The 57671-nt window shown below is 55.5% G+C and carries 47 protein-coding genes, 1 tRNA gene and 1 pseudogene (2 of these 49 cut by a window edge); 35 read left to right on the top strand and 14 right to left on the bottom strand.

Annotated features, from left to right (window positions below):
* The 12 genes from CKV94_RS06495 to CKV94_RS06440 all read left to right on the top strand — a co-directional run.
* On the top strand, window positions 1-602 hold the 3' portion of the coding sequence (locus CKV94_RS06495) for a TetR/AcrR family transcriptional regulator (protein ID WP_003823915.1). The gene continues 43 nt to the left of window position 1, outside the view; the window shows 602 of its 645 coding nt (coding positions 44-645); the start codon falls outside the window, past its left edge; its stop codon occupies window positions 600-602.
* A gap of 310 nt (window positions 603-912) precedes the next feature.
* Window positions 913-2097, top strand: coding sequence for a 1-deoxy-D-xylulose-5-phosphate reductoisomerase (gene ispC, locus CKV94_RS06490; RefSeq protein ID WP_064103320.1), 1185 nt, complete (start codon window positions 913-915; stop codon window positions 2095-2097).
* Between the two features lie 254 nt (window positions 2098-2351).
* Window positions 2352-3695, top strand: a complete 1344-nt coding sequence (gene rseP / locus CKV94_RS06485) for an RIP metalloprotease RseP (RefSeq protein WP_035580956.1) — start codon at window positions 2352-2354, stop codon at window positions 3693-3695.
* Between the two features lie 3 nt (window positions 3696-3698).
* Entirely contained in the window at window positions 3699-6095 is a 2397-nt protein-coding gene (gene bamA, locus CKV94_RS06480; protein WP_003823908.1) for an outer membrane protein assembly factor BamA, read from the top strand.
* Window positions 6096-6104: 9 nt separating this feature from the next.
* Window positions 6105-6608 carry an OmpH family outer membrane protein gene (locus CKV94_RS06475; RefSeq protein WP_003823907.1) on the top strand — a complete coding sequence of 168 codons (504 nt, stop codon included), beginning with the start codon at window positions 6105-6107 and terminating at the stop codon, window positions 6606-6608.
* Window positions 6609-6680: 72 nt separating this feature from the next.
* A complete protein-coding gene (lpxD, locus tag CKV94_RS06470) occupies window positions 6681-7712 on the top strand; it encodes a UDP-3-O-(3-hydroxymyristoyl)glucosamine N-acyltransferase (protein ID WP_035580691.1) in 1032 nt (343 codons plus the stop codon).
* Window positions 7713-7715: 3 nt separating this feature from the next.
* Window positions 7716-8180, top strand: a complete 465-nt coding sequence (gene fabZ / locus CKV94_RS06465; protein ID WP_003823905.1) for a 3-hydroxyacyl-ACP dehydratase FabZ — start codon at window positions 7716-7718, stop codon at window positions 8178-8180.
* Window positions 8181-8298: 118 nt separating this feature from the next.
* Window positions 8299-9075: an acyl-ACP--UDP-N-acetylglucosamine O-acyltransferase gene (gene lpxA / locus CKV94_RS06460; protein WP_003823903.1), complete on the top strand. Its 777-nt coding sequence runs from the start codon at window positions 8299-8301 to the stop codon at window positions 9073-9075.
* Between the two features lie 98 nt (window positions 9076-9173).
* Window positions 9174-9635, top strand: coding sequence for a hypothetical protein (locus CKV94_RS06455; RefSeq protein WP_003823902.1), 462 nt, complete (start codon window positions 9174-9176; stop codon window positions 9633-9635).
* A gap of 313 nt (window positions 9636-9948) precedes the next feature.
* A complete protein-coding gene (locus tag CKV94_RS06450) occupies window positions 9949-10392 on the top strand; it encodes a hypothetical protein (RefSeq protein WP_003823900.1) in 444 nt (147 codons plus the stop codon).
* A gap of 137 nt (window positions 10393-10529) precedes the next feature.
* Complete coding sequence (locus CKV94_RS06445; protein ID WP_003823899.1) at window positions 10530-11492, top strand: tRNA dihydrouridine synthase; 963 nt, start codon at window positions 10530-10532, stop codon at window positions 11490-11492.
* Between the two features lie 69 nt (window positions 11493-11561).
* The gene (locus CKV94_RS06440; RefSeq protein WP_003823898.1) at window positions 11562-12290 is read left to right on the top strand and encodes a TIGR02117 family protein; all 729 of its coding nucleotides are present in this window, start codon (window positions 11562-11564) and stop codon (window positions 12288-12290) included.
* Between the two features lie 349 nt (window positions 12291-12639).
* Here CKV94_RS06440 and CKV94_RS06435 read toward each other — a convergent pair whose 3' ends face one another.
* From CKV94_RS06435 to CKV94_RS06400, 7 genes are all read right to left on the bottom strand, one after another.
* On the bottom strand, window positions 12640-13191 hold the full coding sequence (locus CKV94_RS06435) for a DNA-3-methyladenine glycosylase I (protein WP_003823897.1): 552 nt from the start codon (window positions 13189-13191) through the stop codon (window positions 12640-12642).
* 4 nt (window positions 13192-13195) lie between these two features.
* Window positions 13196-14338, bottom strand: coding sequence for a DUF1294 domain-containing protein (locus tag CKV94_RS06430; protein WP_003823896.1), 1143 nt, complete (start codon window positions 14336-14338; stop codon window positions 13196-13198).
* An 892-nt stretch (window positions 14339-15230) separates the two neighbouring features.
* Window positions 15231-15902 (bottom strand): hypothetical protein, encoded by a 672-nt coding sequence (locus tag CKV94_RS06420; RefSeq protein WP_003823893.1) that lies wholly within the window; start codon window positions 15900-15902, stop codon window positions 15231-15233.
* A gap of 63 nt (window positions 15903-15965) precedes the next feature.
* Window positions 15966-17321, bottom strand: a complete 1356-nt coding sequence (locus CKV94_RS06415) for a YqeG family HAD IIIA-type phosphatase (RefSeq protein ID WP_003823891.1) — start codon at window positions 17319-17321, stop codon at window positions 15966-15968.
* Window positions 17322-17444: 123 nt separating this feature from the next.
* A complete protein-coding gene (mfd, locus tag CKV94_RS06410; protein ID WP_003823890.1) occupies window positions 17445-21260 on the bottom strand; it encodes a transcription-repair coupling factor in 3816 nt (1271 codons plus the stop codon).
* A 307-nt stretch (window positions 21261-21567) separates the two neighbouring features.
* A complete protein-coding gene (locus CKV94_RS06405) occupies window positions 21568-22053 on the bottom strand; it encodes a YbaK/EbsC family protein (RefSeq protein ID WP_003823889.1) in 486 nt (161 codons plus the stop codon).
* Between the two features lie 166 nt (window positions 22054-22219).
* Entirely contained in the window at window positions 22220-22507 is a 288-nt protein-coding gene (locus CKV94_RS06400) for a hypothetical protein (protein ID WP_035573973.1), read from the bottom strand.
* Window positions 22508-22840: 333 nt separating this feature from the next.
* On the opposite strand from CKV94_RS06400, the gene ilvC reads away from it, so the two are divergent.
* The 12 genes from ilvC (at window position 22841) to CKV94_RS06340 (ending at window position 38164) form a co-directional block, all read left to right on the top strand.
* Window positions 22841-23854 carry a ketol-acid reductoisomerase gene (ilvC, locus tag CKV94_RS06395; RefSeq protein ID WP_003823887.1) on the top strand — a complete coding sequence of 338 codons (1014 nt, stop codon included), beginning with the start codon at window positions 22841-22843 and terminating at the stop codon, window positions 23852-23854.
* 405 nt (window positions 23855-24259) lie between these two features.
* Entirely contained in the window at window positions 24260-25093 is an 834-nt protein-coding gene (gene metF, locus CKV94_RS06390) for a methylenetetrahydrofolate reductase [NAD(P)H] (protein ID WP_003823886.1), read from the top strand.
* 122 nt (window positions 25094-25215) lie between these two features.
* Window positions 25216-25554, top strand: a complete 339-nt coding sequence (locus tag CKV94_RS06385; protein ID WP_003823885.1) for a CidA/LrgA family protein — start codon at window positions 25216-25218, stop codon at window positions 25552-25554.
* Entirely contained in the window at window positions 25551-26246 is a 696-nt protein-coding gene (locus tag CKV94_RS06380; protein ID WP_003823884.1) for an LrgB family protein, read from the top strand. The genes CKV94_RS06385 and CKV94_RS06380 overlap by 4 nt, the downstream gene beginning before the upstream one ends.
* Before the next feature lie 147 nt (window positions 26247-26393).
* On the top strand, window positions 26394-28157 hold the full coding sequence (locus tag CKV94_RS06375) for an acyl-CoA dehydrogenase (RefSeq protein WP_003823883.1): 1764 nt from the start codon (window positions 26394-26396) through the stop codon (window positions 28155-28157).
* An 87-nt stretch (window positions 28158-28244) separates the two neighbouring features.
* On the top strand, window positions 28245-28652 hold the full coding sequence (locus CKV94_RS06370; protein WP_003823881.1) for a VOC family protein: 408 nt from the start codon (window positions 28245-28247) through the stop codon (window positions 28650-28652).
* A gap of 42 nt (window positions 28653-28694) precedes the next feature.
* Window positions 28695-29501 carry a DNA ligase gene (locus tag CKV94_RS06365; RefSeq protein ID WP_003823880.1) on the top strand — a complete coding sequence of 269 codons (807 nt, stop codon included), beginning with the start codon at window positions 28695-28697 and terminating at the stop codon, window positions 29499-29501.
* Between the two features lie 178 nt (window positions 29502-29679).
* Complete coding sequence (locus CKV94_RS06360; protein ID WP_003823879.1) at window positions 29680-31275, top strand: ArnT family glycosyltransferase; 1596 nt, start codon at window positions 29680-29682, stop codon at window positions 31273-31275.
* Window positions 31276-31486: 211 nt separating this feature from the next.
* Entirely contained in the window at window positions 31487-32323 is an 837-nt protein-coding gene (locus CKV94_RS06355) for a hypothetical protein (RefSeq protein ID WP_003823877.1), read from the top strand.
* Window positions 32324-32399: 76 nt separating this feature from the next.
* The gene (locus CKV94_RS06350; protein WP_003823874.1) at window positions 32400-32756 is read left to right on the top strand and encodes a hypothetical protein; all 357 of its coding nucleotides are present in this window, start codon (window positions 32400-32402) and stop codon (window positions 32754-32756) included.
* Between the two features lie 76 nt (window positions 32757-32832).
* On the top strand, window positions 32833-33555 hold the full coding sequence (gene ubiG / locus CKV94_RS06345; protein ID WP_003823873.1) for a bifunctional 2-polyprenyl-6-hydroxyphenol methylase/3-demethylubiquinol 3-O-methyltransferase UbiG: 723 nt from the start codon (window positions 32833-32835) through the stop codon (window positions 33553-33555).
* 559 nt (window positions 33556-34114) lie between these two features.
* A complete protein-coding gene (locus CKV94_RS06340) occupies window positions 34115-38164 on the top strand; it encodes a pilus assembly protein (protein WP_157727252.1) in 4050 nt (1349 codons plus the stop codon).
* 291 nt (window positions 38165-38455) lie between these two features.
* Here the strand turns inward: CKV94_RS06340 and CKV94_RS06335 are convergent.
* A tRNA-Glu gene (locus CKV94_RS06335) sits at window positions 38456-38531 on the bottom strand.
* 276 nt (window positions 38532-38807) lie between these two features.
* Here CKV94_RS06335 and CKV94_RS06330 point away from each other — a divergent pair.
* From CKV94_RS06330 to CKV94_RS06320, 3 genes are all read left to right on the top strand, one after another.
* Window positions 38808-39707, top strand: a complete 900-nt coding sequence (locus CKV94_RS06330; RefSeq protein WP_003823866.1) for a recombination-associated protein RdgC — start codon at window positions 38808-38810, stop codon at window positions 39705-39707.
* 131 nt (window positions 39708-39838) lie between these two features.
* Entirely contained in the window at window positions 39839-40405 is a 567-nt protein-coding gene (dcd, locus tag CKV94_RS06325; protein ID WP_003823864.1) for a dCTP deaminase, read from the top strand.
* A 63-nt stretch (window positions 40406-40468) separates the two neighbouring features.
* Window positions 40469-40831 (top strand): hypothetical protein, encoded by a 363-nt coding sequence (locus tag CKV94_RS06320; RefSeq protein ID WP_003823863.1) that lies wholly within the window; start codon window positions 40469-40471, stop codon window positions 40829-40831.
* 343 nt (window positions 40832-41174) lie between these two features.
* Here the strand turns inward: CKV94_RS06320 and pncC are convergent, their stop codons facing one another.
* The 3 genes from pncC to CKV94_RS06305 are packed head-to-tail and all read right to left on the bottom strand — an operon-like array spanning window position 41175 to window position 43646.
* On the bottom strand, window positions 41175-41648 hold the full coding sequence (gene pncC / locus CKV94_RS06315; protein WP_003823862.1) for a nicotinamide-nucleotide amidase: 474 nt from the start codon (window positions 41646-41648) through the stop codon (window positions 41175-41177).
* A 37-nt stretch (window positions 41649-41685) separates the two neighbouring features.
* Window positions 41686-42171: a dihydroneopterin triphosphate diphosphatase gene (gene nudB / locus CKV94_RS06310; RefSeq protein WP_003823861.1), complete on the bottom strand. Its 486-nt coding sequence runs from the start codon at window positions 42169-42171 to the stop codon at window positions 41686-41688.
* Window positions 42168-43646: a mechanosensitive ion channel family protein gene (locus CKV94_RS06305; protein WP_003823859.1), complete on the bottom strand. Its 1479-nt coding sequence runs from the start codon at window positions 43644-43646 to the stop codon at window positions 42168-42170. The genes nudB and CKV94_RS06305 overlap by 4 nt, the downstream gene beginning before the upstream one ends.
* A gap of 443 nt (window positions 43647-44089) precedes the next feature.
* On the opposite strand from CKV94_RS06305, the gene CKV94_RS06300 reads away from it, so the two are divergent.
* The 4 genes from CKV94_RS06300 to CKV94_RS06285 all read left to right on the top strand — a co-directional run bounded on the left by CKV94_RS06300 (window position 44090) and on the right by CKV94_RS06285 (window position 49308).
* Window positions 44090-45655 carry a serine/threonine protein kinase gene (locus CKV94_RS06300; protein ID WP_003823857.1) on the top strand — a complete coding sequence of 522 codons (1566 nt, stop codon included), beginning with the start codon at window positions 44090-44092 and terminating at the stop codon, window positions 45653-45655.
* 82 nt (window positions 45656-45737) lie between these two features.
* Entirely contained in the window at window positions 45738-46919 is a 1182-nt protein-coding gene (locus CKV94_RS06295) for a PP2C family protein-serine/threonine phosphatase (protein WP_003823856.1), read from the top strand.
* A gap of 31 nt (window positions 46920-46950) precedes the next feature.
* Window positions 46951-48639, top strand: a complete 1689-nt coding sequence (locus CKV94_RS06290) for an FHA domain-containing protein (RefSeq protein ID WP_003823855.1) — start codon at window positions 46951-46953, stop codon at window positions 48637-48639.
* Between the two features lie 12 nt (window positions 48640-48651).
* Window positions 48652-49308 (top strand): FHA domain-containing protein, encoded by a 657-nt coding sequence (locus CKV94_RS06285; protein WP_003823854.1) that lies wholly within the window; start codon window positions 48652-48654, stop codon window positions 49306-49308.
* A 362-nt stretch (window positions 49309-49670) separates the two neighbouring features.
* On the opposite strand, the pseudogene CKV94_RS06280 reads toward CKV94_RS06285, so the two are convergent.
* The 3 genes and pseudogenes from CKV94_RS06280 to ppsR form a co-directional block, all read right to left on the bottom strand.
* Window positions 49671-50349: pseudogene (locus CKV94_RS06280) on the bottom strand (IS1595 family transposase).
* Window positions 50350-50524: 175 nt separating this feature from the next.
* Window positions 50525-51214: a pseudouridine synthase gene (locus CKV94_RS06275; protein WP_035580676.1), complete on the bottom strand. Its 690-nt coding sequence runs from the start codon at window positions 51212-51214 to the stop codon at window positions 50525-50527.
* Window positions 51215-51420: 206 nt separating this feature from the next.
* On the bottom strand, window positions 51421-52245 hold the full coding sequence (ppsR, locus tag CKV94_RS06270; RefSeq protein WP_003823847.1) for a posphoenolpyruvate synthetase regulatory kinase/phosphorylase PpsR: 825 nt from the start codon (window positions 52243-52245) through the stop codon (window positions 51421-51423).
* A gap of 165 nt (window positions 52246-52410) precedes the next feature.
* Between ppsR and ppsA the strand changes: the two genes are divergently transcribed.
* The 4 genes from ppsA to metG form a co-directional block, all read left to right on the top strand.
* A complete protein-coding gene (gene ppsA, locus CKV94_RS06265) occupies window positions 52411-54804 on the top strand; it encodes a phosphoenolpyruvate synthase (protein WP_003823845.1) in 2394 nt (797 codons plus the stop codon).
* A 257-nt stretch (window positions 54805-55061) separates the two neighbouring features.
* Window positions 55062-55505, top strand: coding sequence for a hypothetical protein (locus tag CKV94_RS06260; RefSeq protein ID WP_003823843.1), 444 nt, complete (start codon window positions 55062-55064; stop codon window positions 55503-55505).
* A gap of 47 nt (window positions 55506-55552) precedes the next feature.
* Window positions 55553-56635, top strand: a complete 1083-nt coding sequence (locus tag CKV94_RS06255) for a TerC/Alx family metal homeostasis membrane protein (RefSeq protein ID WP_003823842.1) — start codon at window positions 55553-55555, stop codon at window positions 56633-56635.
* 178 nt (window positions 56636-56813) lie between these two features.
* Window positions 56814-57671, top strand: the 5' portion of a protein-coding gene (gene metG, locus CKV94_RS06250; protein WP_035580943.1) for a methionine--tRNA ligase. It continues 1212 nt past the right edge of the window; the window shows 858 of its 2070 coding nt (coding positions 1-858); the start codon lies at window positions 56814-56816; its stop codon lies off the right edge, out of view.

The following is a 57671-nucleotide window of genomic DNA, read 5'->3' as shown; positions in this document are numbered from 1 at the left end:
TCGACATCAGCCTCCAACTGTTCAACGAGGAGGGTGAGCGCAACATCAGCACCAACCACATCTCACAACGCCTCGGCATCAGCCCGGGCAACCTGTATTATCATTTTCGTAATAAAGACGAAATCATCGTTCAGCTGTTCCAGCGCTACAGCAACAAACTGCTCGACTACATCCGCCAAACCGAGCTGCCCGACAGCATGGCCAAAATGGGGGAATACCTACAGGGCGTGTACGACATCCTGTGGGAATACCGCTTTTTATTCAGCGACGTAAACACCCTTCTCGTCCGCAGCAAGCAGCTTTTGGGCGAACACAACGAATTCACCCATGTGAAAATCTCCCCGCTTTTGGTGAAAATCTTCATCGAACTGCGCGACAAAGGTATCATCGAGGCCGACGACGAAGCCCTGCGCGAGCTCGGCTTAAACGTGTGGCTGCTCACCAAATACTGGTTCGACTTCGACAACTCCCAGCACATCGGCTGCTGGGACGAAAACGCCAAACGGCGCGGCATCTACCAAACCATGAGCCTGATACGCGGCTTTGTGAGCAAAGAGCACTACCCAAACTACTGCGAACTGATGGCGCAATATCGCTCCTAAAGCAGCAAACCAAACGGCAGCCGGAAACCGCCTTTCCGCTGCCGTTGAATATTGCAGACTGGCTTAGCGGCATTTCCCTGCGGCTGCCATGCCCGGCAAACCAAGGCCTTTGCAAAACCCGGCTTGTTTCCCCCAACATTTTCAGGTAGCCTGCCGCCCGCATTGGAGGCTACCTGAAAAATAAATCTACCTCCTATTCCCTTCTATATACCGTCGATTAAGTTTAAGTAGAGTCAGGCAACAAACCAACGCCATGCTGGTTTAAAATGAATCACTATAAGCAAAAAAAGCTACCTGAAACACGCCAACCATGACCCAGTCCCTCACCATCCTCGGCAGCACCGGCAGCATCGGCACCAGCACGCTCGATGTGGTTGTCCGCCACCCCGAACGCTTCCGCATCTTCGCCCTCAGCGGCCACAGCCAAACCGCCAAGCTGGCCGAACAATGCCTTGCCTTCCGCCCGCAATACGCCGTAACCGCCAACGAAGCGCAAGCCGCCGAACTGCGCGCGCAGCTGGCCGCCGCCGGCTGCCAAACCGAAGTGCTGCACGGCGAACAAGCCTTGTGCGACATTGCCGCCGCGCCGGAAACCGACGGCGTGATGGCCGCCATCGTCGGCGCCGCCGGCCTGCCGCCCACGCTGGCCGCCGCCCGCGCCGGCAAAACCATCTACCTGGCCAACAAAGAAACGCTGGTGGTTTCAGGTAGCCTCTTCATGCAAACCGCCGCCCAATCCGGCGCCCGCATCCTGCCGGTAGACAGCGAACACAACGCCATCTACCAAGTGTTGCCGCCGGAAAAAGGCTGCCTGAAACATAACGGCGTGCAATCCATCATCCTCACCGCTTCCGGCGGCCCCTTCCTGCACACCGACTTGGCCGATTTCCCCGCCATCACGCCCGAGCAGGCGGTGAAACACCCCAACTGGCAGATGGGGCGCAAAATTTCAGTGGACAGCGCCACCATGATGAACAAAGGCCTGGAGCTGATTGAAGCACACTGGCTGTTCAACTGCCCGTCGGACAAACTGGAAACCGTTATCCACCCGCAAAGCGTGGTGCACAGCATGGTGCGTTATGCCGACGGCTCGGTGCTGGCGCAAATGGGCACGCCCGATATGCGCACGCCCATCGCCTACTGCCTCGGCCTACCCGAACGCATCGCCTCCGGTGTGCCGCCGCTGGATTTCGCCGCCCTCTCCGCGCTCACCTTTGAAACGCCCGACTACCGCCGTTTCCCCTGCCTGGAACTGGCCTATCAGGCCATGCAGGCCGGCGGCGGCGTGCCCTGCGTGCTCAATGCCGCCAACGAAATCGCCGTGGCCGCCTTTTTGGCCGGCCGTATCCGCTTCACCGATATCGCACGCACGGTGCGGCATTGCCTGGAGCAGGATTTTTCAGGTAGCCACCACAGCCTGGAAGGCCTGCTGGATTTGGATGCCGCCGCCCGACGCGCTGCAGAAGCGTTTGTGCAGCAAGTGGCACATCGCTGAACATCTTTTTCATGCCAGGCAGCAAGCCGCATGAGTAATGCGGCAAATACGGCAAGGCAAGCCAATACGGCAGGCAGACATGAGGCGCCTTAGCCATTGGCGCAGGCTTTGTCGGGAACCTCTGTTTCCATTACAATTACGTTTTTCTTCCTGCAGCCGATTGGCGGCTGAGGCTACCTGAAAATGCGGCATTCCCTTTTTCAGGTAGCCTGCATCCGATTCGCCTGCTTCAAGGAGCTTCTTGTTTGTTTCTTTTGCACACACTCGGCGCGTTTATCGTTGCCATCCTGATTTTAGTCAGCCTGCACGAGCTTGGGCATTTGCTGGTGGCGCGCTGGTGCGGCATCAAAGTGCTGCGCTTTTCGGTGGGCTTCGGCAAACCGTTTTTCAACAAACGCTGGCGCAATATCGAATGGTGCTTGGCGCCGATTCCGCTGGGTGGCTATGTGAAAATGGTCGACACCCGCGAAGGCGACGTGGCCGAGGCCGACCTGCCATACGCCTTCGATAAGCAACACCCGTTCAAACGCATGCTGGTGGTAGCGGCCGGCCCGCTCACCAACCTGGCGCTGGCCGTGCTGCTCTACACCTTCTCCTTCGGCTATTTCGGCGTGCAGGAAGTGCGCCCGATGGTGGGCATGGTGATGCCCGACACACTGGCCGCCAAAGTAGGCTTTCAGCCGGGCGACACCATCACCGCCGTAAACGGCAAGCAGGTGCTCACTTGGGGCGACGCACAATCGGAGATCATCCTGAATTTGGAAGCCGGCAAGGTTCAGGTAGCCGTGCGCGAGGCCAACGGCAGCCAAACCACGCGCACCATCGACGCCGCCGGCACGCCGGAAGCGGAAGCCGTGGCCAAACGCAGCGGCTGGTTCGGTATCACCGCCCTGCGCTTGAACACCACGCTCGCCTCTATCCAGACCGGCTCCCCTGCCGAGCGCGCCGGTTTGCGCAAGGGCGACCGCGTGGTGGCCGTGAACGGGCAAATCGTGCACACTTGGCCGGATTTAACCACCACCATCCGCCAACACCCGCAAGACAAACTGACAATCGATATTTTGCGCGGCGGCAAACCGCTTCAGGTAGCCTTGCGCCCCGACAGCCGTGAAGACCGCAACGGCGAGCGCTACGGCTATGCCGGTTTTGAAGCCGAAGTCGACCAACAATGGATGACTCGCGCCACCTACCGCTACCAGCCCACCTGGCTGGGCGCAGCCGAAATGGGCATGCAGCGCGTGTCTTCCTACACCACGCTCACCGGCCGCCTGTTTGCCCGCCTACTCACCGGCCAGGCTTCCATAAGCCACATTTCCGGCCCGATCACCATCGCCAGCTACGCCGGCAAAACCGCCTCCGCCGGGATTCAGGATTATTTGGAATTCCTCGCCGTGGTGAGCATCAGCCTAGGGATTTTGAATTTGCTGCCGATTCCTGTTTTAGATGGCGGCCATTTAATGTATTATGCCGCCGAATGGATTCGCGGCAAGCCCGTTAGCACCAATGTGCAAATGTGGGGATTGCGCCTCGGCCTCTCCCTGATGCTGATGCTGATGCTGCTGGCTTTTTTCAACGATATCACCCGTTTATTGGGATAAAGCATGAAACTGAACAAACTTACCTTCTCTTTGTTTGCAGCCGGATTGTCTTCTTGGGCGCTGGCCGCCGCACCGTTTACCATCCAAGATATCCGCATCGAGGGCCTGCAGCGCACCGACCCTTCCACTGTATTGGGCCACCTGCCGGTTAAAGTGGGCAGCACCTTCACTGATGGCGAAGGCGAACAAATCATCAAAAACCTCTATGCCACCGGCCTATTCGACGACGTGCGCGTGGAAACCATGGGCAACCAAGTGTTGCTAACCGTGGTGGAACGCCCCATCATCAACACGCTCACCGTTACCGGCGGCAAAACCCTGCCCAGCGACGCGATCAAGAAAAATCTCGACAGCTTCGGCCTGGGCCAATCGCAGCCATTCAACCAATCGATCCTAAACCAAGCCGTGGCCGGCCTGCAGCAGGAATATGCCAACCAAGGCAAACTCTCTGCCACCATCACCCCCGAGATTTCCCGCCTCTCGCGTAACCGCGTGGACATCACGCTGAAAATCGACGAAGGCCCTACTACCCACATCAAAGAAATCGACTTTGAAGGCAACCAGCACTTCTCCAACCGTACTCTGCGCCGTCAAATGCAGATGGATCGCCACGGTATGTTGAGCTGGCTCTCCAAAGACGACCGTTTCTCCGACGAAAAATTCCGTCAAGACCTGCAATCCATCACCGATTTCTACCAAAACGAAGGCTTCTTTGAAGGTCGGGTACAGGATGCCGATGTACGCTACAACGCCGACCGTACCGAACAGACGCTGTGGATTAAAGTACACGAAGGCGAACGTTACCGTTGGGGCAAAGTGCGCATCGAAGGCGACACCCGCGAAGTGCCGCGCGAAGAGTTGGAAGCCCTGCTGAAAATGCGTGAAGGCCGCCGCTACAACCGCTCGCAGATGGTAGAAAGCCTGCAAGCTATCCAAGACCGTATGGGTCAGGCTGGCTATGCACTGGCTCAAGTGGGCGTGCAGCCGCAGCCCGACCAGGCCAATCACATCGTGGATTTCGTTTTAACGGTAAATCCCGGTCGTAAATACTATGTGAATCAAATCCACATTTCCGGCAACAACAAAACCCGTGATGCCGTTATCCGCCGCGAAATGCGCCAAACCGAAGCTGCACCCTACGATTCAGCCAAACTCAACCGCTCCAAAGACCGTATCCAGCTCTTGGGCTATTTCGACGACGTGAAAGTGGAAACCCGCCCGCTGCCCGATACGCCCGACCAAGTGGACGTGGATGTATCCGTGAAAGAACGCTCTACCGGCTCGGTGGAAGTGGCTGCCGGTTGGGTACAAGACACCGGCTTGGTACTCTCTGCCGGCGTGGCACAGGATAACCTGTTCGGCACAGGCAAATCCGCCAACTTCCGCATTGCACGCGGCAAAACCCAAAATACCGCGTCCCTATCGTTTACCGATCCCTACTTCACCCCCGACGGTGTGAGCTTGGGCTACGACATCTACTATCGCGGCTTCATGCCCTACAAATCCAGCTCCAGCTCTAGCTCCAACAACTACGAAACCACCCGTATCGGCTTGGGTGCGCGTATGGGTGTGCCGGTTACCGAATACGACCGCGTAAACTTCGGCCTCGCCGTGGAACACCTGAACGTGAAGCTGCATGGCGACGTAAATTATCAACCTTACCGCTACCGCCAGTTCCTCCAAGAACATGGTGAGAAAAACTGGATTCTCAAAGGCAATATCGGCTGGGGACGCAACAAAACCGATGACGCGCTGTGGCCGACCCGCGGCTACACCACCAGCGTCAATGCCGACCTCGGCTTGCCCGGCGGTGATTTGAAATACTACATCCTTACCCACGACCAACGCTGGTTCTTCCCCTTAAGCAAGAGCTTCACCCTGATGCTGGGCGGCGAAGTGGGCTATGCCGGCTCCTACGGGGGCACCTCCTCCGTTCCCTTCTTCAACAACTTCTATGGTGGCGGTTTGGGCTCCGTGCGTGGCTACGAAAGCGGCTCTTTAGGCCCGAAGGTGTACGAGATTTACGGCAACTCTCGCAATATCGTTAATTACGGCGGCACCTATAAAGCCTATGCCTCCGCCGAACTGCTCTTCCCCTTCCCCGGCGTGAAAGACCAGCGCTCCGTGCGCCTGAGCGTGTTTGCCGATGCCGGCAGCGTGTGGGATGGCAAAACCTACAATACAGGTGCCTACAGCTCTGCCAACCCCTACGGCACCAACGGCTACTACAGCCAAGACCACCGCTCTACCTTCAGCAACGAGTTGCGCTATTCCGTGGGTGCAGCACTGACTTGGCTGTCGCCGCTAGGCCCGATGAAATTCAGTTTTGCCCACCCGATGCGTCGGCGGGATAACGACCAAATCCAACGTTTCCAATTCCAATTGGGCACGACTTTCTAAGGAAAGTAGATGATGAAGCTTAATCTTCCCCGTATGGCAGCGGCAGCTGCTGCGATGCTAATCGCATCGCATGCTGCTGCCGACAGCGTACAAAAGCTGGGGTTTATCGATACCGAGCGCGTGTATCAGCAGTCTACCCAGGCGCAGCGTATCCAAACCACCCTGCAAAACGAATTCGGCGCGCGCCAGCAGGCTTTGCAACGGCTGCGTGATCAAGGCATTGCCCTGAAAACCCAGCTCGACCAAGGCCGCCTGAACCCTGCCGAACGCCGCCGCACCGAGCAGCAGCTGATTGCCCTGGATAGGGATTTGCGCCGTCAGGCCGCGCAGCTCACTGAAGAATACAACCTGCGCCGCAACGAAGAGTTCGCTGCCCTGCAGCAAAATGCCAACCGCGTGATTACCGAACTGGCACAGCGCGACGGCTATGACTTGATTATCCAAGACGTTATCTACGTAAACAGCAAATTCGACATCACCGACCAAGTTATTCGCGCTCTCAACAACCAATAAAGGCTACCTGAAAATTCCGGCCTCCCTGCCGCAAAACAGGCTACCTGAAAGCGAAACTTCACCGAAGTTAAAATGCAGAAACAGCTTTCCCACATTATCGCCGCCTTGGGCGGCACGCTTGCCGGGCAAGATATCGCCATCAGCCGTATTGCCCCGCTGCATGCCGCACAAAAAGGCGACATCAGTTTTGTTTCCCACCCCAAACACCTGCCCGAAGCCCTTGCCAGCCAAGCCGGCGCGCTGATTGTGCACCACAAATTGGCCGACAAACTGCCCGGCCGCAATCTGATTGTGTGCGACAATCCGCAACTCTATTTCGCCCAAACCGCCCGCCTGTTCCACCCCGCTCCCGCCGCCAACCCCGGCATTCACCCCAGCGCCGTGGTGGAAGCAAGTGCCATCGTGCCCGATAGCTGTGAAATCGGTGCCAACGTTTACATCGGCGACTGCGTTGTGCTGGGCGAAGGCTGCCGCATCCTGGCCAACTGCGTGGTGGAAGCCAACTGTGTGCTTGGCGAGCATACCGTGCTGCACTCTAACGTAACCGTTTATGCCGGCTGCCGCCTCGGCGAACGTGTGGAAATCCACTCTGGCACCGTGATCGGTGCCGACGGCTTCGGCAATGCCTGGGCGCAAGACCATTGGTACAAAATCCCGCAAGTGGGCGGAGTGGAAATCGGTAACGACGTGGAAATCGGCGCCAATACCACCATCGACCGCGGTGCAATCGAAGATACCGTGATTGCCGAGGGCGCTAAAATCGACAACCTCGTGCAAATTGCCCACAACGTACATATCGGCGCCCACACCGCCATCGCCGCCTGCGTAGGCATTGCCGGCAGCACCCATATCGGCGCCTACTGCCAAATCGGCGGTGCTGCCATGTTTGTCGGCCACATCCACGTTGCCGACCGCACCTTCATTGGCGGCGGCACCCTCGTGGCCGCCTCCATCAACCAGCCCGACTACTACGCCAGTTCCTACCCGCTGCAAACACACCGCGACTGGGTGAAAAATGCCGTGCACCTGCGTCGGCTCAACGAACTGCACCGCCGCGTAAAAACGCTGGAAAACACAATCAACTATCCCGAAAACAAGGAATAACCCATGCAAATCGAAAATATCGAACTCCCGCTGGACGTGCGCACCCTGCAACGCCTGCTGCCGCACCGCTATCCCTTCCTACTGCTGGATCGCGTGATCGGTTTTGAAAAAGAAAAAAGCCTCACTGCCATTAAAAACGTTTCCGTAAACGAACCGTTTTTCCAAGGCCACTTCCCCGAGTTCCCTGTGATGCCCGGCGTGTTGATTATCGAAGCCATGGCACAGGCTGCCGGCGTGCTCGCCATCCTCAGCCGGGGCGAGCGCAAAGAAAACGAAATCTACTTTTTCGTTGGCATCGATGAAGCCCGCTTCAAACGCCAAGTCGTGCCCGGCGACCAAGTGCAGATTCATCTGGACGTAATCACCCACAAACGCGACATCGGCAAATTCAAAGCCACCGCCACCGTAGACGGCCAAATCGCCGCTGAAGCCGTCATCATGTGTGCCAAACGCGCGGTAGATAAATAAGCCGGCAAGATAGGTAATACCTTTTCAGGTAGCCTCTGCCAAACTATCCGCCGCATTTAGTGCCGAACCATTTTCAGGTAGCCTCCCCCGGCAAAGCCCGCTGCCACAAGGAAACCCCATGTCCCTAATCCACCCCACCGCGATTATCGACCCCAAAGCCGAGCTCGACAGCAGCGTTAAAGTCGGCGCCTACACCATCATCGGCCCGAACGTGCAAATCGGCGCCGGCAGCGAAATCGGCCCGCACGCCGTTATCGAAGGGCACACCACCATCGGCGAAAACAACCGCATTTTCCAATTCGCCAGCCTGGGCGCCATACCGCAAGACAAAAAATACCGCGGCGAGCCCACCCGCCTGATTATCGGCAACGGCAACACCATCCGCGAATTCACTACCTTCAATCTCGGCACCGTAACCGGCATCGGCGAAACCCGAATCGGCGACGACAACTGGATCATGGCCTACTGCCACCTCGCCCACGACTGCGTGATCGGCAGCCATACTATCTTCGCCAACAACGCCTCACTCGCCGGCCACGTTACAATCGGCGACTATGTCATCCTCGGCGGCTACACCCTCGTGTTCCAATTCTGCCAAATCGGCGACTACGCCATGACCGCCTTCGCCGCCGGGGTACACAAAGACGTTCCCCCCTATTTCATGGCCGCCGGCTACCGTGCCGAGCCAGCCGGCATCAACAGCGAAGGTATGCGCCGCAACGGCTTCACGCCAGAACAGATTACCAACGTGAAAAACGCCTACAAAGCCCTCTACCGCCAAGGCCTGTCGTACGAAGAGGCCCGCAACCAGATTGCCCAAGCCGCCCAAACCGCGCTCGAGCTGGCCGTGTTGCGCGACTTCCTTGCCGACTCACAACGTAGTATCATTCGCTAATCTTTCCCCAAGACTACCTGAAACAGCCAAACCGTTTTCAGGTAGTCTTTGGTGAACCTTCCCAAGTAGCACAACTCATCAACCAATAAGGAGACACCATGCAGAAACTCACCACCCTGGCTCTGATCGCCGCCCTAGCCGCCCCTGCCGCCCTGGCCAACAACTTCGAAAGCGAACACGCTACCAACCGCGAAGTAGTCAGCACAGCCGACCCCGCTGCCCGCGAGCTGTTCTTGCGCCCGGTTACTCTGAAGCAAAGCCGCACCCACACCCTGCCCGTAACCCTGCGTGCCGGTAAGTTCTACACCTTCTTCGGCGACTGCGACGACAGCTGCAACAACATGGACATGAATCTGATGGCTGCCAACGGCGCCCGCGTAGCCGGCGACAATCTGCCAGATAACCAACCCCTATTCACTTTCCAAGCTCCCAGCAGCGGCAACTACCGCATCGTGTTGAGCATGAAAGACTGCGACGATGCCAACGGCTGTAAAGCCACTGTTCATGCTTTCGAAGGTACCCGTCGTGTATACGACACCTTCACCCGCCCCATGCGCTAATCTTGCATAGTTCAACCGCCCGAGCCACATAGCCCGGGCGGTTTGTTATTACAGAATGTTCAAAAGAACATTCAACATCAGCTCATCAGCAATCTTAATCTAGTCAAGTACCCACACGACTGAACCATTCAACTTTACTCTTAATTCAGCATAAAAATTAATAAATAAATATATTCATAAAATTTTGTACCAATATAATGCGCACAAACACCAGCATTTACCAAAGTAACTTTTCCCCATAGCTATTTTCAATCGCACCCTCTGCCACTTTCAGGTAGCCTGCCATTTTCCACTTCAGCAAGTTCCCGCCACCATGCCCACACGCCGCCTTATCCCGCTTCTGTCTATTCTGCTATTGTCTGTCGCTGCCCAAGCTGCACCCGACAACTGGCTGCCGCAAGCGCAGCGGATGAACCGCGAAATCGTGCGTAAGGAAGACCGCCGTGCCCGGCTGCACGAACATTTCCGTGGCAGCCTGTCCCAAGGCGAATCCAAACCTCAGCAAATCAACCTGCGTGCCGGCAAACATTACACCTTCTTTGCCGATTGCAGCCGCCAATGCAACAACATCGACCTCACCCTGCTGCGTGACGGCCGCACCCTTATCACCGACACCGATCCCCATGCCTCCCCCATGTTCGGCTGGTATGCCCGCCAAAGCGGCCAATACACCCTCACCATTACCATGCCCCACTGCATCGACCGCGTGTGCGATTACAGCATCCAAGTATTCGAAGGCAGTCAGAAAATACTCTAGCCGCCTAATCGAGGCGCACACAACTTGCCCAGATTGTACTGAAGCCCAGCAAACAGTGACGGCATGGAATACCTTCGCCACAAATTTTTCAGGTAGCCTCTATCTCAAAGGCTACCTGAAAACTTAAAATACCCCCCATGAACCTAATTTTAGCCCCCATGCAGGGTCTGCTCGACCCAGTCATGCGCCGCCTGCTCACCGACATCGGCGGCTACAGCGAATGCGTTACCGAATTCGTCCGCATCACCCACACCCTGCACTCCCGCGCCACCTGGCGGCGGCACATGCCCGAAATCGATCACAGCTGCCGCACCCACGCCGGCACCCCCTGCACCCTCCAGCTACTCGGCAGCGACCCCGACAACATGGCCGCCAACGCCCAAGCCGCCGTGGCCGCAGGCGCGCAAAAAATCGACCTCAACTTCGGCTGCCCCGCCCCCACCGTCAACAAACACCAAGGTGGCGCCATCCTCCTGCGCGAGCCCGAACGCATCCGCCAAATCGTCGCCACCGTGCGCCAAAGGCTACCTGAAAACATCCCCCTCACCGCCAAAATGCGCCTCGGCTATGAAGACGGCTCACTCGCCCTCGAATGCGCCAAAGCCATCGCCCAGGGCGGCGCCTCCGCGCTGGCCGTGCACGCCCGCACCAAAATCGAAGGCTACCGCCCGCCTGCCCATTGGGAGCAAATCGCCCCCATCCGCCAAGCACTCAACATCCCTGTCGTCGCCAACGGCGACGTATTCAGCCTGGCCGACTACCTCGCCATCCGCCAAACCAGCGGCTGCCAACACGTTATGCTCGGGCGCGGCGCCGTCATCACCCCCGATCTCGCCCGCCAAATCCAGCGCCACAACCAAGGCCTCCCGCCCCAGCCCGCCGGTTTCGCCGATTATCTCGTGTGGATACGCCGCTTCTTCCAGCTCTGCCGCCAACACGCAGGCGATACGCCCTACCCCGCAGCCCGCCTCAAACAATGGCTCGGTATGATGAAAACCGCCCACCCCCAAGCCGTACACCTCTTCACCCAACTGCGCCCCCTCACCTGCCTCCAACAAATCGAGCATCTGCTGGATAACTACCGGCCACAGCCCGAATAAGCAAAGGCTACCTGAAAGCCAAGCCCCGCGAAGCCCAAACTTTCAGGTAGCCTCAAACCGCACACCACCATGCCCAAACTCTCCCGCCTCATCCGCCGCAGCCTCCTCAGCTTGGTCGCCCTCCTCCTACTCTACGGCGCCGCCGTTTGGCTGCTGCCCCGCATCAAAAGCCCAGGCCAACCCGAAGGCGAACCCGAAATCACCATATGGCTGCTCTCCAACGGCGTGCACACCGACATCGTCGTCCCCACCTTCAGCAGCGAAACCGACTGGCGAGCCGCCTTCCCCGCCGAGCATACCCGCAGCCAAGAATACGCCCCCTGGCTCGCCATCGGGCTGGGTGACAAAAACTTCTACCTCACCACACCCACCTGGGTCGACCTCCGCCCCAGCACCGCCCTCAAAGCCGCCACCGGCCTATCCAGCAACGCCGTCCACGCCACCTACTACCACAGCCTCGAAGGCTGCACCCGCTGCGCCCCCATCCGCATCAGCCGCGCCCAATACCGCCGCCTCGTTTCCTACATCCGCCAAAGCCTGCAATGGCAAAACGGCCGCACCCTCCCCATCCCCACCGATATGGTCTACGGCGAAAACGATGCCTTCTACGAAGCCGTCGGCAGCTACAACCTCTTTTACACCTGCAACACCTGGACCAACAACGCCCTCAAAGCCATGCACACCGACGCCGCCCTCTGGACCATTACCGAACAAGGCCTCTTCCACCACCACCCGCCCCAACCGCCCGCCGCTGGAAATGAAGGGCTGCCGGAAACAACATCGCAACCCAGCGATTGAGGCTACCTGAAAATATAGTGAATTAACAAAAATCAGGACAAGGCGACGAGCCGCAGACAGTACAGATAGTACGGCAAGGCGAGGCAACGCTGTCCTGGTTTTTGTTAATTCACTATACACCTTCAACGAAGTTCAAACAGTCCGGATACAGCATCACCCAATCCCGCCGTTAAAGGCTACCTGAAAATTCGAAAGAACCGGCAAAACTAAACGGCAGAGCCACTTGCCGCCCTGACCCGCCAAATAACCTATCGCCCACACCAAATAAAAAGGCTACCTGAAAACTCAGCTTCGCAGAAACTCGCCAAGCTAAATTTTCAGGTAGCCTTTCTCTTATGCCTACACCGCCTCAGCCCCGCAGCCACGGCGGATTGGCGGCGGCGGCGCGCCCGGCGGCGGGGCAGTCTTCGCTGTGCGCGCCTTTCAGGTAGCCTGTGCTCACCAAAAATTCGCGCACGATTTCGGGGCCGGTGAATTTGAAGGTACGGCGGAACAGCTTCACCCAATCGGTCAGCGGCTGCGGATGGTGCCCGTCGAGCCAGTTTTTGAACGAACCGAATGCCTGTTGCAGCTGCAAGATTTGCTGTGCATTATGGATGGCGGCATTGATTTTCAAGCGGTTGCGGATCACTTTCGCGTCGGCCAGCAGGCGTTGGCGGTCGGCTTCGCCGAAAGCAGCCACTGCGGCGATGTCGAAGCAGGCGTAGGCGGCGCGCAGACCGGCGGCGCGTTGCAAAATCAGCGTCCAGCTCAAGCCGGCTTGGTTGATTTCGAGCAGCAGGCGGCCGAAGAGTTCGTTGTCGTCTTCGATGGGGAAGCCGTAGAGACGGTCGTGATAATGCTTGTTGGGGTCGGGACTATCGGCGGGCAGGCTGTTGGCAAGGGCGCAGTAGCTGTTCATGCGGCTAGTTTTTCAGGAAAGCAAACGCGGGCGAACCGATAAAGTACACCAGCACAACATAAGTGCCCACGGCGTTGAGCGCCACGCTAAACCAAAAGGCGCGCACAAAGCGGATATTGGCGGTGTGCTGCTGATAACGCATCTGCGCCAACAGGCCGCCTGGCCAGCCGCCGAGCATAGCCAACAGGTGCAGCACGCCATCGGGCACACGGGTGTGGCCGCTTTGGGCGCTGCGCTTGTCCGTACGGTAGAGAATAAGCAGCAGGCAGCTGGCCAGCAAATAGGCCGCAGCCAGAGGCAGGGAAATAAAGGACACGGCGGCAAGGAACAGCAGGATAAACGTGCCGCCGAGCAGGCTTTCGCTGAAACCGCCGCCCAAAATCGTGCCGGAAGAAGGGCTTTCGCGGTCGGCCCAGCCCAATTCGTAGCCCTGCGGAATCACACGGGTGGCCACCCATTCGCCGCGCCGCCGCCCCAGCACAAAGCTCACCTGCTGGTGGTTGGCCGGGCTTTTATCGCGGAACACGAAGGCCGATTGCGGGAAAAACACCCGCGCTTTGATCGACTTAACCTTGATATAGCCCGATTTTTCCTCTTCGTTCCAGCGCACCACCTTGCCTACATAAGTTTCGCCGTTCACCAATTTATCTTGCCGCTTGGCCTGCTTGCGCTCTTTATGCAGCGCCTCTTCTTCTTCCGGACTGCGCCGCTGCAGGCTGGACGTGGCGGCATTCTCCGCGCTGTCGAGCAGCCAATAGCCGCTGACGGGGTGACTTTGCAACACGCCGCGCAACACATCACCCGGCTCGGGAGAAAGGTCGGTGGCGGCAAAAAGATCGCCCACCAAAAACACGCTCAATGGCGGCTCGTCACCATTGTTCACCACATCGGCCACGCCGGTGCGCTCTGAGGCATCCCACACCCGCACCGCAGCATCCACAATCCGCCCCTCGCGCCACTTACGCCCCGGCTCGGCAACCTCCTCACCGCCATCAGCCGCCAGTTGCGCAGAAATTTCCGCCAACACGGCAGCCTGCGACTCAGCCACCACTACGGCAAGCGTTTCAATCGCAGCAGGCTCAATCTCAGATGCCCTATCGGGCAAAGCTTGCGACGCAATTTCGGGCAATTCGTTTTCGGTGTTCATGGCGGGCGGAGAATAGGATTTGGAAAAAGAGAAAGGCTACCTGAAAAGCGAGCGCCTGCCAAGCAGCAGGCGGGTGTTGGGGGAATTTGCAGGCAATCTGTTGCAGGTATCGGCAAGGGAGCGAAGATGCCTCATCAAAAGGCTACCTGAAAAGTGCATGGCGACACAGGAAGCATTGATTGTCCACATTGGCAACAGGCACCCACTCTACAGATATTCTATCCACGCTGTGCTTGCTACTCTGTATCAATTAGCGCTACAAACAACGACATAACTGGAATAACTATAAATATAAAATTGTATGTTGTTGGTGTAGTTAATGATTCTACTATCTCCTGCAATGTTTGAAACCCTAATCTATTAAGATAAATATCACCTACAACAATAAATATTGCATAAATTATCGATATAATGAGTATTCCACCATATAATGAACCCAACATAACTATAAAAGTAAATAGTTTCCGATTCATTCTTATATCCTTGCTTTAGTTGCCTTCCTCCTATCAGTCCCATTTCTAAAATATGGAAGTGATCTTTCCTCGGTTTTGGTTCTCAAAAACTCTCCACCTCCAGTACCACCAACAACTCCCGTAATATGTAGGTTGGACTGTAAACCCACCGTTTCGAGAGGTGTGATGGCTGCATTGGGTCTTGACCCAGCCCACGCTTACTATCCTTATTTTCTAAGAATTACATCACCAGCAGAGTCACTAGCCTACATAGACTAGATTTAAAGCCAATAATCAATTTTCAGGTAGCCTTCTATGCCACCAGTCATTCCACCACACTCTTCACTACCTTTATCTGCATGAAACGACTATATTATTTGAACCTTATACGTTTTTAAAAGGTTGTCTGAAGATTTCTCAGGTAGCTTTTAATCAACCGATCAACTATCATTCATATACTCATAAACTTTGTTGATTTGCTCGGGAATACTACCCGAAAATCGATTTTCAAAAAATGCACTCCCAATAGTAAATGTCCACGGCGAAACAGCCTTAACCTCATCCAATCTTTGATAGCTGTTAATACTTCCAGCCAAACATACTGGAATAGAAACATTTCTTACCAATTCCGCGTTGAGTCGGTTGGCATCGCCTACATAACGGTATCCCAGTAAATTAATACCATAAACCCCTTTTGCCGCATACTCCTGCGCCTCAGTAATAATATCTTCTATCTGGCCGGTCAAGACGGTCGGCCTTCCCTGAAGCCCGCCAACAAAAGGCATATACTTGATTTGATGTTTTTTGCAAAACTGATTAATAGAATCGAAAAAACGGGTTCCCATTAAAATATCGCAACCGCATTCAAACGCAATCTCTGCTCCTACCAATCCCGCATCTTCTGTATATTCAACCACTTCTAAAAAAGTCGTCTTTCCACACTCTTTCATATAAGCATAAAGATGCTTCATGTTCTCCAAAGGCAGAGGCACTTCTTTAAATCCCCAAAACTGGGCTTTACTATGCCTACATTGTTCGAATATTTTAGCTGCCTCCAGCACCGTTTGATCATTATGCGTCAGCATTACGACAAGATTGTTTTTGGTTTGCATAAGATTCCTAATCTTATATAATTTAATTTTTTAATAATGCTGAAAATATAATATCTTATTTTGTTATTTGATTAATTCCTTTGGAATCAAGCATGGGTAATACATGACCTTAGAACGATTCTTCCAAATCAATTTCTGTGCCAATACCTTGTCGGTTTTAAGGCAAATTATTTGCTGATAAATTTCAGAATGACGGTAGTATGACGAACCACGTTTTACAAAACAATGATTTTCTTCTATCAGTTGGTAGCGATGCTCAACAGGCACAGTACTTCTCAACTCTGCTTTCAATTCCCCATTTTCACACCAAACTAAAATCTGCATATCATGTGGAGTATTATTTTTAAAACGGTAATCAATATAATTATAAGACACTGATGTTACAGATGAAAATGGCACCCTATTTCGCTCAGCACTGGGGTCGAGCGCATCAGAATGCGTATGCAATTCTATAATTTCCAATGGGCTATGCAATACCAACAAATTAAGTGTGTTAGCCAAATTGCACAAACCACCGTCCACACCCATTTTCAGCTTACCCTTACTGATCACCCTTCCTTCTTTATACCCTTTCCGTACGCTGGTTTTTCCAACAAGGTGCCAAAATGAGAAAATTTCATTTGGCTTGATAACAATACCGTTAATCTTCTCACTCGCCAAGGCAAGATTAACAGCTTTATTTTGTTGTGAAATCGGATCTATACCCGGCCCATTCCGGATAATGTTCGAACTATGGCTATAAATCAGAACTGGAAGCTTTTCTATATTCCTGAACCGGGCAAATCGTGTTTTGGCACGGAGGTCACTTACATACCTCTTGGCAATTTCTTTATAACAGGAAATCTGATAAAACAAAGAATTGATATCACTGAAGTTGCGTCGCCTTACAATAGCCTCTTTAGGTTTGATTTCAATTCGGTTTTTATATCGGCTATATTGAAAGCAGGCCAAAATCAATTTTTCCAGTTGCCGTTTCTTCCCTATAGGTTCGTTGGGGTCTTTTTGCAGAAAACGCACTAAAATACTGGCAATACCGGCGCGGTTTGCACCCAAAATATCTGTAAAAATTTGATCTCCAACAACTAATGCCTGCTGCGGCGTTATCTCCAATAAATCTAATGCCTTCATATAATTGAGAGAGTTTGGCTTATGGGCATCTGCAATAAATAAAGTATTAAGGGTTTCCGCAAACGGGGCGATACGTTTGGCATTGTTGTTGGACAATAAAAGTGTTCTAAACCCGATCTGATGCAGCATTTCAAACAAATCAATAATTTCTTGAGTTACCTCAGACCCATGATGCACCAAGGTATTGTCTATATCAAAGATCAATGCCCGATAGCCTTGCTGAAACAGGTTTTCATAATCTGGAGAAAAAACACTATTGATATAAGTATATGGATAAAACACCTTAAACATAACCCCCCTTAAATGATTTAAATCCAGCCAGGTTTATTGCATCCAATCATCGTGGATAACTTTCTATTCAATATTAAATAAAATATACAATCGCAGTTACACCGATATTCTCAGACAGTCTTTCTATTTAGCGGCAACTCTTCCCCTTAGTGTTCTCAACACATTCTTCACCATATTTATCCTCGCTTCAACATCCTCCATCTGAGCCGTAAACTTCAACTTATCCACCCCGGCTAGCCGGTATTTTTTATCCGTCTGAATCAGCAGGATAATTTCTGTCGGATCGATTTGGTGGTGTTTGCCGAAGGTAATGGTTACCGATTCGCTGGTCGCGTCGATGGCGTCTATGCCCAATTCTTTTGCTGCGAGCCGCAGGTGATGGCTTTCGATGAGGGTTTTGACGGGTTGTTCGGGCAGACCGAAACGGTCGACGAGTTCTTCGTGTATGGCGTTGATTTGCTGCACGGTTTCGCAGACGGCGAGGCGTTTGTAGAGGACGAGCCGTTCGTGGATGTCGGGGCAGTAGCTTTCGGGCAGCAGGGCGGGGCTGTGTAGTTTGATTTCGGTGGTGATGCCCAGCGGTGCGTCGAGGTCGGGCTGGCGGCCTTTTTTGAGGTCGCGCACGGCTTGTTTGAGCATTTCGGTGTAGAGCGTGAAGCCGACCTGTATCATTTCGCCGGACTGTCCTTCGCCGAGGATTTCGCCTGCGCCGCGGATTTCCAAATCCTGCATGGCGAGGGTGAAACCTGCGCCGAGTTCGTCTGCCGCCGCGATGGCGTCGAGGCGTTTTTCTGCGTCTTTGGTGATGTATTCGGGTGTGAGCAGGTAGGCGTAGGCTTGGTGGTGGCTGCGGCCGACGCGCCCGCGAAGCTGGTGCAGTTGCGCCAGTCCGAATTTGTCGGCGCGGTTGATGATGATGGTGTTGGCGTTGGGGATGTCGATGCCGGTTTCGATGATGGTGGAACAGAGCAATACGTTGAATCTTTGCTGCAAAAAGTCGCGCATGACTTGCTCCAACTCGCGCTCGCGTAGTTGTCCGTGCGCCACGCCGATGCGGGCTTCGGGCAGCAGGGTTTCCAGCCGCTCGCGCATGTTTTCGATGGTATCCACTTCATTGTGCAGGAAAAATACCTGCCCGCCGCGTTTGAGTTCGCGCAATACGGCTTCGCGCACGCTGCCTTCGCTGAACGGTTTGACAAACGTTTTCACGGCGAGGCGGCGGCTGGGCGCTGTGGTAATCAGCGAGAAGTCGCGCAGGCCTTCGAGCGCCATGCTGAGGGTGCGCGGAATCGGTGTGGCGGTCATGGTGAGGATGTCGACATTGGCGCGCAGGCGTTTGAGCTGCTCTTTCTGGCGCACACCGAAGCGGTGTTCTTCATCGATAATCACTAAGCCTAAGTTTTTGAATTTGATGTCGTCCTGCACCAATTTGTGTGTGCCGATAACGATATCGACCGTGCCGTCCGCCATGCCTTCCAGCGCGACTTTGGTGGCTTTGCTGTTGTTGAAACGCGAAAGGCTGGCGACTTTCACAGGAAAATCGGCGAAACGGTCGGCGAAATTTTGCGCGTGCTGCTCGACCAGAAGCGTGGTCGGGGCGAGTACGGCGACCTGTTTGCCGCCCATCACCGCCACAAACGCGGCGCGCAGGGCGACTTCGGTTTTGCCGAAACCGACATCGCCGCACACAAGGCGGTCCATCGGCTTCGCCTGTGTCAAATCTTTAATCACGGCGGCGATGGCGGCGGCCTGGTCTTCGGTTTCTTCGTAGCCGAAGCCGTCGGCAAACGCCTGATAGTCCAACTCGTTGATTTCAAACTTGTGTCCCGATTGGGCGGCGCGTTGGGCGTAGAGGTTGAGCAACTCGGCGGCGGTGTCGCGCGCTTTTTCGGCGGCCTTGCATTTCGCCTTGTTCCACGCGCCGCTGCCGAGTTTGTGTAGGGCGACGTTTTCATGCGCTTGGCCGGAGTAGCGGCTGATTAAATGCAGTTGCGAAACAGGTACATAAAGCTGCGCTTCACCCGCGTATTCGAGCAACATCATTTCGTTGGTTTCGCCGCCCAAATCCATCGTTACCAAGCCCATATAGCGCCCGATGCCGTGTTCTTCGTGAACGACGGGATCGCCGATATTGATTTCAGCAAGGTCGCGCAACAGGCCGTCTGAAACGGCGGCGTGTTTCTTGCGGCGGTTGTGGACGCGCGAACGGGCGACGTATTGATACAACTCGGATTCGGTGATGACGGCGAGGTGCAGGCTGCTTTCGGCGGCGTTGGGGCTACCTGAAAACGAGCAAAGCGAGTTTCTGCGAAGCAAAAATTCATCCGCGCCGTTTTCAGGTAGCCTTTCGGCACGATTAAGCAGTACCAATTCGGCAGCTTGGCTTTCGCTTTCATAATGCACACGCAGAGGACGAGAATCACCTGATACGGCAAACTCGGCCAACACGCCATTCCTCGGTGTGTAGGCAAGGGTTTCGTCTAACCGGTAGGTAGACGAGCCCTGCCCGAACACCAGCACAATCCGTCCTTCCCTGTTACCGACGCGCACCCGATCGCCAAGCCTTATCTGGCTACCATTAGCATAGCGGATGGTGTTTTCAGGCTGCCTTTCGTCTGCATTGAGGCTACCTGAAAATCCGTCCGCAGCCTTTTCAGGCTGCCCGCCCAATTGGAAGCCTTCTGCCAACGGCGTAACCGTGATGCACAGCGGCGCGTTATCATCTAAAAACGCCTGCCAGCCGGCCACGGGTTTGGGTTTCAGGCCGTGCTGGGCGAAGAAGCCCAGCATGGTTTCGCGCCGGCCGGCACTTTCGGCACACAGCAGAATGCGGCCGCCAAAGGCTGTCTGAAAGTCTTGCAACGCAGCCAGCGGTTGTTCGGATTGGCGGTTTACCGCCACATCAGGCAGGGTATGGGGCGAAGTGGCGGAAAGATCAGGCCAGATTTGCGGGTAGGCTTTCAGGCTACCTGAAAAGCGGTCGGCAGTGAGATACAAATGCTGCGGGTGCAACGGCGGATAGCTTGGGTCGCCCTGCGCCAGCACGTGACGCGATTTGATTTCGCCTTCGAAGCGCACGGCTTCGGCGTGCACATCGCCCACGCATACGGCCAGGGCGTTTTCGGCGATGTAGTCGAACAGGCTGGCGCAGCCGTCTTCAAAAAACAGCGGCAGGTAGTATTCCACGCCTGCGCCGAACTGGCCGTTGCTCACGGCTTGATACACGGCGGCCTCGTTCGGGTTGCTTTGGATTTCCTCGCGGAAGCGGGTGCGGAAGATTTTTTGCGCATCGGCATCGGTGGGGAATTCGTGCGCGGGCAGCAGGCGGATTTCAGACACGGGGGCAAGGGTGCGCTGGGTATCGGGATCGAAAGTTTTGATGCTGTCGATTTCGTCGTCGAATAAATCGATGCGGTAGGGTGTGCTGCTGCCAATAGGGAACAAATCCACAATCCCGCCGCGCACGGCAAATTCGCCGCCGGCCACCACGTTGGACACGGCAGAATAGCCGGCTTCCACCAGATTTTCGCGCAGTTTGTCCAAATCCAGTGTCTGCCCCGTTTTCAGCCAAAACGTGCGCCCCATCAGGAAAGACGGCGGCGCAAGCCGCTGCATGGCGGTGGACACGGGCGCGAACAGCACGTCCGCTGCGCCGTTTTTCAGCTGCCACAGCACCGACAGCCGCTCGGACACCAAATCCTGATGCGGCGAGAAGCGTTCATAAGGCAGGGTTTCCCAATCGGGCAGGAACAGAGCGTTGTCTTGCGGGCGGAAGAATTGCCACGCGGTTTGCAGGCGCAGCGCAGTTTCGGCATCGGGCGTGAGCACGAGCTTGAGCGGCTTTTCCGGCAGGGCGGAGGCAAGAAAATAAGGCAGGCTGCCAGCGGAAAGCTGCGGCCAGCGGGACTTTTGCGCGGGTTTGGGCAGAGGGAGATTCATAGTGTACCGACAAAGGTGTGCGGCAGCCTGAAGCAAGTTCGGGCTGCCGAGTGTTTATGGTTATCCAAATAGAAACAATACGGCGTTGGTTCACTGCACGGCCTGGTTTCTATTTTGAGCAACTGTGGTTTGGATTGATGAAAAACGGATTTTAGCAGATTAAGGCTACCTGAAACTTTAGCTTTGCAGCAATTCACACCACTTATTTTCACTGCGTTGCAGCTTGCGTTTTAGCTTCGCAGAAACTTAGCCTTGGCTACGCCAAGACATCGTTTTCAGGTAGCCTTTTATACCGCGACCAAGGCGGCTAATCCACCGCCACTTCCACCGGCTGCGCGTTCAGGGCGGCGAGCGCGGGGGCGGGGGCAACGGTTACAAATAGGCCGCGGCCGCCGCCGTTGATGTACATCAGCGGCAAATCCCAGATGCTGCGTTCGGCATACACGGGCAGCGCGGTGAGGCAGCCGAATGGGCTGGTGCCGCCCACAAAATAGCCCGTCCATTTATGCGCTTGGTCGTGCGCGGCCAGCTCCACGTGTTTCATGCCGAGCTGGCGGGCAAGGTTGCGGGTAGAGATTTGGCGGTCGCCGTGCATCAACACAATCAGGCCTTTTTTGTGCTCGTTAATCAACACGATGGTTTTCACGATTTGGTGTTCGTCGATACCGAGGCACTCGGCGGAATGCGCCGTGCCGCCGTGCTCTTCATAGGGATACTGCATGGCGGTGTGCTCGATTTTATGCGCGCGCAGAAAACGGATGGCGGGGGTAACGGGATGGTGGGATTTGCTCATGAAAGGCTACCTGAAAATGTAAGCTTCAATGCAGTGAAAACCAGCGAAGCACGGTTGCGGTGCAGCTAACACGAAGCTGCAACAAAGTTAAGCGGGAAATGGGCGAATGATGCATGTATCAAACGGTTTCAGGTAGCCTGCCGTTTGCCGTGAGGCTACCTGAAAATTATTTGGCAAACGGCAGCCAACGCCGCGCCAACACATACATCACCACCCCGCCCACGGCGAACAGGGCAAACACGATGCCCTTTTTGCGCGCGTTCGGGCACAGCCAATACACGGCGAGGCTGAAGCTGAAAAACAGCAGCGACACCACCCACACCAGCTGTTTGTCTTTAAACCGGTTGAGGGTGTAGCTTTCGGTAATCATCACATACAGCTGCCAGAATCCGGCAAAGCAGATGCACAGCACGCCGGCGGGCAGGAAAATCAGGCCGAGGTCTTGATGGGTCATGGTGTGAGTTCTTTGAAAAATTGGCGCAGGCAGCATTATAAGGCTACCTGAAAACGGAGCGAAGCGGAGTTTTATAGCCTTAAATAAGACAACATGTCTAAAAATATTAGCTTTTTGCTTTTTCTCTAACCATTTTCAAAATTTTTGTCTAAAAAAGCTGTCAAATTGTCAAAATTCGGGTAGTATGCGGCATCTAAATATCCGCGACAGCGCCTATTACCCGCCTCCGCTATGCCCGCCAGCCGGCAGCGGCCACAAGCCCGCCAGCCCGCCGCACCGCATACCGGCCGCGCCGTCCGTCCCGTTTAACCGAATCCAAAAAAAGGAATCCACATGCAAGTTTACTACGATAAAGACGCCGACCTCTCCCTGATCAAAGGCAAAACCGTGGCCATCATCGGCTACGGCTCGCAAGGCCATGCCCACGCCACCAACCTGAAAGATTCCGGCGTAAACGTGATTGTCGGCCTGCGCCAAGGCGGCTCCTGGAACAAAGCCCAAGCTGCTGGTTTCGACGTACGCAGCGTGGCCGATGCCACCAAAGCCGCCGATTTGGTGATGATTCTGCTACCGGATGAAAACCAACCGGCCGTGTACCGCGCCGAAATCGAACCCAACCTGAAACAGGGCGCCGTATTGGCCTTTGCCCACGGCTTCAACGTGCACTACAACCAAATCGTGCCGCGCGCCGACTTGGACGTGGTGATGATTGCCCCCAAAGGCCCCGGCCACACCGTGCGCAGCGAATTCCTCAAAGGCGGCGGCGTGCCTTCGCTGATTGCCGTGTATCAAGACAAAAGCGGCAAAGCCCGCGACATCGCCCTCTCCTACGCCGCAGCCAACGGCGGCACCAAAGGCGGTGTGATTGAAACCAACTTCCGCGAAGAAACCGAAACCGACCTGTTCGGCGAACAAGCCGTATTGTGCGGCGGCGCGGTTGAGCTGGTGAAATGCGGCTTTGAAACCTTGGTGGAAGCCGGCTACGCGCCCGAAATGGCCTACTTCGAATGCCTACACGAGCTGAAACTGATCGTAGACTTGATGTACGAAGGCGGCATCGCCAACATGAACTACTCCATTTCCAACAACGCGGAATACGGCGAATACGTTACCGGCCCCGAAGTCATCACGCCAGCCACCAAAGAGGCGATGAAAAAAGCCCTGTATCGCATTCAAAGCGGCGAATACGCCAAAATGTTCATCCAGGAAGGCGCAACCAACTACGCCAGCATGACTGCCCGCCGCCGCCTGACCGCCGACCACCAAATTGAAAAAGTGGGCGCCCAGTTGCGCAGCATGATGCCTTGGATTGCCAAAAACAAATTGGTGGATCAAAGCAAAAACTAATTATCGGCAAGTGATTGCCTAAAAACAGGCTACCTGAAAACGAAGCTTCAACGCCTCTCAAACGCCGCATAGCGGGGTTTCGGCGAAGCTAAATTTTCAGGTAGCCTTCTTATATGCTTCCATGCTGCTCAACTCAACACAGTGCTTATACCGTGAACCATTTTGGCTGCATCGGCAGAAGGATGGCTAGCCAATCCATCGCTAGCGAATTGTTCTGCATGACCTAAATGCAATAGAGGCTACCTGAAACTCTGCCCTGTTTTAGATAATTGGTTTCAGCTAGCCTCCTCCTCAATATGAATCCTATTCATCTACTAGCGCTAATTTTTCAGCCAGCCGCCCTTGCCTAAACCCCCGCCGCCCGCTACCGTATCGCCTTTCTTTCGCATTTCGTTTCCCGCCATCATGCTACACAATACCCTCAGCTTCGAATTTTTCCCCACCCGCACGCCCGAAGGCCGCGAAAAACAGAAAATCACCCGCAAGCAGCTCTCCCAATACCAGCCCGAGTTTTTCTCCTGTACCTCCGGCGCCGGCGGCACTACCCGCGAAGGCACCATGCAAACCATCCGCGACATCCTTGCCGAAGGCATGGCCGCCGCCCCGCACATCCCCTGCGTGGGCTTGGATGCCGGCGAGCTCACCGATCTCTTGCAGGAATACAAAGATTTGGGCATCCGCCACGTGGTAGCCCTGCGCGGTGACATCCCCTCCGGCATGGGCTTGGGCACCACCGGCCTGCACCACGCCAACGAACTGGTGGAGCTCATCCGCCACCGATTCGGCGACTGGTTCCACATCGAAGTGGCTGCCTACCCCGAATACCACCCGCAATCGCGCAGCGCTGAAGACGACATCCAAAGCTTCGTGCGTAAAGTGAAAGCCGGCGCCGATTCCGCCATCACCCAGTTTTTCTTCAATGCCGACGCCTACTTCCGCTTCCTCGACGACGTGCGCGGGCGCGGCGTGGAAATCCCCATCGTGCCCGGCATCATGCCGATTGCCAACTTCTCCAAACTCGCCCGCTTCGCCGATATGTGCGGCGCCGAAATTCCGCGCTGGCTGCGGCTAAAGCTGCAATCCTATGCCGACGATACCGCCTCCATCAAAGCCTTGGGGCTGGACGTGGTAACCGAAATGTGCGGCCGCCTCCTGCGCCACGGCGCCCCCGGCCTGCATTTCTACACCCTCAACCAGGCCGGATTGTCTTCCACCATCTGCCAGCGTTTGGGCTACTAATCCGCCCTTTTCCAAATAGAGATGAAGGCTACCTGAAAAGGTTTCAGGTAGCCTTCATCTCTTCTGAGCGCCCGTCCGGTGCTATAATTCGCCCTTTCCAACATTAGCTTAGGCCAGTAACCATGTTACGCGCACTCATTATCGTTTTCGCCTGCCTAGCCGCAGGCGAAGTGCTTTTACACCTCACCCACCTCAAACTGCCCGCCAGCATCGTGGGGCTGCTGATTTTGTTCGGCCTACTCCAAGCCGGCTGGGTGAAGGAGGCCTGGTTCAAACCGATGACCGAATTCCTCATGCAGCACATGATGCTGCTGATGATTCCCGCCTGTGTGGCGCTGATGGATTATTTTTCCATCGTGGCGCACGATTTCTGGTCAATTGCCGCCGCTACCGTGGCCAGCAGCGTGCTGGTGCTGCTCGCCAGCGCGAAAACGCATGAAATCTTAAGGAGGCACAAATGAGGGAAGTCGCCACCAACCCCATTGTGCTGATTCTGATGATGCTCGCTATCTACCGCTTCAGCCTGTTTTTGCGCCTGCGCAGCGGCAGCCCGCTGGCCAACCCGCTAATGGTGAGCACGGCTTTGGTCATCGGCTACCTGAAACTCTTCGGCATCCGCTACGACGATTTCATGCAAACCGGCCGCATGGTCGGCTTTTGGCTGCAGCCGGCCATCGTGTGCCTAGCCATCCCCATGTATCAGCAATGGCCGCGCATCCGCAGCCAATGGCTGCCGATTGCCGCCTCGCAGCTGGTGGGCAGCGTAGTGGGCATTGTGAGCGGCGTGCTGTTTGCCCACTGGCTGGGCGCCAGCCACGACGTGAGCCAGTCGCTCGCCGCCAAATCGGTTACCATGCCGATTGCGCTGGAAATCACCCACGTGCTAGACGGCATCCCCGCCGTTTCCGTGGCCGCCGTGCTGCTGGCCGGCCTCACCGGCCAATTTATCGGCTTCTGGATTCTGCGCCACAGCCACATCCGCAACCCCATCTCGCACTCCATCGCGCAGGGCACGGCCTCGCACGCCATCGGCATTGCCGCCAGCCTGGAAATCAGCGGCCACTTCGCCGCCTACGCCACCCTCGGCCTGATCTTCAACGGCATCCTAACCTCCTTCCTCGCCCCGATTATCGTGCCGCTCTTGGCCGTTTAAACCTGCCGCTGGAATGGCAAAGGCTACCTGAAAGTTTCAGGTAGCCTTTTTTGCTACGTATCAAGCCAGCCCGTCGCCGCCATACCCAAGCCTCTGCGGATTTGTTATGCTAGCTCGTATCTTCCCCCTACTACACAGGAGCCTTCCATGTCCTACCGCGCCCCCATCAACGAACTCTTATTCGCCCTGCAAACCCACGGCAACCTGGCTGAAATCACCCAATGGTATGCCGAAAGCGGTTTGGACGAAGACACCGCCGCCGCCATCATCGAAGAAGCGGCCAAGTTCAGCGAAGAAGTCTTCCTGCCCACCAGCCGCACCGGCGATTTGCACGGCGCGCGATTGGAAAACGGCAAAGTCATCACCCATCCCGACCTCGCCGCCGCCTACCAAGCCTTCTGCGAAGCCGGCTGGCCCGGCCTGCGCGCCCCGGCCGAATATGGCGGCCAAGGCCTGCCTGCGGTGATTTCCGCCGCGTGCGAAGAAATGTACTACTGCGGCAACCTCGCCCTCTCGCTGCTGCCCATGCTCACCGTGGGCGCGGTGGAAACCATTGCCAAACACGGCTCCGAAGAGCAAAAGCAAACCTTCCTGCCTAAAATGAGCCAAGGCCTCTGGAGCGGCACCATGAACCTCTCCGAGCCGCAGGCCGGCACCGACCTCTCCCAAGTAGCCACCAAAGCCGTGCCGCAGGAAGACGGCAGCTACCGCATCAGCGGCCAGAAAACCTTCATCACCTGGGGCGAACACGAGCTGACCGAAAACATCATCCACCTCGTGCTTGCCCGCCTGCCCGGCACCACCTCCGGCATTAAAAGCCTTTCCCTGTTTATCGTGCCCAAATACAAAATCAAGCCCGACGGCAGCATCGGCGAGAGAAACGGCGTGTCCGCCACCGCCATCGAACACAAAATGGGCATCCACGCCAGCCCCACCTGCGTGATGCAGTTCGACGAAGCCGAAGGCTACCTCATCGGCAAAGCCGGGCGCGGCCTGCTTTATATGTTCACCATGATGAGCCACGCCCGCCTAGGCGTGGGCATCGAAGGCCACGCCGTGGCCGAAGCCGCCTACCAGCAGGCGCTGGCCTACGCCCACGAGCGCATCCAAGGCAGCGCGCCCGACGGCACCCCGCTCACCATCATCCACCACCCCGACGTTGCCCGCATGCTGCTGGTGCAAAAAGCCACCATCGCCGCCCAGCGCGCCCTGTATCTCCAAGCCGCCGCCGCGCTCGACGCCTCGCACCAACATCCCGAGCCCGCCGCCAAAAAAGCCGCCAAAGGCCGGCTCGACTACCTCATCCCCATTGTTAAGGCCTGGTGCAGCGACAACGGCACCGTGCTCGCCAACCTCGCCATGCAGGTGTTCGGCGGCGCAGGCTATATCGAAGAAACCGGCATCGCCCAGCTCGTACGCGACGTGCGCATCACCGCTATCTACGAAGGCACCAACGGCGTGCAGGCTGCCGATCTCGCCCGCAAAACCGTGTCCGACAAAGGCAGCCTCGTGCGCACCCTGCTCGCCGAAGCCCAGCAAACCGCCAACGAGCTCGCCGCCGTTGAGCCCGCCACCGCCGAGCCGCTCCAACGCGCCCTCGAATTAGCCGAACGCAGCACCGTCCTCCTCGTGCAGCAGCACGAAGCCAACCCCGCTGCCACCGCCCTAAACGCCGCCGCCTATCTGGAGCAAATCTCCCTCACCCTCGGCGCGTCCGCCTTGGCGCAAAACTTCCTGGCTGCGCGCAACGCAGAAGCACGCTTTGGCAGCGCATTCTGCCAAGCCCAGCAGCACACCGCCCGCGCCTACCTAGCCTACGTGCTGCCCCAAGCCCACGCCTGCACCGAACGCATCCGCCAAGGCGCCGAGCCCCTGCTCGCCGTGCCGTTTGAAGCCTTCGCTTCGTCTTAAAGCGCGGCATGACAAAGGCTACCTGAAAATGCAGAACCGCTTTTCAGGTAGCCTTTCAACACCTCTTCCGACTATCAAGGACAGCTGATGGAACAACATATCAACTACATTACGCTCGGTGTGGCCGACCTGGCTGAATCGCGCCGTTTTTATCGGGAAGTATTCGGCTGGCAGGAAACGGCAGACAGCAACGAAAATATTGCCTTTTTCCAGGCCGGAAACGCGCTGCTGCTCGCCCTGTTCGGCAAAGCCGCCCTGGCGCACGACGCGCAAATACCAGAACAAAGCAGCGGCTTCCCACGCTTTACCTTGGCACACAACGTGGGCAGCGAAGCCGAAGTGGACGCGCTGTTTGCCGGGTTCGCAGCAACAAATATCAACATCATCAAAGCCCCGCAGAAAGTGTTCTGGGGCGGCTACAGCGGCTACCTCGCCGACCCAGACGGCTTTTTGTGGGAAATCGCGTTTAATCCGTTTTTGCAGGAATTGCGCTGAAACCGCGCTTTCAGGTAGCCTCCACCCCCCAACAAAACCGCCATGAAATCACTCTTCCTCGTCCTCGCCGCCCTTCTGTTCGCTCCTCCCCTGTACGCCGCGCCCAACCTTATCTTGGCCAAAGAGTACAACGGTCAAAATATTGCCGGCTGGGCGATGAGCGAAAAGCTCGACGGCGTGCGCGCCTATTGGGACGGGCACAAACTCACCAGCCACCAAGGCCACCCCTTCTCCCCGCCCGCCGGTTTCACCCGTGATTTTCCGCCCTATCCGCTCGATGGCGAGCTCTACAGCCGGCGTGGCGCATTCGAGCAGATTTCCGCCGCCGTCCGCAGCGCCAACGGCGATTGGAGCGGTATCAAGCTGCACGTTTTCGATGCGCCCCAAGCCCCGGGCAACCTGTATCAGCGCCTCGCCCTCGTGCAGCGCCACCTCGCCGCCCACCCGCAAGCCAAAATCGCCGTTATCCCGCAAACCCGCGTGCGCGATGCCGCCCATGCCCAACAATTCCTGCGCCAAATCGAAGCCCAAGGCGGCGAAGGCGTGATGCTGCGCAACCCCAATATCCCCTACCAAGGCGGCCGCAGCGACAACCTGCTCAAGCTCAAAAGCGCGCACGACGCGGAATGCACCGTTACCGCCCATCACGAAGGCAAGGGCCGCAACGCTGGCCTGCTCGGCGCCGTGTCCTGCCGCAACGAAACCGGCGAATTCCGCATCGGCTCCGGTTTCAAAGACGCCGACCGCCGCAACCCGCCGCCAATCGGCAGCCGCATCACCTACAAATACCGCGGCTTCACCGCCAAAGGCACCCCCCGCTTCGCCACCTACCTGCGCCGCGCCAACTGAACCCGGCAGGCTACCTGAAAGCTGATAACCGCAGCCAAACGGCGACACAGCACCACCCTGCCCTGCCATATGCTCACTTCGTGGCCGCTCCATTTTCAGGTAGCCTCCCGCCTATCCACCCCCGCCCCGCACTTTGCTATACAATAGCGCCCAATTTGAATTTCCTGCCAAACATCCCATGCTAACCTACGTTCCGCCCGAGCAACGCCCCGCACCGCCCACTTACGAGCGGCCCTGGCTCTTGCTGCTGCTGGCTTTTGTCTGGCTGTGGCCGGGCGTGTTTGCGCACGATTTGTGGCAAGACGAAATCTCGGTGTATGCGGTTATCCGGCAGGCGGCGGAGGGCGGGCAATGGTGGCTGCCGCAGGATGGCGGGACGCTGTTTTGGGATGTGCCGCCGCTGTATATGTGGCTTTCCCTGCTGTTTTTGAAACTGTTCGGCCATCTGCCGCCGTATGAGGCGGTGCGCATGGTGAATGCCTTGCTCGCGGCGGTGTCGCTCGCGGCGATGGGCGGCGCGGGGCGGATGCTTTTGGGGCGGCGCAACGGGCGTACGGCGGTGCTGGTGCTGATCGGCTGCCCGGGCCTGCTGATGATGAGCCACTTCATCGGCGGGCAAATCGTTACCCTGTGCGGCTTGAGCCTGAGTTTCTACGCGCTGGCGATGGCGCGGCAGAAAACGGTGAAGGCGATTGTGCTCACGCTCTTGGGTTGGACGGTGTTGTCGCTTTCAGGTAGCCTGCTGCCGCTGTTGGGCGTGATGCTCACCTCGGCGCTGTTGCTGCTGGATTCGCATTGGCACAACAAACGCTTCTGGCTCACGCTTCTGGCAGCGGCGGGGCTGACGCTGCCTTTGCTGTTTGTGTGGCCGCTGGTGCTCAATGGTTTGTCGCACGAAGCCTTCCTGCAATGGTGGCGGCATCACGCGCTCGCGCCGTTCGGCGGCTTCGCCCGGTTGGATTTTGGTTTTTCCGCCGCTTATTATCTGAAAAACCTGCTGTGGTTTGCCTTCCCGGCCTGGCCGCTGGCCTTGTGGACGCTCTACCGCCAGCGCCGCCTGCCGTGCCACGGCTGGAACAGCCTGTGCCTGATTTGGCTGGCTGTGTTCGGCCTCGTGCTGGCCGCCTCGCCGCAACATATGGAAGACAACTTAATGTTGCTGTTGCCGCCTTTGGTGTTGGCGGCAGCGGCGCAGGCCGACCAGCTTCGGCGCGGCGCAGCGGCGTTTTTCAACTGGTTCGGCATCATGACGTTCGGCTCGCTGGCGCTGTTTGTGTGGCTCGGCTTTTTCGCCATGAACTTCGGCTGGCCGGTCAAGCTGGCCGAACGTGCAGCTTATTTCAGCCCGTATTATCAGCGAGATATCGATTACTTCCCGGTTATCGTGGCCGTGTTGTTCACGCCGGTGTGGCTCTTGGCGATTACGCGAAAATACGTGCGCGGCCGGCAGGCGGTAACCAACTGGGCGGCCGGGCTCACGCTGTGCTGGTCGCTCATCCTCACCCTGTTCCTGCCTTGGCTGGATGCGGCCAAAAGCTACCGCCCCGTGGTGCAGCGGCTGGAAGCCGAATTGCCGGCCGATGCCTGCGTTTCCACGCAGCACCTCGTGGTACGCCACGCCTGGCAGGAATACAGCCGTTATCCCCTAGGCGAAAACTGCCGCTTCGTCGCCACCCTGCGCCACGAATCCGTGCCCGATGCCGCCGAACTCGCCAGCGCCAACCGCCCGCGCGAGAAGCACGAGGCATTTGTGTTGTGGCAGCGGCAAGAATAATTTAAAGGCTACCTGAAAATTCAAACGGGCACAGCCCTCATAACTATCGCCTTCTCATCTGCCTTGCGCTATGATTCGACATCCTGCCCGGCCGTAGCCGGATACATGCCTTCCCGCGCCCCAATCCGGTAGATTAGGGGGCAGCCAAATAGCTGACAGGCTACCTGAAATCCCTCAAACCCATTTCCCACAACGCCATAAAGTAAACTCCATGAAACTCAAAACCATCGCCACCCTCGCCGCCATCCTTCCCGCACTCGCCATCGCCGCCCCCGCCAAACCATCATCCGGCCGTGCATCCCAATCCAAACCCACGCAAAGCAGGCCTCAAGAGCGCGCCTCTTCCGGCAGAAACTCATCTTCCAAACCGCAAGACAACAAACCCCAGCGCGGCCGCAACAGTCAAAACAGAACCCAAGACAGCAACAAACCAGCCAACGGCCGCGCCAACTCACGTCAGCAACAGGAAGCCAAACCCACCCGTGGTCGCAACAGCCAAAGCAGGGAACACGACAACAAGCCTGCCACCGGCCGTGCAAACTCGCGCCAACAACAGGAAACCAAACCTGCCAATACCCGTACCAACGCCCGCCAGCAGCGCGATACCGGCCACAACGCCACCCAAGCCCCAATCCGGCACAGCCGGCCAACCCGCCGGCAAGATAACGAACAAGCTGCCTACACCCAAGAGCGCCCGCAGCCTAACCCCGAGCCACAAGACAACAGCCCGCAAGACAGCACTCAAGCTGCCGAACACGCCGCCGCAAAAGCCCAATGCCTGCGCTACGTTGTCGATGGCAACAACCTCTCCGCCTTCACCCAAGCCTGCCGTCCCGATGCCGCCACCGAGGAGCGCTATCAAACCGCCTTCAAAAACACCCAAACCCAATTCGAGCACGACAGCTGCCTAGACATCGTCAACGAAGACGAAGCCCAAGCCGCCATCAATCTTGAACTCCAGCGGCTCGGTCAAACCAGCCGCCTGTTCTGCCCTGCCGTCAAAGACGAACTGCCAGGCATTGCCCACCGCTACAGCAACGTCAAATAACCCACAGGCTACCTGAAAAACTGAAAAGCAATTTTCAGGTAGCCTCTTCTTCCTAGCCACATACAAGGGACTCCAAATGAAATTCCGTACTCTAGCCCTCCTCACTGCCTCCCTCCTCCCCGCCCTTGCCCAAGCTGCGCCCGCCCAAGCCAGCAAGCAACAATGCCTGGGCTATTTGAAAGACGGCTTCCAAATCGTTATCCACGTCTCCGCCTGCGAGCCCGCTTCAGCCCAAGACGAACGCTACAAAAACGCCTTTAACGCTGCTCAGCAGCAGTTCGAACAAGCCAACTGCGAAAGCCTGCTGAACGAAGCCGAAGTTCGTACCTTTCTTGACAGCCAAACCGCAGGCAAATCTCAGCAACAATACTGCGCTGCCATCAAAAACCCCGTGCAACGCAGCCTGCAACGCTACAACAGCGGCCGCCGCTAAACCTTTCGCCGCTGCATTTTTCAGGTAGCCTCACGCTTAAATTGAGGCTACCTGAAACCCCTTTTTTGGAGAAAACATGAACACCAGCGCCCAAAATGTCGATGCCGCCGAAATCGACAAATTCAGCCGCCTAGCCGCCCAATGGTGGAATCCCGAGGGCGAATTTAAGTCCCTGCATGAAATCAACCCGCTGCGACTGGGCTTCATCCGCGAACATAGCGGCGGCCTAACCGGCAAAAACGTGCTCGACGTGGGCTGCGGCGGCGGCATCCTCAGCGAAGCCATTGCCCGCGAAGCCGCGCAGGCCACCGGCATCGACATGGCCGAAAAATCCCTTCAGGTAGCCCAAGCCCATGCCGAACAACAAGGCCTGGCCAACCTGCACTACCGCTGCATCAGCGTGGAAGCGCTCGCCGCCGAGCAGCCCGCCGCCTACGACGTGGTTACCTGCATGGAAATGCTCGAACACGTGCCTGACCCAGCCTCCGTGATTGCCGCCTGCGCCAAACTGGTGAAACCAGGCGGCAGCCTCTTTTTCTCCACCCTCAGCCGCACCGCCAAATCCTACGCCCAAGCCATCATCGCCGCCGAATACCTGCTCGGCCTCGTGGCCAAAGGCACCCACGACTGGCAGCGCTTCATCAATCCCGCCGATCTTGCCCGCCTCTGCCGCCAAGCCGGGCTGAACATCACCACCACCAGCGGCCTCACCTACAACCCCCTCACCCGCCGCTACCGCCTCTGCCAGCGAACAGACGTCAACTACATGATCGCCTGCCGCCCGATCGGTACAGCTTGAGCCCAGCGCCGCATGGCAGCCAAAATGTAGGCTACCTGAAACTGGTCAAACTGTTTCAGGTAGCCTTTCTACTGCCTCGACCCGCTTTTTCTGACAAACAACGGCAGGCAATCTCCAAATGATCCAAATACATCTCCTGGCCAGCCATACATTGCAAGCAATACGGCTCTTACACATCAGCACACCAAGCATAGCTTTTGCCGTTAATTGCCAAAATAATCTGCGGCAAACAACCATCCAATAGCAATAATATATTGATAAATATCAATGAAATCAGGCAATCTAAGCGAGATACTAACAAACTTAGCAGATAACGCCTGCCGAACAATAGCGGCCGAGCACAAAGAGGAAGAAATTGCCTAATTTTACGCATACCCATCTAGCAGATGGCAGTAAAATTGCTTGCCATTAAAGGATATACCCTTATTTTTCTTTATATGGAAACGGGTTATAATAGAAACTGCCGAGCAAAGTAAACCTTGTCTATTGCAATGTTTTGATAGGGTTTGTTGATTCAGGGAAGGCGCTACTCAGTCTACTTAAACATGGAATGACGAAAATGAAAACCTCTAATATACAAAAACATTTTAGGCCGACGATGCTGGCGGCTGCCATTTTTGGCATCAGTTTCACCGCACAGGCGATAACAGTACCTATCAGTAACAAACCGCTTACCGGCGTTACCATTGCCCACGGCCCAAACATCACCCTGACACCATCCGTAGAGCACCCGACAGCTGGTGCAGCTTATTCTGATAATTCATTTATGTTTGATGGCTACCCAACCTTAAGAATAAGTCAGCAAAATCAATGGAAAACAAGATACTTAGGGTATTTTGATAATACCAAATGCTATAAATTTTATGACTACAATAGCAATGCAGATAACGGCTATTTTGCTGTTTCTTCAGTAGCGACTACTGATAGTTACGGTCGAGTCGGCCTATGTAGCGGGAATGATGAAGAATATAGTGGTAACTTCCTAAACTGGGCCACGATGTCAGCATTGGATATTTTCCGCTACACCCTAACCGGTGGTAACCGTGCCCGCGGTATCGGTAACAGTCCGGCTAATTATCAAGCAGGTGATTCACCAACGGAAACATTCCTTCGCCGTGCATATGTGAATACAAGCACCAACGGTGCAAATCAGTACCGTTTGCGCTATAGAGGGATTGAGTTAGGTCGCAATCCATCGGCTCAAGATCTGGCTTTCTTAAAGCGGATTATTCCCGCCAGTATGGTAGATAGCTTTGCTACGACAAATACTACTGCCGGTTTGCCACGGGCATTAGGCTTCCGCTATCACCCAGTAGTGCCCGGTAGCCAACGTCCACATGCATTGGTGGGTGCAAATGTACCGCTTGACTACAGTAACCGTATTTTTTTCCTAAATGAGGGCTTCTACGTTACACCTGTTCGCTTTACTACAAATGAAGTGATTTATCAGGATCGAAACGTAATTAATGTGGGTGCGGCGCCATCATCTGTACGTTCTATTGTGCAAAAAGCTGCTGACGCCTCTCGCGGCAAACCTAATGTTACCGGCTATCGGTTGCCCGTTGTGGTACAGGTATGTAATCCGGCTAGTGCCGGTGGTGCGGCAGGCTTGCCGAGCGCTTGTCGTGCATATGGGAGCCATTACAAACCGGAAGGGCTAATGCAGCAATACGGTCGCGGTGATGGGCCGGATAGCCGCCCTGCTCGTTTCGCCGTGTTCGGCTATCAGTTGACCTCTACGAACGATGTGAGTGGTGGTGTGTTGCGCACCCGTATGAAATATTTGGATCGCACACAAAGCGAAAATGGCATCACTTATGGTAAAGAGTGGGATGAAAGAACGGGGGTGCTGGCTGTAAACCCAGACCCAGAAGATGCCCGCAAAACTAATGTATCCAATAGCGGCGCCATCAACTACATCAATAAGTTTGGTGATGTAGGCCGCTATAAAGGCCTTGATACTGCAGCCGAGTTGTTCTATACCGCTCAGCGTTATTTGCGCCATAAAGGGATGCCAGCGTATTATGAGCAGACTCAGCGCCAATTTGGTATTAACCCAACTTCGGCCGATGGTTTCCCAATGATTTACGATTGGGACGACCCGCTCACGCGTGGCTTAGCTTCTCGGGATGAAGCACAGTGCCGCTCTAACACCATGATTCTAATTGGCGATACTTTTACCCACGATGAGAAAGACTTGCCTAACTTCAGCCCGAATAGCGGGGTAAAAGATGACCCTGAGATCCAGACTGAAAAGCTTCTAAGAGACATCTTAGATCAGGAAAAATTCAAAGGCCTTGGCGGGGATTCATGGAATAAATCTCGCGGTTCATATGCAGGCCACGCCTCTAGTCCAAATGAAACAGGTTATTCCCCGGCTGGCATCGTGGCATTGGCTTATTGGGGTAGAACTCAAGATATCCGCCAAGATATTCCGGGTGACCAGCATATCAATACCTTTACCATCGACGTATTGGAGCAGGGGCGCGGCCGTTTTGAGAAAGATAACCCAAATTCACTTGGTAATGCATATTATTGGGCTGCCAAATACGGTGGTTTTGATTATAAACCCGGCATTACCATGCCCAATGCATCCCGTGGTAGCTGGACCAGCGATGCAGTGGGGGTGAGCAGTTCACCGGTATTGTTCCCTGATGGCATGCCAAAAAACTTCGCCTTGGGTAATAGCCCAGAAAATATGGCTAAGGCTTTGGAGGATGCATTTAGAAAAGCGAATGAATACAGTGATCCGTCTCAAGCCTTTGTGGGCGTAACCGAACACCAAAACTCTGTAGTAGATGTCGGCGCTAATAAAACTTTGGGTTTGCAGTCTTCTTATAACGTAGATAAGCTCTCCGGTGATGTTATCGCCCAACGCATTGGTGCTCAAGGCAATGGCTTAACCTTTACTCCGGCATGGCGTGCTTCAACCAAAATGGAAGCTTTCCATACCGCGTCGGGCTGGTCTGCTCGTAAGCTATTTACCGAGGCTCCCAATGGCACTACTACCGCCTTTACCCCAGGCAACGTAGAGCAATTCCGCACTGCACTGAATGCGGGTGCTTCTGCTGCCAGCTTGGTACAATACACTCTGGGCGACCCCAGCTTAGAAGGTACCGCTTGGCGTAAACGTGAAAATGGCCTGCTAGGCACCATTATTAACTCTGGTGTACAGCCTATTTTGCCTCCGCACAATAAACCTGCAGGCTGTAATTATGCCGACAGCAACATCATGGTTCGTAAAAACTTCTATGTAACCGCCTCGAATGCTGGCGTACTGCATGTTCTGAACCAAGATGGTCAGGAAGTGATGGGCTATATCCCTTCTACAGCGCTACCGAAACTGTATAGCTTATCTTTACCTGTGTCATCACATGCCCAGCCGACTCACCAATATCTGAATGACGGTACCCCGGTTACAGATGAAGTTTGCTTCGGTACTACTGCAAAATCTATTGTGGTGGGTACTGCCGGTCGTGGTGGTGCTTCGGTGTATGCTCTAGATGTAACTGATTTGAGTAACCCAGGTGCCCATAACGTAATGTGGGAATTCTCCAATGCTGATGATTCCGACCTGGGCCTCACTGTTGGCAAACCCTCCATTGCCAAAGATAAAGACGGCAATCCGATCGTGATCTTCAGCAGTGGCGTAAACAGCGGTTCCAGCAATGGCTACCTGTATATTCTGCGCGCAGACAACACAGGTAACTGGCAGTTGAATACCAACTACTGGAAAGTGCCTTTGGGCCAAGATGGTGTGGGCGAGCCGGCCGTATACGACCGTGATGGCGACAAAATGCCAGAAGCCGTATTTGTTGGCGACTTGAGCGGCAAAATGTGGCGCGTGGATTACGACAAATCCAACGGTTCATGGGTTAACGCCTACAACAATCAGCCTTTATACACCCCCAGTGGCACAGGCGCACCGATTACCGCAGCTCCGGTAATCACCCAAACAGGTGGTCATCTGTATGTAGTAGCTGGCACAGGCCAATACTTCTCTCTGGCAGATATTTCACCAGGCGTGCAGAACTATGCCCTCGGCCTCTTTGCTGAGCAAGGCCCGATCACCGATGCAGATTTGCTAGGGCAGAACTTTATCGGTAATGGGGAAAAAGTGGATGCTATCTACTCCAGCAATAAAACCCTGACACAAAAGATTTATCAAGTGTCGCAGAACGCTATCCAAAGCCATCATAAAGGCTGGCGTCTGAGTCTGCTACCAGGTCAGGCTATTGTGGCTCAACCGGCAATCCGTCGTAATAAAGTGGCTACCTTTACAGCTGTCCGTACCACTCCGACCGGCAACGTATGCTCGGTAAACGGTGCGACTGCGCTGATTGCCGTAAGCTTGCAAAATGGTGGTCAATACAATTTGCCGGCTTTTGACACCAACAAAGATGGTCGTTTCGATGGCAATGATAAATTAGGTGGCATGCTGGAAGTAGGCGGTATAATCGCTCCGGTAGGCACTTCTCGAGAAGCCAGCGTTGGTGGTAACAGCAGTATCCGTAATATCTTGGCTGGTGATACCGGAACTATTGACGTACCGATCAACAACTTTGACGAATCCCTCATCCGCCGTATCTCTTGGCGTGAGATTTTCTAAAGCTATCGTGGTCACAAAGCCGCCTGAATAATTCAGGCGGCTTTTTTAGCCAAGTACCCAGACTGCCTACCCCTACATCTCCCACTTATCTCTCCCTTTATATAGTGGCAGCAATTATTTACTCATGTGCAAGCCTGTGAGATACAGACAGCACGACCAGTGTGGCAATAAGAGCCAATACACTGAAGAAACAATTACTTTATCCATAAAAATGTGCATTCATGCCATACTATCCGAATACCCATTCAGCCAAACAAAAAAGCCCTGCATTAAGCAGAGCTTTTGAAATAGTGGCACGCCCACGGGGATTCGAACCCCGGTTGCCGCCGTGAAAGGGCAGTGTCCTAGGCCTCTAGACGATGGGCGCATGCGGGAAAGAGCGCGCATTATACCGATACAAAAAGCGCTGTCAAGCATCGGCAGGGAGCGGGCAGTTTTAAATTTGCATGGATGTGGGCACTTGGGCTTCGCAGATACCATGCCTTCACTTTGTATAGCCTTGGTTTCCACTTTATTGAAGCTCACGTTTTCAGGTAGCCTTTGGCAAAAGCAAGCCTGCGCAGTAAGTTTTGGTGGAAACGGCAAACTGGTCGGATTGGCGGTATAATGCCGCGCTTTGAAACAGATAGAAACAACAAGCAAAATGTGGTTTAAACAAGTCAGCTTTTATCCCCTAAACAAAGACAAACTGCCGGATTTGGAAACCCTGTCCGCCAAGCTGCAAGAGGCCGAATTTGCCCCGCCGCAGGGTTTGGACTGGTTTGGCGAAGGCTTTGCCCCGCCGGAAGGATTTTTGCCGGAATTGGTGTTTCCCGCCGATTTCACTTGGAGCGTGGCGCTGAAGAAATCCGAAAAAGTGCTGCCCGCCGGCGTAATCCGCGAGATTTTGGACGACAAAATCGCCGAAATCCAAGAAGCCGAAGCGCGCACCGTGGGGCGCAAAGAAAAGCAGGAGCTCAAAGAGCAGATTACGGACGACCTGCTGCCTCGAGCCTTCACCCGCAGCAGCAAAACGCAAGCCGTGTGCGACACACGCAGCGGCTTCCTGCTAGTGAACCAGGCCTCGGCCACCCGTGCGGAAAACCTGCTGGCCAAGCTGCGCGAAGCCTTGGGTGGGCTCGAAGCCAAGCTGCCGAACACCAAACAATCACCTTCCTCCCTGATGACCGAATGGCTGCTGCAAGGTGCTTGCGGCGGCGGTTTTGAGTTGGACGATATGTGCGAACTCAAAGGCACGGGCGATGCCGCGCCCACCGTGCGCGTGTCGAAACAGGATTTGACCGCCGACGAAGTGGTGCAGCACGTAAAAACCGGCAAAACCGTTACCCAGCTCGGCCTCGTGTGGCGTGATCAGATTGCCTTTGTGCTCACCCAAGATTTCACTCTCAAACGCATCCAGTATTTAGACGTATTGCAGGAAGAGGCCGAAAGCCACGGCGACGATGCCGCCAGTCTGGCCTTCGCTTCGCAAATCCTGATGGCCGAAGCGCTCTCTACCCTGCTGCAGGAATTGGTATCGCTTCTAGGCGGCTGGCAGGATTAAACACCAATTTTTCAGGTAGCCTATCCAGCCGGCAGGCTACCTGAAAATAAAGATAGAATAAGGCTACCTGAAAACCTCAGCTGCACTTTCAGGTAGCCTCCCCCAAACCAACTTACCCCAGGACAAACACCATGAGCATCAAATCCGACCGCTGGATACGCCGCATGGCCGAAGAGCATGGCATGATCGAGCCGTTCGAGCCGAACCAAATCAAAGAGCAAGACGGCCGCCGTATCATTTCCTACGGCACATCGAGCTACGGCTACGACATCCGCTGCGCCAACGAATTCAAAATCTTCACCAACATCAACAGCACCATCGTCGATCCGAAAAACTTCGACCCGAAAAACTTCGTTACCGTGGAAGACGACTGCTGCATCATTCCGCCAAATTCTTTCGCGCTGGCACGCACGGTGGAATACTTCCGCATCCCGCGCAACGTGCTCACCGTGTGCCTGGGCAAATCCACTTATGCCCGCTGCGGCATTATCGTGAACGTGACCCCGTTCGAACCGGAATGGGAAGGCTACGTTACCCTCGAATTCTCCAACACAACCCCCCTGCCCGCCAAAATCTATGCCGGCGAAGGCGTGGCGCAAGTCCTCTTCTTCGAGAGCGACGAAGTGTGCGAAACTTCTTATAAAGACCGCAAAGGCAAATACATGGGGCAAACCGGCGTTACCCTGCCCAAGGCGTAAGGCTGGCGGCATGAATAAAGGCTACCTGAAATTTTTAGGTAGCCTATTTCGCACGAGGCATCAATGATGAAACATTTTGAGATTTTAACTGACGCACCTTCTATCGAAGCATTACGCCATCTACTTGGGCAGCCTGTGGTTGAGATTTATACACATCGAATCATTGAGCACCATACTCCTTTGCGCTACCCTCTCGATGAAACCGAACCTCAAGATGATTTCTACATGTCGGATCAACTGTCTGGCAATTGCTGGCTGTTCCCATGCCAAAATCAATATGTGCTCATTGCAACGGATTGGGGCGATTTGCAAGAGTTATATTGGCGCGATTTTTATACACGTGATTGCAAAATATTGGCAGCAGAGAATATAAAAGGCTCTACTTTGTTTATTAAGTTGAACAGTCATTTATTCTGGATAGCGTGAGGCAAATTGAACTTTATGCGTGGCAGGCTTCGGAAGATATTGGCTATTTACTAAGCGATTGCGCGGTTAGACTGATTGCAGAAAATGGGCAATCTATCATGATTGCAAATGACAGCAACATACTGGGCTCCAGCCGAATTATTCTGCGCCCAGAATTCCAAAAGCGGTTTATAGACAAATTCTGCGCATTTCCAAGAATGCTCATCACACAGAGCGGTGTTCAGTTGTGCGAAATTCCTCCTATAGAACATTGCAATTGGGATGGTTATCGTTAAAACACGCCACCAAAAAGGCTACCTGAAATTTTCAGGTAGCCTTTTCCATTCCCATCAACCCTGCCGGCCTATCGCTCCAAATACTTTTTCATCAGCATCAGGGCAAAGCGCACGGCTTGGTTGCGTACGGCTTCGCGGTCGCCTTCGAAGTGCTGCTCTTTGGCCCAGATGCGCTGTTTGGTGGCGAGGCTGAACCAAACCGTGCCCACGGGTTTGTCTTCGCTGCCGCCGTCGGGGCCGGCGATGCCGGAGATGCTAATTGCGTAATCAGCCTTGGTGGCGATGAGCGCGCCCAGAGCCATTTCGCGCACGGTTTCTTCGCTTACCGCGCCGTAGTGGCTGAGGGTGGCGGCGTTCACGTTGAGGAGCTGCTGTTTGGCGTGGTTGCTGTAGGTGACGAAGCCGGTTTCAAACCAGGCGGAGCTGCCGGGCAGGCGGGTGAGTGCGGCGGCAAGCAGGCCGCCGGTGCAGGATTCGGCGCAGGTGATGGTTTCGCCGCGTTGGGCGAGTTGTTGGGTAACTTCTTGCAGCAGGGTATCCATAACAGGGCTCGTTTGGGGTAATGACTGCCATCATCTATCAAAGCGGTGGGGCAGTCAATTTTTCAGGTAGCCTGCCTTCGGTTTCGGCGGCCAGACGCAACAATGCTTCACGGTTGGAAGGGGAAAAGGCAAGATTGGCGGCTTCGGCCAGCGGCAGCCAGCGGTGGGCGCGGTGTTCGCGCGCGGAAAGGCGCACGGGGCTGGCAGCGGGAATGCAGGCGGAGAAGACGTGTTCGGTGTTGCGGGTAACGCCGGGAGCGTAGCGGTGGCGCCAGTGTTCGTAGATTTCGTATTCGTTTTGCGTGTGCCAGTCTTTTAATTCTTCCGGCGCGAGCAGGATGCCGGTTTCTTCGGCCACTTCGCGCAGGGCGGTGGCAAACGGGGCTTCGCCTTCTTCCAGGCTGCCGGTTACGGATTGCCAGAAGCCGGGCGGGGACACGCGCTCAAGCATCAGGGCACGGCCTTGCCCGTCGTGCAGCACCACGAGCACGGATTCCGGGCGCTTATAGGCGGGGCGATTCATGACCGGGCGTCCTCTTGGCTTTCCGATGGCTCGGCCGGCTCGGGATTGGCGTTGGCGAATTCGTCGGAGGCGGTATCGCCCTGCGCCTGATAGCCGGCTTTGAGCAGAGCGGCAGCATCGGGGGAGAGGTCTTGATTCAGAATGCGCACTTCACGCTGCGGGAAGGGAAATTCGATGCCTTCTTCATTAAACCGCCGCCACACGGTGAGCAAAATGGCCGAGCTAAGGCCGAGAAAGCCATTTTCGGGGTCGCGCACCCAAAAGCCAAGCCGCAGATTGATGCCGTTATCCGCGAAATCAATCAGATAGGCCTTAGGCGGCGGATCGGTTTTCACACGTTCCTGTGCGGCAGCGGCTTCCTGCAAAATCTCGATCGCTTGGGTTAAATCAGTATGGTAGGCTACCTGAACGTCTAAACTCTGCCACAGGGATTTGCCGGTGTAGGATTCGTTGATCACGGTGGAGGTGATGAAGGTTTCGTTCGGAATCAGCGCCTCCTGCCCGTTGCCACTGCGCAGCACCACGAAGCGGGAAGTGATTTGCGTCACGTAGCCGGTGAAGCCGTTTACCGTGAGCCGGTCGCCCGGGCGCACCGATCGGTCGCCCAAAATAATGAATCCCGACACATAATTGCTGGCAATCTTCTGCAAGCCGAAGCCCAAGCCCACGCCCAACGCGCCGCCGAACACGGAAAGCACGGTTAAATCAATGCCCACCAGCGGCAATGCAATCAGCACCGACAACACCAAAAGCAGCGAGCGCGTCAGTTTGGAAAGCACGATTTGCAGGTTCGGATCCAGCCGCGTGCTGCCTTTGAGCCGCGCATCGATATAGCGCGACAGCCACATCGCGCCCACCAGCATCACGCCTACCCACAACAATCCGGTGAGCACGGTATAAAGAGAAAGCCTCGCCGAACCCACTGAAAACTGCAAGCCGCGCAGCCAGGCCAGAATCAAATCGTCAATGCCCGAAGCCCACAACAGAAACGCAACCCACAGCGCAGCAGCCAGCGAAGATTCCATCCGCTCGGAAAAACGGTTGGCCGGAATCGCCGAATGAAACACCGCCAGCACCACCCGAATCAAAATCATCCAACGCGCCGCCATCACCAGCAGGCGTAGCCACACCGCCGTTGCCCCGAAAAAGGCAAACCAGCCTCCCAAAGCCAACGCCCCGCCCAGCAGCATCAACAGCGGCCAAGCAATGCGGCGACCGATATGGCGCAAAAAATGCGGCTTGCCGTCTTCCGCCGGCATCTTGCCCAGCAGCCGGCCGGAGAGGAAATACGCCCCCACCAGCAAAGCCAACGCCAACACTAAATCCACCCAACCAAGCATTTTGGATAAGCTGCCGAGCAGCTGGTTCAGCCCAAATTCCTCACGCGAAAACAGGCTGAGCAAAAAGGTGTGCAGATTGTTGCCGAGTTGGTCGAGCCAATCGGCATTGGTGGCGGCAGTGAGCAAAGGAAGCATAATGATTTTCCGTGCGATGTGTGATGGCGGCGATTATATAGGCAAACGGCAGGGCTTCATATGGCGGTAGGATTAACAGAGCAAAGCAATGTCTGGCTGAAGCATGGAATATGAAGATGGGAAAATAGGCTACCTGAAAAGTTTCAGGTAGCCATAACAATAATCGCTGCCAAGATGTAAGAATAGGAAACCTTTATCTTACCGCTCTTTCACAATCAATACGGGGACAGCATTACTCCTCTCCACAACACTACTGATGCCGTCTACAGTGCCCCACCCTAATATTGATTTGATCCATTGAGAACCTTTCTATAATTCCCAGTTTCCAACACCCTAAAAATTAAACAATTTGCTCAACAGTGGAAATTGCTTTACCCCAGACTTCCTTTATATAATGCCAGCTAATGTGGATTATTTGCAGGTTTTGGTAAAGGATAGTGTTTATGACGCAGCAAAACGTCCAACGGGCAGACGCGCTGGTTGCAGGTAGCCAGCTTCATACTTACATCGTCCTCAAAGTGCTCGGCTCCGGCGCATTTGGTATCACCTATCTGGCCGAACATATCCATTTCGGCTCGCAACACGTTATCAAAGAATACCTGCCCGACAGCGGCGTACGCGTTCAAGGGCTGACCGTTCAGGCCAAAAGCAGCGGCGACCAGGAAATCTTCAACTGGGGCTTAAACGGCTTCTTCAACGAAGCCAAACTACTCTACGGTTTAAGCCACCCTAACGTAGTCAAGGTAACCGACCTGTTCGAGGCCAACGGCACTGCCTATTTTGTGATGCCCTATCTGCGCGGTATCACCCTGCACCAATGGATTAAAGAACACCCCAACCCGAGTGAAAACGAGCTGGCCGGTATTTTCATCCCCCTGCTTGAAGGCCTGAAATATATTCACGAGCGCCAGCTACTGCACCGCGACATCAAACCAGAAAATATCTTCATCACCGAAAACCAGACCCCGGTATTAATCGATTTCGGAGCCGCCCGGCAGGCTGTCGGCCAAAAAAGCCGACCGCTTACCCAAATCCTCACTCCCCCATTCGCCCCTATCGAACAATACCACTCGCGCGATGTTTTCATGCCCGCGCTGGATTTATACAGTCTCGGTGCCTGTATCTACCAATCTATTACCCACCAGTTAATTGAAGAAGCCCCCGCCCGTATCGCTGGCGAAGATACTCAGCCCAAGCTGGCCGGCAGCCGCTATGAAGGCCGCTACAGCCATCACCTCCTTGCCGCTGTCGACTATGCTCTCAATGTGCGTGCCGAAAACCGTTTCCAAAATGCTATGGATATGCAGCAGGCACTGCTTGGGCTGGCAGAAATTCCATCTCAGGCGACCTCTCTCCCTGAAGCTGGCAATACCACCCAAGCCTCTTATCCGGCACAAACAGCTGTGCACGGGAAAGTACTACCTAAACAACGCAAGACTGCTCTGGCAGCATCCGGCCGCAAGCCGAAATGGCTGTTGTGGGGCGGGATCGGCGCAGCCGTATTGGCAGCATTGATTGTCTCTGCCTTCCTCCTGATGCACAACAGTGATGAAAATAACGAACCTGTCACCCCACCCACCGCTTCGGCTGCCGCCAATGCGCCGGTAGTACTGCCTCCGGCTGGACAAACCCAACCTGAACAGCCCGCTGAAAACGGTGGCGATAATAGCGGCACCGGTATTTCGGCAGCGTATATTGATGAGATGAACAAACAGCTGCCGCAGATGATCGCTGACGGTGTACGTTGGGACAAAACCGTCTATGCCGAAAGCAGCAACGCACTGATTATGCAGATTACCATGACGAAGCTGCGCCTCGGCGACCTCAACAACAGCCAGCTCAATGAATTGCAGAGTGCTATCGGCCCAGCTATGGCCAAAACCGCCTGTGCCGACCCCAATGTCAGCCCATGGCTGACCCAGCATAACGGCACCCTTATCATTGCCTTCTACGACAAAAGCGGTAAACACCTTGTCGATGGTTCGGTATCCGGCAGCGACTGCCAGTAAGCCGGTCTCCTCTCTGCCGCGCAGTTTTCAGGTAGCCTGCTGCACCACTGAAGCATTAGGCAGCCATTAAGGAGCAGCACTTATGCAGATTAATTTCTACCAAGGCCAGCACATCGGCCAACGCGAAGAACAGCAAGATGCACTGGGCAATCTGGTGCTTTCACCCCAGCATAAACTCTATGTGCTGGCCGACGGCATGGGTGGGCAACACGGTGGGCAGATTGCCGGCAAAACCGTGGTGGCTGCCTTTTTAGGCTATTTTCAGCAACACGGCCTGCACGAAGCCGAGCAGGATTTGCGCCAAGCCCTGCAGCAGGCCAACCAAGCCTTGGCTGATACCCTGCGCCGACAGCCGGAACTCGAAGGCATGGGCACCACCGTTATCGCCGTGGTAGTGGACGAAACCGACAACTGCTACAGCTACATCAGCGTCGGCGACAGTCCACTCTATTCCTACAACCAAGGCAGCCTGCGCCGCATCAATGCCAACCACGCTTTTGCCGAAGACCTCAAGCGCATGATCGCCGCCGGAGAAATCAGCAGCGAAGCCGCCGAACGCCATCCCGCCCGTCATGCCGTAACCAGCGCCGTGATGGGAAAAGACATCGCCCATATCGATTGCGCCTCCGGCACACTCGCCCCCGGCGAATTGCTGCTTTTGGCCAGCGACGGCGTGCAAACTTTAAGCGATGAAGAAATCGGACAAACCCTTGCCGCAGCTTCCGACAGTCTTGAAGACAAAGTAAACGCCCTGCTGACCGTGGTACAGGCCAGGCAACATCCGCATCAAGATAACACCTCACTGATTTTGGTGCAGGCATCTGCCGAACAAGCCGCATCTGCCACCCAAGTACGCAGCCTGCCTACGCAAACCCTGCCCTCCAACGAATCCGCATCCACTGCCCGGATTTCAGGTACCCCACCCTCTGCACTGCCTACCCCGAGATCCCCCACCAGAGGTCTCATTATCGGCTTTATCCTAGGCGCACTCTTGGTCGGCACCTGGTGGTTCACATCCGATCGCGCAACCCTACCCATGCCGCCAAACAAGGATATTCCCACTGCATCCGCGCCTATGATGGCCTCATCACCAGCAGCCTCTCTACCAGCTGCATCCGAACCGAACAAACCGGCTTTCCCCTCCTCTGCATCCGAGCCGTCAGCGGCGGCATCCCGCCCGAAAAATCCGCCTGCCGCATCCGTACCGCTGCCGCCTATACCGCCACTGACACCGCGTGACTCCTCTGCACCGCAAACCCGCTGACACCATCCGCACAATCAAAAAAGGAATCTTCATGAAACACTTTTGGCGAAAACTTCTGTTGCTGGTTCTCTTGATGCTGCCCTGGCAAGCCGGTGCCACCCAACCTGATGTTTTAGACGCGGCCAAATCAGTATACCGCCTGTGGATAGGCGTACCGCTGCCGGCGCAAACCGCCTCACAACTGGTCAGCCCACAGATGCTCTCGGAAATCAATGATAAGGGCTATGTGCGTATTGCCACGCAAAACAGGCAGATCCTTACCTTCTTCAAACAAAACGGCCAGATCTACCTCTTTGCCGGCCACGGTTCGGGCTATTTGGTGTCGACAGAAGGCCATATCGTAACCAATGACCACGTTGCCAACGCCGATGTGGGCGAAATGGCACAACTGGGCAAGCCGGAAGTGTTCGTGGTGCGCACCCTTGCCCCCCGTCTAGAGCTGATTTCCACCCAGCCGATTTTCAGCGACAGCGCCAAAGACCTCAGCTTGCTGCAAGTGCATGGCCTTACCGGCAAGCCGCTGCCGCTGGCTGCCGAAAAATTCCTCCAACCCACCCTGCCGGTGTTTTCTATCGGGTTTCCTGGCGCTTCCGACGATATTACTTCCGGCCTCGGTTTCGGTGATCCCGATGCCTACATCCAGCCGGTAATTGCCGAAGGCACACTCAAACGCGAATTCAAAAACTACGACAACCGCAGCTACTGGGAACACCACGCCCCTATCAGCGGCGGCAACAGCGGCGGCCCGCTGGTAAACCGCTGCGGCCAGGTGGTCGGTACTAACGAAGGTGCGCACAAGGAGCAAGTCAATACCGTTATTGCCGTTTCCAACTCCGAACTTGTACCGATTCTGCAAAACCACAACGTCAAATTCACTCAAATCAAGAATGAATGCGTAGACAGTGCCACCGCCAGCACCAACCACCAGCTCACCCTGCTTTACAGCGGCATGGGCTTGCTGATATTGCTGGCCGCAGGTGGCGGAGTGTATTTGCTGCGCTTGAAAAAACAAGTGAAAGACGGCTCCAATCCGCCAATCAACTCCCAGCTGATCCGCCGTATCGTCGGTGCCCAGCAGGCACAGGCGGCTCAAGCCGGTGTTTCAGGTAGCGTTACCCTTACCGCACTCTGCGGCGGCGGCAATATCGTCTTGCAGGCTGGCAAACCCGTGATTATCGGCCGCAGCGCACCCGCCTCCGTCATCATCAACCAAGCGCAGGTATCCGCCCGCCACGCACAACTGCTGTTCGACGGCCGCCAAGTGCGGGTGGAAGACTTGGGCAGCACCAACGGCACCTATGTCAACGGCAGCAAAGTCGCCCGTGCCGTTTTGAATGCCGGCGACGTATTGCAACTGACTGCCGACGAAAACATTGCCCGATTCAGCATGGGCTCGCCGCAAGCCGCCCAAGCGCGTATCGCCGCCACCCTGCAGCCGCTCGGCGCAGGCCTGCCCGCCATCGCGCTCTATCCCGGACAAACCGTCCGCATCGGCCGCAACAGCGGCAACGACGTGGTGATCAACCGCCAGCAGGTTTCCGGCAGCCACTGCCGTATCAGCGTGGATGCGGCCGGTAACGTTGTGCTGGAAGACCTGCAATCCACCAACGGCTCCTTTGTAGATAGCCTGGAGCAGCGCATCAGCCGTACCACCCTGCGCCCCGGCCAAACCATCTATCTGGCCAACCGCGATATTGCCTACCAACTCACCCAATCATAAAAGGAACACGCCATGGCAATGACCCTCTGTGCCGCCGGCAAACACTACTACGACTCCGCCGTACAGTCCGGCTGCCCCTACTGCGGCGAATCTGCCCCCTCCGGCAGCCCCCATACCGCCGCCATCCCGGCCGCACTAGAAGAGCGCACCCAGATGCTCGCCGCCGATTCGCACCAATTGGCCGCCCAAAGCGCCAAAACCCAAATGCTCGACAATGCCGCCCCTTCGGCAGAAAGCGATTCCGCCCTAAAAACCCATATCCTCGGCGTAAGCAACCGCCCCGATGCCGAAGCCCGCACCAAAGGCATGTGCGAATTCCCCGTGGTCGGCTGGCTGATTATCACCGAAGGTCAAGGGCGCGGCACCGATTTCCGGCTGATACAGGGCGAAAACCGAATCGGCCGCAATGCCGACCTGGAAGTCTGCCTCGATTTCGGTGCGCAAAGCGACAACACCGTCAGCCACGAAGCCCATGCCGTTGTTGTCTACGACCACCACGCCAACGAATTCTTCATCGAGCGTGGCAGCAGCCGCAACCTCGCCATGCTCAACGGCAGCACCATCCGCGGTGAGCCCACCCTGCAACGCAACGACATCATCCAAGTCGGCGCCACCAAACTGCTGTTCCTGCCCTTCTGCGATCAAAACTTTAAATGGCAGGCAGACTGATTGAGAAGACGTGAAAAGGCTACCTGAAAAGCAGCACAGCAAATTTCTGGGAAGCTGAAATTTTCAGGTAGCCTTTATTTACATTCACTTTCGACACAAGCAGCAGTCGGCACGAATACAAGAGTATGGCAAAGCTGGCTAATACTATATAGAGAAGTGCTTTTGTTATGCCTCCTACAGATATCCTGTCCGTACTATATTTGCCGCTTAGACTGTAAAAGAAAGTCGATAACTTCCAAACACTCTGCTTGAGATAATACAAATTCTTCTCCCATATCCATAGCGATTATCTCCAACATCATATTGCTTTCTTTGTTGTCTAGACAGAGTGAATATTTATTTAGGGGCTTAGGAAGCAAAATTTATTTTAAAGGATTTTCCCGCAACATTCTCAGCAGTATTTTATATAAATCATCATGCCTGTGATTGAAGCGGAACTCGGTTTCTTTTATGCAGGTAAAACGTATGTTTCGGCACCCCGTTAAATTGCACCAAGCGATGCTTGGCGTAACTCCAAAAAGATTCAATACCGTTAATATGCCGCGTACCACGGACAAACTCATTGTCACCATGATGTACCCTGAAATGTTTGGCAAAACCCATGTCAACCAATCCCTGATAACCGCGCCAACCGTCGGTATTGATGACACTCTCGATACCGACACGACCTCTAATGACCTTTTGCAGCGTTGCCTTAGAGGCATCGGGAACAATCTCGGTATAAACCTTGTCCCCGCGTTTCAAAATGCCGAAAACGATGGTTTTCCCACCCGCACCGCGCCCGCGTTTGCCTCTGATGCGTTTGGCACCAAAATAGGATTCGTCCAATTCTACAATGCCGTATAAAGGTGCCTGCCTCCCGCATTCGTCAGCCAAACGCCGGCGCAATTTCAGGTACAGGTTATTGACACTTCTGATGCTGACACCCGTCAGTTTTGCGGTATCGGAGGCAGTCAAATCCAAAGCAAACAGCCGCAGGAGCTGGCGAAATTTGGGCTCGGTAATTTTACTGAACTTTTGGTACTTGTTTTTTAAATTCATTTCAGAAGCTTATCACTATATTGAGTGATTTTGCTTCCTAAGCCCCTTATTTAATATCTCCATAGCTAAATAAGAGATCTCCTCTGGAACATAATTAATTAACAATTTGTTTTTCAAGCGAAAAATAGATTGATAAATATCATTCATTTACTTTAGCCTCAGATGTGCAAACCACTCAATCCTCGGGCTGGATAAAGCGCCATTGCCCCGGCAGCAAATCCTCACATTCCCAATCGCCGAAGCGCAGGCGGTGCAGGGCTTCCACGCGGTTGCCGGCAGCTGCCACCATGCGTTTTACCTGATGGTATTTGCCCTGGGTGATGGTGAGCAGCAGGCTGTGCGGGTTTTCTAATTCGGCCGCGGCAGCGGATACGGTTTCGTTGTCGTCGTGCAGCAGCACGCCTTGTCGCAATGCGGCACACAGGCTTTCGTCGGCCGGGTGCTTGAGCGTGGCACGGTAGAGTTTGGCCACATGGTGTTTGGGCGAGGTTTGGCGGTGATTGAACGCACCGTCGTTGGTGATGAGCAGCACGCCGGTGGTGTCGGCATCGAGCCGGCCGATGGCTTGCGGCTCGGTGGCGCGGATATGGTCGGGCAGCAGGGAAAACACGCTGGGGTAGTCGCGCGGTTTGTGCGAGGTTTCATAACCGGCGGGCTTGTGCAGCAGGAGGTAGTAGTGCGGCAGGGGAATAACGGCAATCTCTTCGCCGTCGATTGCGAGATGCTGCACTCGGGCGGGCTCGATTTCGGCTGCGGGCTGTTCGGCGGTTACGCCGTTGATTTCAATGCGGCCTTGTTCAATGAGCTGGCGGCATTGCTTGCGGCTGCCGATGCCTTGGGCTTGCAGATATTTGGTGAGTTGCATGGTGGGCGGATCGTAGATTGGATGTGGGGATTATAGCAAAGCAGTTTGGCAGCCCGGCTGCCCGCCGTTTGGAGGCTACCTGAAACCAATAAAGGCAAGGCCTGATCGGCGTGATAACACCAGCCAGTAAGCAAGCTGCCATATAAAAGGCTACCTGAAACGGTAAGCCGTGTTTTCAGGTAGCCTGTTAATCTTGCGGGTGCCGTTTAGGTGCGCCGTTGCAGTTTGCAGGCAAGCATGATGCCGGCGGCCAGCTCTTCCACGGATTTATGGGTGGTGCTGGTGTAGGGGATGCCGTGCTGGCGGAACATGGATTCGGCCTCGTTCACTTCGCGCCGGCAGTTTTCCGGGCTGGCGTATTGGGAGTTGGGGCGGCGCTCGGTGCGAATGTGGTGCAAACGGGCGGGGTCGATGGTGAGGCCGAAGATTTTAGACTTGAAGGGTTTAACCATGCGTGGCAGGTCGGTGCTGTCCAAATCGTCGGGGGTGAGCGGGTAGTTGGCGGCGCGGATGCCGTATTGCAGGGCGAGGTAGAGGCAGGTGGGGGTTTTGCCGCTGCGGGATACGCCCATGAGGATCACGTCGGCATCGGCGAGATCTTTGGCGGACACGCCGTCGTCGTGGTTGAGGGAGAAGTTTACGGCTTCCATGCGGGCGTCGTAGCGCTCTGTGTTTTGGATGCCGTGGGTGCGCCCCACTTGCAGCACGGCCTGAGTGCCGAGCTCTTCTTCCAGTTTGTTGATGAAGGCATCAAAAAAGCTCAGGTGCAGGCCGTTACAGTTGCGGATGATGTGGCGGATATCTTCGCTAACGATACTGGTGAAGATAATGGGGCGCAGGTTGCAGCCGTCGGCAATTTTATTCACTTCGGCCACCACGCGTTCGGCTTTCTCGGGGGTGTCGATAAAGGGATAGGTGAAGCGTTTGAATTCGATGTTGTCGAACTGGTTGAGCAGGGCGTCGCCCATGCCTTCAGCGGTGAGGCCGGTGCGGTCGGAAATAAAGATGGCGTGGCGTGTGCAGGGAGGCATGATTATTCCTTTCAGGTAGCCTTAATGGGATGAGTAAACAGGTTTGAAAACGGCTTATTTTAGCAGCTTTTGTGATTCAAGTTTCAGGTAGCCCATGACAGAAATACAGCCAGCGGCTACAATACCGCCGTTTTCCCTTAACTACCCACAGGACGGAATAGAATCATGTCTGGCAAGAATGTAATCTGGTTTGAAAATCTGCGTATGACCGACGTAGAACAGGTGGGCGGCAAAAACGCCTCCTTGGGCGAAATGATCAGCCAGTTGGCTGAAAAAGGCGTGCGCGTGCCCGGCGGCTTTGCCACCACGGCCGAAGCCTACCGCGCATTTTTGTCGCACAATGGCTTGAATGAGCGCATTTCCGCCGCGCTGGCCGGGCTGGATGTAGACGATGTGGTCGAGCTGGCACGCGTGGGCGCGCAAATCCGCCAATGGATTTTGGACACCCCCTTCCCCGCCGAGCTGGAAGCCGACATCAAAGCCGCATGGGACAAACTGGTGGCCGATGCTGGCACCGACCAAATTTCCGTGGCCGTACGCTCTTCCGCCACCGCCGAAGACTTGCCCGATGCCTCCTTTGCCGGACAACAGGAAACCTTCCTGAATATCCAAGGCCTCGAAAACGTAAAAGAAGCGATGCACCACGTGTTTGCCTCGCTCTATAACGACCGCGCCATCTCCTACCGCGTACACAAAGGCTTCGAGCACGACGTGGTGGCCCTCTCCGCCGGCGTGCAGCGCATGGTGCGCTCCGACAGCGGCGCTTCCGGCGTGATGTTCACCATCGACACCGAGTCCGGCTTCGACCAAGTGGTGTTCGTAACCGCCTCCTACGGCTTGGGCGAAACCGTGGTGCAAGGCGCGGTAAACCCCGACGAATTCTACGTGCACAAGCCCACCCTGCGCGCCGGCCGCCCCGCCATCCTGCGCAAAACCATGGGTTCCAAACTAATTAAAATGGTGTTCACCGATACCGCCGAAACCGGCAAATCTGTGCAGGTGGTAGATGTGGACGAAGCCGAACGCAAACGCTTCTCCATCAGCAACGAAGAAATCACCGAATTGGCCAAATACGCGCTGATTATCGAAGAACACTACGGCCGCCCGATGGACATCGAATGGGGCCGCGACGGCTTGGACGGCAAGCTCTACATTCTGCAGGCCCGACCCGAAACCGTGAAATCGCAGGAAGAACGCAACAGCACCCTGCGCCGCTACCGCATCGAAAACAAATCTACCGTATTGTGCGAAGGCCGCGCCATCGGCCAGAAAGTCGGCCAAGGTACCGTGCGCCTGATTAAAAGTGCTGCCGAAATGGACCAAGTGCAGACCGGCGACGTATTGGTAACCGATATGACCGACCCGGATTGGGAACCGGTGATGAAACGCGCCTCCGCTATCGTGACCAACCGTGGCGGCCGCACCTGCCACGCTGCCATTATCGCCCGCGAATTGGGCATTCCGGCAGTAGTGGGCTGCGGCGACGCCACCGATGTGCTCACCCACGGCCAAAACGTAACCGTATCCTGCGCCGAGGGCGACACTGGCCTGATTTACGACGGCCTGCTGAAAGTGGAAGTGATTGATTTGGCGCTGGACAATATGCCTGCTTCACCGGTGAAAATCATGATGAACGTGGGCAACCCCGAGCTCTCCTTCGGCTTTGCCAGCCTGCCCAGCGAAGGCATCGGCTTGGCACGCATGGAATTCATCATCAACCGCCAAATCGGCATCCACCCGCGCGCCCTGCTCGAATTCGACCGCCAGGATGCCGAACTGCAGGCGCAGATTAACGAGCGCATCGCCGGCTATGCCTCACCGGTGGATTTCTACGTGGACAAACTGGCCGAAGGCATCGCCACCATCGCCGCCTCCGCCTACCCGAAAAAGGTAATCGTGCGGATGTCCGACTTCAAATCCAACGAATACGCCAACCTGCTCGGTGGCAATATCTACGAGCCGCACGAAGAAAATCCTATGCTCGGCTACCGTGGCGCCGCCCGCTATATTTCGCCCGACTTCAAAGAGTGCTTCGCGCTCGAATGCCGCGCCCTGAAATATGTGCGCGATGAAATGGGTCTCACCAACGTGGAAATCATGATTCCCTTCGTGCGCACCCTGCATGAAGCCGAAGCCGTGGTGAAAGCGCTGAAAGAAAACGGCCTGGAACGCGGCAAAAACGGCCTGCGCCTGATTATGATGTGCGAGCTGCCCACCAACGCCATCCTGGCCGAGCAGTATCTGAAATACTTCGACGGCTTCTCCATCGGCTCCAACGACATGACCCAGCTCACCATCGGCGTAGACCGCGACAGCGGCGGCCCGATTGCCGGCACCTTCGACGAGCGCGATCCGGCGGTGAAAGTGATGCTGCACCTGGCCATCAAAGCCTGCCGCAAGCTGAACAAATACATCGGTATCTGCGGCCAAGGCCCGTCCGACCACCCGGATTTCGCCAAATGGCTGGTTGAACAAGGTATCGAAACCATTTCGTTGAACCCGGATACCGTAATTGAAACCTGGCTCTATCTGGCTAAAGAGCTGCCGCCCAAGCAGTAAGCCCGGCTAGCAAGCCATAGCAAAGGCTACCTGAAAACACCCGCAGCTATTTTTACACAGCGGGGTTTTCAGGTAGCCTCAATTACGTCCTGTCCATACGGCAAGCAATCCGTGCTGCTTTTTGCAGCAATATGCAAATTTTGCTGCCGCCTCAGGCGGCTTGGATTACAATGCCGCCCTGCGAAAGGCTACCTGAAATTTTCAGGTAGCCTCTGCACACACTCCTCCGGTTAAACACCCTCCCCCAATCCGACGCCATGAACGATTTCATCATCACCCCCTTCGAATCGGTACGCACCAACTCGGAGATGTTCCATTTGGATGCCACATTCGACAGCATCAACCAAGAATGGGGCGAGGCCTCGAAAATCCTAATCGACAACATCCTGCACCAAACCACCGAATACCGTTCCGCCTGCGAGCTGATATATGAAAATCAGGGCAAAAAGCTGAAGGCCATTGTCTGCAACAAACACACCAATCCCACGCTAAACGGCCTGCCCGTGTTCTCTGCCGAAAGCATTGCCTCTTGGAAAGAACAATACGACTATGTGGAGGATAAATACTATCTCACCATTCCCGACTTGGGTGTGTGCATCGGCGGCATGGGCGGCAAGAAAATCCCCAAAGGCGAAGACCGCATAGCCATTGCGTTTGCACGCAGCGAGATTGAGTATTACAAAATGTTTGTTCAGGTATAGCCTGTTTTTCAGGTAGCCCGTACACACCACCATAAGGATTCCCTCTCATGACCACCCATTTAGGCTTTCCGCTGGAAACCGTTGCCGTTTTCGTTGTCCTCTCCGTAGGCGCGATTGCCATCGATCTGTTTGCCCACCGCAGCGACAAACCCATGTCGCTCAAAAGCGCCGCGCTGTGGTCGGTGTTTTGGATTGCGGTGTCGCTGGCGTTCGGCGGCTATTTGTGGTTCCACCACGGCAGCGAGACGGCCAGCTTGTTTTTCACCGGTTATGCGCTGGAGAAAGTGCTGTCGGTGGACAACCTATTCGTGATTATGGCCGTGTTTTCCTGGTTTAAAATCCCGGAGGCCTACCGCCACCGTGTGCTGTATTGGGGCATCATCGGCGCGATTGTGTTCCGCATGGTGTTCGTGGCCATCGGTACCGGCCTGATGGCGCTGGGGCCGTATGTGGAGCTCGTATTTGCCGTAGTGGTGGGCTGGACGGGTGTCATGATGCTGCGCCGCGATGAAGAGGATGAAGCCAATGAAGACTACTCCGAACACCTGGCCTACCGCTGGGTGCACCGTTTCTTCCCGGTATGGCCGCGCCTCCACGGGCACAATTTCTTCCTGCGCGGCCACGAGCTCCCCGAAGCCTGCCGCCAAAACCCCGACGTGCGCCTCGAGCCGGCCGGCGAAGACCTGAAACATCCGGAACAACACCACCCGCAGCCGGTAAAAAAAGGCGCGCTGGTGGCCACTCCGCTGTTTTTGTGTTTGGCCATTATCGAGATTTCCGATGTGATGTTTGCCTTCGACAGCGTACCGGCGGTGATTGCCGTATCCAAAGAGCCGCTGATTGTGTACAGCGCCATGATGTTCGCCATCCTCGGCCTGCGTACCATGTATTTCGTGCTCGAAGCCCTGCGCGGCTATTTGGTGCACCTGGAAAAAGCCGTGGTGGCGCTGCTGTTTTTTATCGCGGTAAAACTGGCGCTTTCCGCCTCCGAGCACCTGTTCCAACACGGCTACGAAATTTCGCCCAACGCCTCGCTGGTGGTGGTGCTGGTGGTGCTGGCCTTGGGCGTGGCCGCTTCTTTCGTGTTCCCGGAAAAAAACAAAGCAGAAGAGCAAAACAAACAGCCCTAAGCACACAGGCTACCTGAAAGCGCTGCTGTAATTCAGCACGGCAAAGCTCAATTTCAGGTAGCCCCGCCACAATCCAAAGGCTACCTGAAACCCTCTCAGGTAGCCTTTGCGTCTGCTAAGGGCAGGCCCTTTGTGGCATAATACCGCCCATTTCCATCTTTCCAACAAACCGCAAATCATGACCAAATCACCGCAACGCAAAATCCTTGTTACCTCCGCCCTGCCCTATGCCAACGGCAGCATCCACCTCGGCCACATGGTCGAACACATCCAAACCGACGTTTGGGTGCGCTTCCAAAAACTGCGCGGCCACAAGTGCCACTACTGCTGCGCCGACGACACCCACGGCACGCCTGTAATGCTTGCCGCGCAAAAACAAGGCATCGCGCCCGAAGACATGATTGCCAAAGTGCGCGAAGAACATCTCGCCGACTTCACCGGCTTCCACATCGGCTATAGCAACTACTACAGCACCCACTCCACTGAAAACAAACAGTTTTCCGAACAGATTTACCGCGCACTGAAAGCCAACGGCAAGATTGAGAGCCGCGTCATCGAGCAGCTGTTCGACCCCGAAAAACAAATGTTCCTGCCCGACCGCTTCGTCAAAGGCGAATGCCCCAAATGCCACGCCCAAGACCAATACGGCGACAACTGCGAAGTCTGCGGCACGACCTATTCCCCGACCGAACTGATTAACCCGTATTCCGCCGTTTCCGGTGCCAAACCCGAATTGCGCGAATCCGAACACTTCTTCTTCAAACTGGGCGAATGCGCCAACTTCCTCAAAGCATGGACTTCCGGCAACAACCCGCACGACGGCAAGCCCCATCTGCAAGCCGAAGCCCTCAACAAAATGAAGGAATGGCTGGGCGAAGGCGAAGAAACCACCCTATCCGACTGGGACATTTCCCGCGACGCGCCGTATTTCGGTTTCGAAATCCCCGACGCGCCGGGCAAATACTTCTACGTCTGGCTGGACGCGCCCGTCGGCTACATGGCCTCGTTTAAAAACCTGTGCGACCGCATCGGCGTC

The sequence above is a fragment of the Eikenella corrodens genome, from assembly GCF_900187105.1.
GTDB lineage: Bacteria > Pseudomonadota > Gammaproteobacteria > Burkholderiales > Neisseriaceae > Eikenella > Eikenella corrodens.
The sequence above is the reverse complement of the archived record's forward strand: the minus strand, read 5'-3'. Positions and strand labels throughout refer to the sequence as shown.

What these genes read in the sequence shown, in the direction of transcription:
- CKV94_RS06380 (WP_003823884.1), top strand. Translation starts at nt 25,551, where the DNA reads ATGAGGGAAGTCGCCACCAACCCCATTGTGCTGATTCTGATGATGCTC.
- CKV94_RS06295 (WP_003823856.1), top strand. Translation starts at nt 45,738, where the DNA reads ATGCAGATTAATTTCTACCAAGGCCAGCACATCGGCCAACGCGAAGAA.
- CKV94_RS06255 (WP_003823842.1), top strand. Translation starts at nt 55,553, where the DNA reads ATGACCACCCATTTAGGCTTTCCGCTGGAAACCGTTGCCGTTTTCGTT.
- CKV94_RS06435 (WP_003823897.1), bottom strand. Translation starts at nt 13,191, where the DNA reads ATGAACAGCTACTGCGCCCTTGCCAACAGCCTGCCCGCCGATAGTCCC.
- CKV94_RS06360 (WP_003823879.1), top strand. Translation starts at nt 29,680, where the DNA reads ATGCTAACCTACGTTCCGCCCGAGCAACGCCCCGCACCGCCCACTTAC.
- CKV94_RS06475 (WP_003823907.1), top strand. Translation starts at nt 6,105, where the DNA reads ATGATGAAGCTTAATCTTCCCCGTATGGCAGCGGCAGCTGCTGCGATG.
- CKV94_RS06370 (WP_003823881.1), top strand. Translation starts at nt 28,245, where the DNA reads ATGGAACAACATATCAACTACATTACGCTCGGTGTGGCCGACCTGGCT.
- CKV94_RS06285 (WP_003823854.1), top strand. Translation starts at nt 48,652, where the DNA reads ATGGCAATGACCCTCTGTGCCGCCGGCAAACACTACTACGACTCCGCC.
- CKV94_RS06430 (WP_003823896.1), bottom strand. Translation starts at nt 14,338, where the DNA reads ATGAACACCGAAAACGAATTGCCCGAAATTGCGTCGCAAGCTTTGCCC.
- CKV94_RS06305 (WP_003823859.1), bottom strand. Translation starts at nt 43,646, where the DNA reads ATGCTTCCTTTGCTCACTGCCGCCACCAATGCCGATTGGCTCGACCAA.
- CKV94_RS06450 (WP_003823900.1), top strand. Translation starts at nt 9,949, where the DNA reads ATGCCCACACGCCGCCTTATCCCGCTTCTGTCTATTCTGCTATTGTCT.
- CKV94_RS06290 (WP_003823855.1), top strand. Translation starts at nt 46,951, where the DNA reads ATGAAACACTTTTGGCGAAAACTTCTGTTGCTGGTTCTCTTGATGCTG.
- CKV94_RS06375 (WP_003823883.1), top strand. Translation starts at nt 26,394, where the DNA reads ATGTCCTACCGCGCCCCCATCAACGAACTCTTATTCGCCCTGCAAACC.
- CKV94_RS06275 (WP_035580676.1), bottom strand. Translation starts at nt 51,214, where the DNA reads ATGCAACTCACCAAATATCTGCAAGCCCAAGGCATCGGCAGCCGCAAG.
- CKV94_RS06420 (WP_003823893.1), bottom strand. Translation starts at nt 15,902, where the DNA reads ATGCAAACCAAAAACAATCTTGTCGTAATGCTGACGCATAATGATCAA.
- lpxA (WP_003823903.1), top strand. Translation starts at nt 8,299, where the DNA reads ATGTCCCTAATCCACCCCACCGCGATTATCGACCCCAAAGCCGAGCTC.
- dcd (WP_003823864.1), top strand. Translation starts at nt 39,839, where the DNA reads ATGAGCATCAAATCCGACCGCTGGATACGCCGCATGGCCGAAGAGCAT.
- ilvC (WP_003823887.1), top strand. Translation starts at nt 22,841, where the DNA reads ATGCAAGTTTACTACGATAAAGACGCCGACCTCTCCCTGATCAAAGGC.
- mfd (WP_003823890.1), bottom strand. Translation starts at nt 21,260, where the DNA reads ATGAATCTCCCTCTGCCCAAACCCGCGCAAAAGTCCCGCTGGCCGCAG.
- CKV94_RS06445 (WP_003823899.1), top strand. Translation starts at nt 10,530, where the DNA reads ATGAACCTAATTTTAGCCCCCATGCAGGGTCTGCTCGACCCAGTCATG.
- CKV94_RS06300 (WP_003823857.1), top strand. Translation starts at nt 44,090, where the DNA reads ATGACGCAGCAAAACGTCCAACGGGCAGACGCGCTGGTTGCAGGTAGC.
- CKV94_RS06440 (WP_003823898.1), top strand. Translation starts at nt 11,562, where the DNA reads ATGCCCAAACTCTCCCGCCTCATCCGCCGCAGCCTCCTCAGCTTGGTC.
- fabZ (WP_003823905.1), top strand. Translation starts at nt 7,716, where the DNA reads ATGCAAATCGAAAATATCGAACTCCCGCTGGACGTGCGCACCCTGCAA.
- CKV94_RS06455 (WP_003823902.1), top strand. Translation starts at nt 9,174, where the DNA reads ATGCAGAAACTCACCACCCTGGCTCTGATCGCCGCCCTAGCCGCCCCT.
- ppsA (WP_003823845.1), top strand. Translation starts at nt 52,411, where the DNA reads ATGTCTGGCAAGAATGTAATCTGGTTTGAAAATCTGCGTATGACCGAC.
- CKV94_RS06400 (WP_035573973.1), bottom strand. Translation starts at nt 22,507, where the DNA reads ATGACCCATCAAGACCTCGGCCTGATTTTCCTGCCCGCCGGCGTGCTG.
- metF (WP_003823886.1), top strand. Translation starts at nt 24,260, where the DNA reads ATGCTACACAATACCCTCAGCTTCGAATTTTTCCCCACCCGCACGCCC.
- ispC (WP_064103320.1), top strand. Translation starts at nt 913, where the DNA reads ATGACCCAGTCCCTCACCATCCTCGGCAGCACCGGCAGCATCGGCACC.
- CKV94_RS06415 (WP_003823891.1), bottom strand. Translation starts at nt 17,321, where the DNA reads ATGTTTAAGGTGTTTTATCCATATACTTATATCAATAGTGTTTTTTCT.
- ubiG (WP_003823873.1), top strand. Translation starts at nt 32,833, where the DNA reads ATGAACACCAGCGCCCAAAATGTCGATGCCGCCGAAATCGACAAATTC.
- lpxD (WP_035580691.1), top strand. Translation starts at nt 6,681, where the DNA reads ATGCAGAAACAGCTTTCCCACATTATCGCCGCCTTGGGCGGCACGCTT.
- CKV94_RS06405 (WP_003823889.1), bottom strand. Translation starts at nt 22,053, where the DNA reads ATGAGCAAATCCCACCATCCCGTTACCCCCGCCATCCGTTTTCTGCGC.
- ppsR (WP_003823847.1), bottom strand. Translation starts at nt 52,245, where the DNA reads ATGCCTCCCTGCACACGCCACGCCATCTTTATTTCCGACCGCACCGGC.
- CKV94_RS06385 (WP_003823885.1), top strand. Translation starts at nt 25,216, where the DNA reads ATGTTACGCGCACTCATTATCGTTTTCGCCTGCCTAGCCGCAGGCGAA.
- CKV94_RS06355 (WP_003823877.1), top strand. Translation starts at nt 31,487, where the DNA reads ATGAAACTCAAAACCATCGCCACCCTCGCCGCCATCCTTCCCGCACTC.
- CKV94_RS06350 (WP_003823874.1), top strand. Translation starts at nt 32,400, where the DNA reads ATGAAATTCCGTACTCTAGCCCTCCTCACTGCCTCCCTCCTCCCCGCC.
- CKV94_RS06260 (WP_003823843.1), top strand. Translation starts at nt 55,062, where the DNA reads ATGAACGATTTCATCATCACCCCCTTCGAATCGGTACGCACCAACTCG.
- bamA (WP_003823908.1), top strand. Translation starts at nt 3,699, where the DNA reads ATGAAACTGAACAAACTTACCTTCTCTTTGTTTGCAGCCGGATTGTCT.
- CKV94_RS06330 (WP_003823866.1), top strand. Translation starts at nt 38,808, where the DNA reads ATGTGGTTTAAACAAGTCAGCTTTTATCCCCTAAACAAAGACAAACTG.
- pncC (WP_003823862.1), bottom strand. Translation starts at nt 41,648, where the DNA reads ATGGATACCCTGCTGCAAGAAGTTACCCAACAACTCGCCCAACGCGGC.
- CKV94_RS06365 (WP_003823880.1), top strand. Translation starts at nt 28,695, where the DNA reads ATGAAATCACTCTTCCTCGTCCTCGCCGCCCTTCTGTTCGCTCCTCCC.
- CKV94_RS06340 (WP_157727252.1), top strand. Translation starts at nt 34,115, where the DNA reads ATGAAAACCTCTAATATACAAAAACATTTTAGGCCGACGATGCTGGCG.
- nudB (WP_003823861.1), bottom strand. Translation starts at nt 42,171, where the DNA reads ATGAATCGCCCCGCCTATAAGCGCCCGGAATCCGTGCTCGTGGTGCTG.
- CKV94_RS06320 (WP_003823863.1), top strand. Translation starts at nt 40,469, where the DNA reads ATGATGAAACATTTTGAGATTTTAACTGACGCACCTTCTATCGAAGCA.